Source organism: Vulgatibacter sp. (assembly GCF_041687135.1).
Lineage (GTDB): Bacteria > Myxococcota > Myxococcia > Myxococcales > Vulgatibacteraceae > JAWLCN01.
Genome location: NZ_JAWLCN010000002.1, coordinates 571,853 through 629,523 on the forward strand (window position 1 = coordinate 571,853; position 57,671 = coordinate 629,523).

At 72.5% G+C, this 57,671-nt stretch carries 44 protein-coding genes (2 of these 44 running past the window's edge); 22 read left to right on the forward strand and 22 right to left on the reverse strand.

Features of this window, described 5'->3' with window-relative positions:
- From infB to rimP, 4 genes are all read right to left on the reverse strand, one after another.
- Window positions 1–1,262, reverse strand: partial view of a translation initiation factor IF-2 gene (gene infB, locus ACESMR_RS06325; RefSeq protein ID WP_373046043.1) — the 5' portion only. 1,624 nt of this gene lie to the left of the window's left edge; 1,262 of the gene's 2,886 nt are visible here — the first part of the coding sequence; its start codon is at window positions 1,260–1,262; its stop codon lies beyond the left edge, outside the window.
- Window positions 1,263–1,350: 88 nt separating this feature from the next.
- Window positions 1,351–1,665: a YlxR family protein gene (locus ACESMR_RS06330; RefSeq protein ID WP_373046044.1), complete on the reverse strand. Its 315-nt coding sequence runs from the start codon at window positions 1,663–1,665 to the stop codon at window positions 1,351–1,353.
- Between the two features lie 6 nt (window positions 1,666–1,671).
- Window positions 1,672–3,369: a transcription termination factor NusA gene (gene nusA / locus ACESMR_RS06335; RefSeq protein WP_373046417.1), complete on the reverse strand. Its 1,698-nt coding sequence runs from the start codon at window positions 3,367–3,369 to the stop codon at window positions 1,672–1,674.
- A 146-nt stretch (window positions 3,370–3,515) separates the two neighbouring features.
- Entirely contained in the window at window positions 3,516–4,028 is a 513-nt protein-coding gene (rimP, locus tag ACESMR_RS06340; RefSeq protein WP_373046046.1) for a ribosome maturation factor RimP, read from the reverse strand.
- A gap of 213 nt (window positions 4,029–4,241) precedes the next feature.
- On the opposite strand from rimP, the gene ACESMR_RS06345 reads away from it, so the two are divergent.
- Together ACESMR_RS06345 and ACESMR_RS06350 are read left to right on the forward strand one after the other, a co-directional pair.
- Window positions 4,242–5,045 carry a carbon-nitrogen hydrolase family protein gene (locus ACESMR_RS06345; protein WP_373046047.1) on the forward strand — a complete coding sequence of 268 codons (804 nt, stop codon included), beginning with the start codon at window positions 4,242–4,244 and terminating at the stop codon, window positions 5,043–5,045.
- 76 nt (window positions 5,046–5,121) lie between these two features.
- Entirely contained in the window at window positions 5,122–8,559 is a 3,438-nt protein-coding gene (locus tag ACESMR_RS06350) for a MopE-related protein (RefSeq protein ID WP_373046049.1), read from the forward strand.
- A gap of 143 nt (window positions 8,560–8,702) precedes the next feature.
- Here ACESMR_RS06350 and ACESMR_RS06355 read toward each other — a convergent pair whose 3' ends face one another.
- The gene (locus ACESMR_RS06355) at window positions 8,703–10,316 is read right to left on the reverse strand and encodes a hypothetical protein (RefSeq protein WP_373046050.1); all 1,614 of its coding nucleotides are present in this window, start codon (window positions 10,314–10,316) and stop codon (window positions 8,703–8,705) included.
- A 533-nt stretch (window positions 10,317–10,849) separates the two neighbouring features.
- On the opposite strand from ACESMR_RS06355, the gene ACESMR_RS06360 reads away from it, so the two are divergent.
- A complete protein-coding gene (locus tag ACESMR_RS06360; RefSeq protein WP_373046052.1) occupies window positions 10,850–13,444 on the forward strand; it encodes a hypothetical protein in 2,595 nt (864 codons plus the stop codon).
- 12 nt (window positions 13,445–13,456) lie between these two features.
- Here ACESMR_RS06360 and ACESMR_RS06365 read toward each other — a convergent pair whose 3' ends face one another.
- A complete protein-coding gene (locus ACESMR_RS06365; RefSeq protein WP_373046054.1) occupies window positions 13,457–14,746 on the reverse strand; it encodes a glycosyltransferase family 39 protein in 1,290 nt (429 codons plus the stop codon).
- Window positions 14,747–14,928: 182 nt separating this feature from the next.
- Here ACESMR_RS06365 and ACESMR_RS06370 point away from each other — a divergent pair, with 182 nt between their 5' ends.
- Both ACESMR_RS06370 and ACESMR_RS06375 read left to right on the forward strand, forming a co-directional pair.
- Window positions 14,929–16,878 (forward strand): DCC1-like thiol-disulfide oxidoreductase family protein, encoded by a 1,950-nt coding sequence (locus ACESMR_RS06370; protein WP_373046057.1) that lies wholly within the window; start codon window positions 14,929–14,931, stop codon window positions 16,876–16,878.
- Window positions 16,879–16,978: 100 nt separating this feature from the next.
- Entirely contained in the window at window positions 16,979–17,257 is a 279-nt protein-coding gene (locus ACESMR_RS06375) for a GlsB/YeaQ/YmgE family stress response membrane protein (protein ID WP_373046058.1), read from the forward strand.
- Window positions 17,258–17,275: 18 nt separating this feature from the next.
- Here the strand turns inward: ACESMR_RS06375 and ACESMR_RS06380 are convergent, their stop codons facing one another.
- Window positions 17,276–18,664, reverse strand: a complete 1,389-nt coding sequence (locus tag ACESMR_RS06380; RefSeq protein WP_373046060.1) for a hypothetical protein — start codon at window positions 18,662–18,664, stop codon at window positions 17,276–17,278.
- A 146-nt stretch (window positions 18,665–18,810) separates the two neighbouring features.
- Between ACESMR_RS06380 and ACESMR_RS06385 the strand changes: the two genes are divergently transcribed.
- Window positions 18,811–21,870 carry an aminotransferase class I/II-fold pyridoxal phosphate-dependent enzyme gene (locus ACESMR_RS06385; RefSeq protein WP_373046062.1) on the forward strand — a complete coding sequence of 1,020 codons (3,060 nt, stop codon included), beginning with the start codon at window positions 18,811–18,813 and terminating at the stop codon, window positions 21,868–21,870.
- A gap of 114 nt (window positions 21,871–21,984) precedes the next feature.
- Here the strand turns inward: ACESMR_RS06385 and ACESMR_RS06390 are convergent, their stop codons facing one another.
- From ACESMR_RS06390 to ACESMR_RS06410, 5 genes are all read right to left on the reverse strand, one after another.
- A complete protein-coding gene (locus tag ACESMR_RS06390) occupies window positions 21,985–22,284 on the reverse strand; it encodes a hypothetical protein (RefSeq protein WP_373046064.1) in 300 nt (99 codons plus the stop codon).
- A 65-nt stretch (window positions 22,285–22,349) separates the two neighbouring features.
- Window positions 22,350–26,036 carry a sigma 54-interacting transcriptional regulator gene (locus ACESMR_RS06395; RefSeq protein WP_373046066.1) on the reverse strand — a complete coding sequence of 1,229 codons (3,687 nt, stop codon included), beginning with the start codon at window positions 26,034–26,036 and terminating at the stop codon, window positions 22,350–22,352.
- A gap of 145 nt (window positions 26,037–26,181) precedes the next feature.
- A complete protein-coding gene (locus ACESMR_RS06400) occupies window positions 26,182–26,718 on the reverse strand; it encodes a hypothetical protein (protein ID WP_373046068.1) in 537 nt (178 codons plus the stop codon).
- Window positions 26,719–26,810: 92 nt separating this feature from the next.
- Window positions 26,811–28,751, reverse strand: a complete 1,941-nt coding sequence (locus tag ACESMR_RS06405; RefSeq protein ID WP_373046070.1) for an MXAN_5187 C-terminal domain-containing protein — start codon at window positions 28,749–28,751, stop codon at window positions 26,811–26,813.
- Between the two features lie 174 nt (window positions 28,752–28,925).
- Complete coding sequence (locus ACESMR_RS06410; protein WP_373046072.1) at window positions 28,926–29,489, reverse strand: hypothetical protein; 564 nt, start codon at window positions 29,487–29,489, stop codon at window positions 28,926–28,928.
- A gap of 96 nt (window positions 29,490–29,585) precedes the next feature.
- Here ACESMR_RS06410 and ACESMR_RS06415 point away from each other — a divergent pair, with 96 nt between their 5' ends.
- Window positions 29,586–33,584, forward strand: coding sequence for a PKD domain-containing protein (locus tag ACESMR_RS06415; protein WP_373046074.1), 3,999 nt, complete (start codon window positions 29,586–29,588; stop codon window positions 33,582–33,584).
- 16 nt (window positions 33,585–33,600) lie between these two features.
- Here the strand turns inward: ACESMR_RS06415 and ACESMR_RS06420 are convergent, their stop codons facing one another.
- The gene (locus ACESMR_RS06420) at window positions 33,601–34,515 is read right to left on the reverse strand and encodes a GGDEF domain-containing protein (RefSeq protein WP_373046077.1); all 915 of its coding nucleotides are present in this window, start codon (window positions 34,513–34,515) and stop codon (window positions 33,601–33,603) included.
- 49 nt (window positions 34,516–34,564) lie between these two features.
- On the opposite strand from ACESMR_RS06420, the gene ACESMR_RS06425 reads away from it, so the two are divergent.
- Entirely contained in the window at window positions 34,565–35,428 is an 864-nt protein-coding gene (locus ACESMR_RS06425; RefSeq protein ID WP_373046079.1) for a TPR end-of-group domain-containing protein, read from the forward strand.
- Here ACESMR_RS06425 and ACESMR_RS06430 read toward each other — a convergent pair whose 3' ends face one another.
- Complete coding sequence (locus tag ACESMR_RS06430; RefSeq protein ID WP_373046080.1) at window positions 35,429–36,436, reverse strand: asparaginase; 1,008 nt, start codon at window positions 36,434–36,436, stop codon at window positions 35,429–35,431.
- Between the two features lie 6 nt (window positions 36,437–36,442).
- Window positions 36,443–37,318, reverse strand: coding sequence for a class I SAM-dependent methyltransferase (locus ACESMR_RS06435; protein WP_373046082.1), 876 nt, complete (start codon window positions 37,316–37,318; stop codon window positions 36,443–36,445).
- Between the two features lie 170 nt (window positions 37,319–37,488).
- On the opposite strand from ACESMR_RS06435, the gene ACESMR_RS06440 reads away from it, so the two are divergent.
- From ACESMR_RS06440 to truD, 5 genes are read left to right on the forward strand one after another with little or no spacing between them, the layout of a single operon-like run.
- Window positions 37,489–38,457 (forward strand): DsbA family protein, encoded by a 969-nt coding sequence (locus tag ACESMR_RS06440; protein WP_373046084.1) that lies wholly within the window; start codon window positions 37,489–37,491, stop codon window positions 38,455–38,457.
- A gap of 38 nt (window positions 38,458–38,495) precedes the next feature.
- Window positions 38,496–39,698, forward strand: a complete 1,203-nt coding sequence (locus tag ACESMR_RS06445; protein WP_373046086.1) for a hypothetical protein — start codon at window positions 38,496–38,498, stop codon at window positions 39,696–39,698.
- A 14-nt stretch (window positions 39,699–39,712) separates the two neighbouring features.
- Window positions 39,713–40,630, forward strand: a complete 918-nt coding sequence (locus ACESMR_RS06450) for a c-type cytochrome (RefSeq protein ID WP_373046088.1) — start codon at window positions 39,713–39,715, stop codon at window positions 40,628–40,630.
- 13 nt (window positions 40,631–40,643) lie between these two features.
- Window positions 40,644–41,906, forward strand: a complete 1,263-nt coding sequence (locus tag ACESMR_RS06455) for a DUF4388 domain-containing protein (protein ID WP_373046090.1) — start codon at window positions 40,644–40,646, stop codon at window positions 41,904–41,906.
- Entirely contained in the window at window positions 41,900–42,949 is a 1,050-nt protein-coding gene (truD, locus tag ACESMR_RS06460; RefSeq protein ID WP_373046092.1) for a tRNA pseudouridine(13) synthase TruD, read from the forward strand. The genes ACESMR_RS06455 and truD overlap by 7 nt, the downstream gene beginning before the upstream one ends.
- On the opposite strand, the gene ACESMR_RS06465 is transcribed toward truD, so the two are convergent.
- The 4 genes from ACESMR_RS06465 to ACESMR_RS06480 all read right to left on the reverse strand — a co-directional run bounded on the left by ACESMR_RS06465 (window position 42,886) and on the right by ACESMR_RS06480 (window position 45,178).
- Window positions 42,886–43,362, reverse strand: coding sequence for a hypothetical protein (locus tag ACESMR_RS06465; protein ID WP_373046094.1), 477 nt, complete (start codon window positions 43,360–43,362; stop codon window positions 42,886–42,888). The genes truD and ACESMR_RS06465 overlap by 64 nt on opposite strands.
- Before the next feature lie 108 nt (window positions 43,363–43,470).
- Window positions 43,471–43,965, reverse strand: a complete 495-nt coding sequence (locus ACESMR_RS06470) for a hypothetical protein (RefSeq protein ID WP_373046096.1) — start codon at window positions 43,963–43,965, stop codon at window positions 43,471–43,473.
- Complete coding sequence (locus ACESMR_RS06475) at window positions 43,962–44,267, reverse strand: hypothetical protein (protein WP_373046098.1); 306 nt, start codon at window positions 44,265–44,267, stop codon at window positions 43,962–43,964. Before ACESMR_RS06475 ends, ACESMR_RS06470 begins: the two co-directional genes overlap by 4 nt.
- On the reverse strand, window positions 44,264–45,178 hold the full coding sequence (locus ACESMR_RS06480) for an alpha/beta fold hydrolase (RefSeq protein ID WP_373046100.1): 915 nt from the start codon (window positions 45,176–45,178) through the stop codon (window positions 44,264–44,266). The genes ACESMR_RS06475 and ACESMR_RS06480 overlap by 4 nt, the downstream gene beginning before the upstream one ends.
- 62 nt (window positions 45,179–45,240) lie before the next feature.
- Here ACESMR_RS06480 and larA point away from each other — a divergent pair, with 62 nt between their 5' ends.
- Together larA and ACESMR_RS06490 are read left to right on the forward strand one after the other, a co-directional pair.
- Window positions 45,241–46,500 carry a nickel-dependent lactate racemase gene (gene larA, locus ACESMR_RS06485; RefSeq protein WP_373046102.1) on the forward strand — a complete coding sequence of 420 codons (1,260 nt, stop codon included), beginning with the start codon at window positions 45,241–45,243 and terminating at the stop codon, window positions 46,498–46,500.
- A gap of 95 nt (window positions 46,501–46,595) precedes the next feature.
- Entirely contained in the window at window positions 46,596–47,507 is a 912-nt protein-coding gene (locus ACESMR_RS06490) for an N-acetylmuramoyl-L-alanine amidase-like domain-containing protein (protein WP_373046104.1), read from the forward strand.
- A 20-nt stretch (window positions 47,508–47,527) separates the two neighbouring features.
- Here ACESMR_RS06490 and ACESMR_RS06495 read toward each other — a convergent pair whose 3' ends face one another.
- A complete protein-coding gene (locus tag ACESMR_RS06495; protein ID WP_373046106.1) occupies window positions 47,528–47,944 on the reverse strand; it encodes a hypothetical protein in 417 nt (138 codons plus the stop codon).
- Window positions 47,945–48,112: 168 nt separating this feature from the next.
- On the opposite strand from ACESMR_RS06495, the gene ACESMR_RS06500 reads away from it, so the two are divergent.
- The 5 genes from ACESMR_RS06500 (at window position 48,113) to ACESMR_RS06520 (ending at window position 52,381) form a co-directional block, all read left to right on the forward strand.
- Complete coding sequence (locus tag ACESMR_RS06500) at window positions 48,113–48,640, forward strand: hypothetical protein (protein WP_373046108.1); 528 nt, start codon at window positions 48,113–48,115, stop codon at window positions 48,638–48,640.
- 86 nt (window positions 48,641–48,726) lie between these two features.
- Window positions 48,727–49,542: a metallophosphoesterase gene (locus ACESMR_RS06505; protein WP_373046110.1), complete on the forward strand. Its 816-nt coding sequence runs from the start codon at window positions 48,727–48,729 to the stop codon at window positions 49,540–49,542.
- 84 nt (window positions 49,543–49,626) lie between these two features.
- The gene (locus tag ACESMR_RS06510; protein WP_373046111.1) at window positions 49,627–50,082 is read left to right on the forward strand and encodes a hypothetical protein; all 456 of its coding nucleotides are present in this window, start codon (window positions 49,627–49,629) and stop codon (window positions 50,080–50,082) included.
- The gene (locus tag ACESMR_RS06515) at window positions 50,079–50,570 is read left to right on the forward strand and encodes a GNAT family N-acetyltransferase (RefSeq protein ID WP_373046113.1); all 492 of its coding nucleotides are present in this window, start codon (window positions 50,079–50,081) and stop codon (window positions 50,568–50,570) included. Before ACESMR_RS06510 ends, ACESMR_RS06515 begins: the two co-directional genes overlap by 4 nt.
- 89 nt (window positions 50,571–50,659) lie before the next feature.
- Window positions 50,660–52,381 (forward strand): sensor histidine kinase, encoded by a 1,722-nt coding sequence (locus ACESMR_RS06520; RefSeq protein WP_373046114.1) that lies wholly within the window; start codon window positions 50,660–50,662, stop codon window positions 52,379–52,381.
- Window positions 52,382–52,546: 165 nt separating this feature from the next.
- On the opposite strand, the gene ACESMR_RS06525 is transcribed toward ACESMR_RS06520, so the two are convergent.
- On the reverse strand, window positions 52,547–53,815 hold the full coding sequence (locus ACESMR_RS06525; protein ID WP_373046116.1) for a Glu/Leu/Phe/Val family dehydrogenase: 1,269 nt from the start codon (window positions 53,813–53,815) through the stop codon (window positions 52,547–52,549).
- 205 nt (window positions 53,816–54,020) lie between these two features.
- On the opposite strand from ACESMR_RS06525, the gene ppsA reads away from it, so the two are divergent.
- Window positions 54,021–56,309, forward strand: coding sequence for a phosphoenolpyruvate synthase (ppsA, locus tag ACESMR_RS06530; RefSeq protein WP_373046117.1), 2,289 nt, complete (start codon window positions 54,021–54,023; stop codon window positions 56,307–56,309).
- A 124-nt stretch (window positions 56,310–56,433) separates the two neighbouring features.
- Here ppsA and ACESMR_RS06535 read toward each other — a convergent pair whose 3' ends face one another.
- Entirely contained in the window at window positions 56,434–56,817 is a 384-nt protein-coding gene (locus tag ACESMR_RS06535; RefSeq protein WP_373046119.1) for a response regulator, read from the reverse strand.
- 108 nt (window positions 56,818–56,925) lie between these two features.
- On the opposite strand from ACESMR_RS06535, the gene ACESMR_RS06540 reads away from it, so the two are divergent.
- Window positions 56,926–57,671: the 5' portion of a hypothetical protein gene (locus ACESMR_RS06540; RefSeq protein ID WP_373046120.1), read on the forward strand. The gene runs 592 nt beyond the window's last position; only the first 746 of its 1,338 coding nucleotides appear in the window; the start codon lies at window positions 56,926–56,928; its stop codon lies beyond the right edge, outside the window.

Here is a 57,671-nt window from a genome sequence, read left to right on the forward strand (position 1 = left end):
ATCTGGTTGATGCTCGCCATCACGCCCATCTTCATCAGCTTGCGGATCAGCTCGTTCGCCTTGGCACCGAGGCGCTGCGACAGATCGGAGACCGAGATGGCCTCGTCGATCCGGATCACGCGCTTCGACTCCTTCGGCGTCGTGATCAGGGTCTTGGCGCCCTTCTTGGTCGGCTTCCGCTTGCGTGCGCGGGTCGGGATGTGGGCGCGGCCACGTGCCAGGTCGATCAGGTCCTGCTTCGACGGCATCTTGCCGGGCTCACCGGGGCTACCAGGGGTGCCGGGGCCTGCGCCGAAGCGCGAGCCGCCGCGGCGGCGCTGGCCGGCCTTGTCCTTGGTGACGTCGATGAACTCACGACCGCGGCCCATCGAGTCGGGGACCACGCGGACCTCGCGGCGCTCGCCGATCGCCGTGCGGCCGGGGGCCGCGGGGGCGGGACGGAACGTCGAGGTGGGCGGGGTCACGCGCCGGATCGGGATGAGCGGGCGCGAGATGACCACGGCCTGGGTGGCGGTCGGGCGCAGGGTGCGCGGGTCGACGCCTTCCTGCACCGGAACGTTGGGGCCACGCATACCCGGGAGGTTCGGGGTGCGAACCTCGACGCGGGGCTGCGGGCGCGGCGCGCCGCCGGGGGCGCCGGGACGAACCTGGACCTCGGTGCGCGGCTGCGGCGCCGGGACCGAGGGGGCTTCCACGCGGGGCGAAGGCGCTGCCTCGGCGGCTGCGGCGGCGGGCTCGCGCTCCGCAGCCTCGGGCTGCGCTGCTGCTGCCGGTGCCTCGGGCTGCTCGGGCGCCGCTGCTGCTGCGACGTTCTCCGTCGCTGCCTCCGCTGCGGGAGCCGCTGCTTCGGGCGCCTGCTGCGCGACCGCTGCCGCGGGCTGCCCTGCGGGAGCCGGCGCAGGCGGACGGCGGACCACGACCGCGGGCCGGAACTCCGGCTCTGCGGCGGGACGACGCTCCGGCTGCTGCGGGGCGGGCGCACCCTGCTGCTGCGCGGGGCGCGCTGCTGCAGGAGCGTTTTCGGTGGTGGGCTCGATGTCCGCGCGACGGCGACGGACGACGAATCCCTTGGGCGGCGGGGCCGCGGGGGAGGGGTTGCGCTCTGCCTGAATTTTGTCTGTCACAGCCTGGGCCTGGTCGTCATCCAGCGAGCTGGAGTGCGACTTCACTTCGTCGTACCCGTGCGCCTGGAGCCAGTCGACCAGCTCCTTGTTCTGCATTCCGAGCTCTTTCGCGAGCTCGTACACGCGCTTCTTCGCCATAATCCTCTGTCTTCCCCCGGCATCCCGTCCGTCTGCCATCGAGGGGCAACAACGGGAGCGCCGTTCGTAGTCCAGCGGGAAGCAGAGGTCAACCGGCGCCTCGATCCCGCGTCTGTTCTTCGTCGAGCCGCAAGCCTGCGGCAGCAAATTCTGCAAGCAGCTCCCCGGGCCGTGGCGCCTTCGCTTTGCCGCGGAAGGCACGCCCCAGGGCCCGGGGCGTCTCTGCTTTCGTCAGGCACGTGGTCCTCGGATGGACCCACGCGCCCCGCCCCGGCGCGGTCCCGGTGCTGTCGACCGTGACCTCGCCCGTCGGGCCTCGAACCAGGCGGAGGAGCCGCTCCTTCGGCTCCTTCCCCATGCAGCCCAGGCAGGTTCGCGTGGGCTCGTGGCGCACCGCTGCCACCTCGTCTTATTCCGCGTCGGCAGGCGCTGCCGGCGTCGCGGTCTCGAGCATCCTCGCGGCTGCCTGCCGCTCGCGCTCTGCGTTGAGCTCTTCGCGAAGTCGCTGTTCCTCGGTGAGGTACTGCTCCGCTGCGAACTTGACCTGCTTGGCCTTCTTCACGCCGAGGCCGCTGTTGTCGCCGAGCTTCATCACGTCGGCTTCCGCGATCAGATCCTCGACGGTGTTGTAGCCACCCGCCTCGAGCTGCTCGGCGGTGCGCTCGCTGACGCCCCGGACGCGGATCAGCCGTTCGCGGGGGGTGAGCTCGTCGGGATGCCGGCGGGCCTCGGCGATGCGGGCCGCCTCGCGCTCCTGCTCGATGCGGGAGAGCTCGGCTGCATCGTCGTACATCTGCGACCGGGCCTTCGCCTGCATCTCCGGGATGAGCTCGGGATTGATGCCCGGGATCTGCACGACCACATCGGGCGAGGCGTCGGCGATGTCCTTCGCCTTGCGGAATCCGTGTGCGTAGAGAACCTCCACCAGCGTGTCCGTCATCCCGGGGAGCTGGGAGAGGGAGTGGAAGGCGAAGTCGCGGAGCTCGGCGACGCGGGTCTCCGAGTTGATGTCGAGCTTCCAGCCGGTGAGCTGCGCGGCGAGGCGCACGTTCTGGCCGCGGCGGCCGATGGCCAGCGAGAGCTGGTCGTCGGGGACGATGATCTCCATCGCGTGGTTCGCGTCGTCGATGAGCACGCGCGAGACCTCGGCGGGCGCCAGCGCGGAGCAGACGAAGGCGGCCGGATCGGGATCGAAGGGGACGATGTCGATCTTCTCGCCGCGGAGCTCCTGCACCACGGCCTGGACGCGGGAGCCCTTCATGCCCACGCAGGCGCCGACCGGATCGACGTCCTGATCCCGCGACGAGACGGCGATCTTCGCGCGGCCACCGGGCTCGCGGGCTGCCGCCTCGATCACCACCACGCCCTCGGCGATCTCGGGGACCTCCATCTCGAAGAGCTTGGTGAGGAAATGCGGCGAGCCGCGGGAGAGGACGATCTGCGGGCCCTTCGACTCGCGGAGCACGTCGAGGACGTAGGCCTGCACACGGTCGCCTGCGCGGTAGGTCTCGCGGGGCACCTGCTCGCGGATGGGGAGCACCGCCTCGGCGCGCACCAGATCCACGATGATGTTGCCGCGCTCGAAGCGGCGGACGGTGCCGGTGGCGATGTCGCCCTTGCGGTCCTTGAACTCGTTGTAGACGTTCTCGCGCTCGGCATCGCGGGTGCGCTGCAGGATGACCTGCTTGGCGGTCTGCGCGGCGATGCGGCCGAAGCCACGGCGGAAGGTCTTGAGCTTCAGGATGTCGCCGTAGCGATCGTCCTGCGCCTTGGCCTCCGCAGCGTCCTCGTCGCGGTAGAAGATCTGGAAGACGAGCTCGTCACCGGCCTCCGCCTCGATGCCCTTCTGGCGGGCCTCTTCGAGGGTGAGCTGGTTGATCTCCTGGAGCGGATCGGTGACCTCTTCGACCACGGTCAGCGCCTGGAAGACCTCGACCACGCCCTTGTCCGGGTTGTAGTGCGCCTCGAGCGTGCGCTCGGCGCCGAAGGTCTTCTTCGCTGCGGTGAGGATCGCCTGCTCGAGCAGGTCGACGATCACCTGGCGGTCGATGCCCTTGTCCTTGGCCACCTGATCGATGATCAGGTTGAGGTTCACGCTCTGGCCCATTCCGCCCTGCATACTCTCACTCCTTGTGCGGGGTGGCTTTCGCCTTCCCGCCGCAGCTCCTCTCGGAGCTGCCCAGTTCGCGCGGTGTGCAAGGCCCCGGGTCCCGCGCTATGTCGGCCTCGTCCGGGAAGGCCGCTGTCTCGAAGTCACTTCCGTTCCCGGAGGTCGGCTGCCAGCGCGTCGAAGTCGATCGCGAGGTGTGCCTTGGCGACCTTGTCCAGGGGGACGGCGTACTCCGTGCCGTCGATCTCGATGCGGACGACGTCGTCGGAAGAGATCCCCAACAAACGACCCTTGTAGTTCTTTCGCGGCGGGTCGCCGATGGGGCCGAAGGTCTTCAGCTCGATGTCCCTGCCGGCGAACTGCTCGAAATGCGCCCGGGTCTTCAGGGGACGCTCGAGGCCGGGGCTGGAGACCTCGAGGGCGTAGGCCGGCTCGATGAAGTCCTCGACGTCGAGCAGCTTCTCGACCTGCCGGGAGATCTCCTGGCAATCGTCGAGGGAGACGCCGCCCGGCCGGTCCAGGTAGAGGCGCAGGACCCAGCGGCCCCCTTCGCGCAGGAATTCCACGTCGACGAGCTCCATCCCCCCGTGGGAGGCGAGCGGCTCGGCGAGCTCGCGAACTTTGTCGGTAATGCCCTGGACGAATGCGGTGCTCATGCCCTGAAAAACAAAAAAGCGGGCCGTTGGACGCCCACTTTCCGAAGAGGTCTCCGAAAAAGCTGCGATGCGGATAGCAGATAGGCATTGCACGGTCAAGGCGCGAGGGGCCCGGAAGCGGCTTTCGCCAGGGTTTGCGGCGCCTCCCGGGAGGGCGGGAGCGCTGCCGCTTCGGCGGTCGACCGGCGTCGTCCCGGGCCTTAGGATCGGTCCATGGAAGCGATCCTCGCAGCAGCCGTGCAGGTGAATACCGGCACCGACCGGAAGCGGAACCTCGACGACGCCCTCGCCCTGGTGGACCGGGCCTGTGCCCGCGGGGCGCGCTTCGTCGGCCTTCCCGAGAACGTGGACTTCATGGGGCCGGAGGCGGAGAAGATCGAAGGGGCGGAGGATCTCGACGGGCCCACCTTCTCGGCCTACGCGGAGAAGGCGCGGGAGAAGGGGATCTGGCTCCTCGCCGGCACCATCGCCGAGCGGGCCCCCGCAGGCAGGATCTTCAATACCAGCGTGCTCTACGGTCCCGACGGCGGGCGGGAGGCGGTGTACCGGAAGATCCACCTCTTCGACGTCGACATCCCCGACGGCGCCACCTACCGCGAGAGCCACACGGTGCAGCCGGGCCACGAGCCGGTGGTGGCGGAGCCGGCGTTCGGCAACGTGGGCCTCTCGGTCTGCTACGACCTGCGCTTCCCGGAGCTCTATCGCTTCCTCAGCGATCAGGGGGCGGAGATCCTCACCGTGCCCGCGGCCTTCACCCTCCACACCGGCAAGGACCACTGGGAGGTGCTGCTCCGCGCCCGGGCGATCGAGAACACCTGCTACGTGCTGGCGCCGGCGCAGGTGGGCAGGCATGCGGCGAAGCGGGTGACCTACGGCAACGCGATGATCGTCGATCCGTGGGGGACGGTGATCGCGCGCTGCTCCGACGGCCCCGGCTTCTGCATCGCAGAGCTCTCGCCCGCGGTGCTGGCCAGCGTGCGGGGGCAGATCCCCTGCCTCCAGCACCGGCGGCTCTGACCGAAAATCTCCCATGGACATGGTAACCGGGCGCCCGGCCCCTCGTCTGGGGAGCGTTGGACTATTTGGAGGTCCCATGCTCCCGAAGAGATGGATGGTGCTCGGCGCCGCGCTGCTCGTCGCAGCTGCGGGCTGCAGCGACGAAGAAGAGAAGCGGGCCAGCGTCGGCAAGCCGGGCGACAAGGACGGCGACGGCGCCGGCGACGGCAACGACAACTGCCCCGATCACGCCAACCCCGACCAGCTCGACGGCGACGGGGACGGGATGGGTGACGTCTGCGATCCCTCGCCCGCCGGCTTCGCCATCGACGCCTTCCAGCCCGCTGCAGCCTACCGGCTCCTCGACGTGCCCTTCGAGGCGCAGGGCCGGGGCTTCGAGGCGGACGCGACGCTCGAGCTGATCCACGCCGACGACGAGAGCGTGCGGGTGGCGCCTTCGATCGAGCAGGTCGCCGCGGACGGCACCCGGATCACCGGCACGATCCCCGCCGATGCCGAGCGCCTCCAGGGGCTCTACGACGTGGTGATCACCAACCCCGGCACCGGCGAGCAGGAGGTGCTGCCCGCCGCGTTCCGGGTGGCGATCCAGCCGCCGCCCTCGGTCACCGAGGTCTCGCCTCCCTTCGCCTGGCACGGTGATCCCGGCGACGGGATCCTCTCCGACAAGGCGATCGCCATCGGCGGCACCGGCTTCGCTTCGACGCCCGGCGTCTTCTGGGTCTCGGCAGCCGATCCGACCCTGCGCTTCGCCGCGGTGCAGACCGCCTTCGTCGACGCCTCCACCGTGAACGCGGTGGTGCCGAGCGAGACGCTGGAGATGCCCGCCGGCGACTACCACCTGCTGGTGGAGAACCCGGACCTGCAGTCGACCTATTGGATGGAGGGCGAGGCGCGCGGCGTCTTCCGGATCATGCCGTCGCCTGCGCCGCTGATCTTCAACCTCGATCCCCCGCGGAGCGCCTCGGCGGCGCCGACCCGGGTCCGGATCCTCGGGCGCTACTTCGCCGAGGGGCTCACCGTCGACTTCCTCGACGCAGCGGGGCAGAGCCTCTACGCCGCGCCGGTGGAGCGGATCTCCGACGGTGAGCTCGCCATCGAGATCCCGGCGGGCACCCTGACCAACGGCTTCTACCCCGTGCGCGTCACCGGGCCGGACGGCCAGTTCGACACCTTCTACTCCTGGCAGGCGACGTCGAGCGCGTCGGGCAAGCTGGGCGCCACCACCGTGGTCGACGGCGTGCTCCGCCTCGGCCGCGAGCGCCACGGCGGCACCAACCTCTTCGACGATTTCGGCCACGGCTACATCGCGGTGGTCGGCGGCGTCACCATCGACGAGGCCGCGAACCGCGCCCCCTCGGATACCTTCGAGGTCGCCCCGGTCTCCCTCTTCGGCCCGCCGGGTGATTTCCGCACCGGCCTGCAGTGGGACGGCGCGGCGCACGTCGAGAACCGCCTCGCCACGCCGCGTGTCGGCGCGGCGCTCGCCCGCTTCGGCCCCTGGCTCTACGCCATCGGCGGCACCACCACCGATCCCCGCGCCGGCAGCACCACGGCGCTGGCGACGGTGGAGCGCGCCCGCATCCTCGGCGTCGACACCATGCCGGCGATCTCCAACCCGGTGGCGAGCGGCGGCACCGGCCTGCCCATCGGCGCCTGGTACTACCAGGTCGCGGCGATCTGCCCCGAGGGCGAGACCCTGCCCTCCCGCGAGGCCCTCGCCCGCCGTGCGGGCGGCGTGATCACCGTGCGCTGGAGCGCGGTGAGCTGCCTCGACGGTTCGGTGGCGCAGCACTACAACGTCTACCGCTCGCTGGCCTCCGACGGCCGCGCCGCCTCCACCCGGCTCGTCGCCACCGCGGTGCCGGCCCTCGAGCTGCGCGACGACGGCCGCGAGCTCCTCGCCCCTGCCCCCGGCAACGTGCGCGGCGCGCTCCTGCCCGACGGCTCCCTCGCAGCAGGGACCTACGGCTACCGCGTCGCCGCGGTGCTGCCGAGCCACGAGACCGTCGCCGGTTACCGCGCGGTGATCGAGGTCGCGGGCACCGGCACCGGCACGGTGGAGCTCCGCTGGGATCCGATCCCCGGCGCCACCTACCGCGTCTACCGCACCGGGGCGGGCACGCCGGACGGCGCCCTCGGCCTGCTGGCGGAGGGACTGACCGAGAACCGCTTCGTCGACGACGGCAGCGTCGCGCTCGATCCGGCCACGCAGCCGCAGGAGGGGATCGCCCCGCTCCAGCCCGGCGCCCTCACCCGCTGGCTCCCCGCTGCCTCGCTGCAGGTGGCCCGCGAGGGCGCCGAGGCGGTGGTGGTGGTCGTCCCCGATCCGGCGGACGCGACCCAGGGGATCCCCTTCCTCTTCGTGGTCGGCGGCGGCGACGGCGCGCAGGCCTTCACCTCCACCGAGCGCGCGCAGATCCTCCCCGACGGATCCCTCTCGGCGTTCGAGCCGGAGGAGGCGCAGCTCACCACCGCGCGCAGCTATCCCTCGGTGGTGACCAACCAGGGCCGCAGGGAGATCCCCCTGCCCCCGCCGCCTGCGGAGCCGGCCTGCCCCGACCTCGACGGCGACGGCCACACCAACGCAGGCTGCGGCGGTGACGACTGCAACGATCTCGATCCCACCGTGCACCCCGGCGCGGTGGACATCTGCGGCGACGGCGTGGACCAGGATTGCTCCGGCGACGACCTCGCCTGCGATTGCTCGATCCAGCCCGACGCCGACGGCGACGGACACGAGCGGGTCGACTGCGGCGGCGACGACTGCAACGACGGCGACGCCTCCGTCCACCCGGGCGCCGCGGAGATCTGCGGCGACCTGATCGACCAGGACTGCAGCGGAGACGACCTCGTCTGCGCCTGCGAGATCCCGGACGAGGACGGCGACGGCCACGCTGCGATCCGCTGCGGTGGCGACGATTGCGACGACACCAATCCCAACGTGCACCCGGGAGCGGAGGACCTGCCCAACAACGGCATAGACGAGGATTGCGACGGCAGCGACACGCTCATCCTCCAGTCGGTGGCCGGGGCCCTGACGCCGGCGCCGGCGGACGAGCCGCTCTACCTGGTGGCGACCTTCGGCTCCGACGGGAGCGGCGTGCTCGGCAGCTTCGAGGTGGCGCAGATCGACCGGGCCACCGGCCACATCGTCGGCTGGACCCGCCAGGCGGCGACCGCCTCGAACAACACCGTGATGGGCGGCGAGGCGCTGCTCTACACCGCGGGCACCGACGAGGACTTCGTGTGGATGTTCGGCGGCGCGCGCACCGTGCCGCAGCCGGGCAGCGCGCCGCAGACCTCCAAGGCCTCGCGCCGCTACTTCTGGTACGGGAACGCCGAGCCGGTCCCTGCCGAGGACGCGCTGGTGGCGGACTTCAGCGATCCGGGTGCGGATCTGCAGCTGGAGCGCGCGTTCTTCAGCACCGTGCGGCTGAACGCCTTCCTCTACCACGTGGGCGGCACCGCCTCCGGCGGCGCCCCGCGCCGCTCGGTGGAGTTCCAGACGCAGTAACGGCCGGCGGAGGGCCCACGGCCCTCGAACGCAAAAGCGTATGCGCCCGCAGGGCGCCCGTTGTCCGCTTGCTCCGCACCAGCGGGGCGAGTGGGCAACGGACAAGGGCCCGGTGCGCAGCTCGCGTGCCGGGCCCTATCCTTTCAGCGCGCCTCGTCGGCGTCGGTGATCCGCTCGAAGACGATCCGCTCGATCCGCGCCGGCTCCTTGCCCGCCCGGACGAGCACGTCCACCTTCTGCGCCGGGCCGCTCCAGATCAGGCCACCCTCCCCGTCCGCATGGCGCGCCGGGCTGGCGGCGGCAGCGGCCCTGTCGGCGGGGCGCAGCACAAGCCGCAGCCTCCCCGTACCGACGGCGCGGACCCGCCAGGAGCCCGCGCCGAGTTCGACGTGGACACGCGCGGCGGCGCCGCGCTCGAGCTCGCCTCGCAGCACCCGCTCCGAGTCGAGGCGGGCCACGCCCCTCTTCCCGGTCGCGAAGAGGAGGCCCGGGATCTCCACCAGCCCCTCCTCCCGGCGGATGCCGATCCGCCCCTCCTTGCGAACCCAGGCGAGCGTCCGGACGCGGTGGGGCTCGCGCCCCTTGAGGTTCACCAGCTGGTAGGCCTGCCGGAAGGCGGGGTCCGCCACCAGCTCCTTGCCGCTCCGGAAGCAGCCACGGGCGCTGCCGGTAGGCAGGCACATGACCACGATGTCCGGCGCACGGGAGAGCACGTAGGCGCCGTTGCCCAGCTCGTGGCCGAGGAAACCCTTGCCGAAATCCGGCGGCGGGTTGCTGGCGAGGAAGCGATCGTTGAGCCCCAGCATGTCGAGGGCCGGGAGCCGCGAAAAATAGGGGATGGTCCCGGCGGCATCCACCGCCACTAGCGGGCGCTGCGCGGCGAAGGCTTCCTGCAGGAGGTTCCCGAGGACGAGGCCGTCCCACTCCCAGCGCTCGTGGATCGCCCGGTCGTTCTCGGGATCCCTGGATTGCGCGAATCCGAGAGCGATGAGGGCGGTGAGGCCCGCCACACCGCCAGCCAACGCAGCACGCGGGCCCCTGGCGCAGAGCCAGCGGAGGCCCTCCGCAGCGAGCAGCGCGAGGAGCACCACCGCGGGGACGAGGTGGCGACGGGCCGGGAAGATGTCGCCGCCCACGGCCGCCACGTAGCAGAGCCAGGCGAGGAGTGGCACGAGGAGGAGGAAGGTCCGGTACCGATGGCGCCGATCGATCGCTGCGACGACGCCGAGGAGCGCCAGGGCGGTGAGGCCTCCGAGCCAGAGCAGGCCGTCACCGACGTAGCTGGCGCCGTCGGCGAAGCGGCCGAAGGAGAAGGCGACCTTCGCCCGGGCGGTGTTGACCACCCAGTCGCCGTAGTAGAGCAGCCGGAAGGCGAGCTGGCCGCCAACGGCTCCTGCCGACGGCAGCGCGAGGCGGAGCCCGTCGGCGAAGGCCGTACGGCGGAAGCCACCAGCGAGAACGAGCGCCGCCGCGAAGGTGGCGGTGAAGAGCGGACCGTCGGGGCGGGTCAGGCAGAGGAGCGCGAGCAGGCCGCCCGCCGTCCACAGCCGGCTGCGCCGCGGCGCCTCGAGCTCGGGCAGGAGGAGCACCGCGGCCCACGACAGCAGCGCCGCCAGCAGCGGCTGTTCCAGGCCGCCGATGGCCCAGACCGCGATTGGTCCGGCGAGCGCGAGAGCGAGCACGGGCAGGCCGAGGGGGAGCTCGACGAGGCGCCGGGGGCCGTAGGCGAAGAGGAGCGCCCCCATGACCGCGGCCATCGAGAGGGAGCCGAGGACCCGGGCGGCGACGACGAGATCGAGCCCCAGGGCGCCGAGCGCCGCGGTGCCGAGGACCCAGAGCAGGTTGGAGTACCCCTCGACGCGCTCCCCGTCCGTCCAGGTCAGGCCCTCGCCCTGCAGGAGGCGGTCGGCGTAGCGGAGCGAAATGAGCGAGTCGTCGGCGATGAAGGGAGGTAGCGCGCTGCATGCAGCGCGAGCAGCACCAGCCCGAGCAGGCCGACGAGGAATGGAAGGTACGACTCTTTCTGCCGCGACACCTGCAGCCTCCGGGCGGGCGAAGTCTCCACCGGGGACCTCCCGACGGGAACGCTTCAGTAGCGCCTGCTTGCCAGTTGCGGCAAGAATCGGGGCGACGGTAGGGGGCGTTCCTGATGGCTGTAGAGATTCTGCGGGTTTGCGGCGAGCTTCTCTTGCGGGGCTGGCCCCTCCTGTGCGGGCTGCTGGCACTGTGCGCGCTCTTGCTGGGAGTGGAGGCGCGGTTTTCCAATCGCCTCGGGCAGGGCACCCGCCGCGTGCTGCACGGTTCTCTCCTCGCCGCTGCCGGGGCCCTGGGACTCTTCCTCGCCTGGCAGGTGCTCTGGCTCTGCGACGATGCCTTCATCAGCTTCCGCTACGCGCGCAACTTCGCCGAGGGGCACGGCCTCGTCTACAACGTGGGCGAGTGGGTCGAGGGCTACACCAACTTCCTCTGGACCCTTCTGCTCGGGCTCGTCGGCAAGGCCGGCGGCGACATTCCCCTCGCCGCGTTGCTGGGCAACCTCGCCTGCTTCGTCCTCGCGCTCCTCGCGGTGGGCGCCACGGTGCGACGCACCGCGCCCGGCCCGGTGCTCGTTCCCTTCGCGGTCCTCGCCCTCGCCGCCACCCGCCCCTTCCACACCTTCGCCAGCTCGGGCCTCGAGACCATGCCGGCGGCGCTCCTCGTGGCTGCGGGGCTGTGGGCGAGCACGCTGCGGAACGGCGCGCTGCTTTCTGGCTTCGCCCTCACCGGCGCGGTGCTGATGCGGCCGGATCAGGTGCTCCTCTACGCCTGCATGGGCCTCGCGATCGTGGGCGAGGATCTCCTCTTCCGCGTCGACCGGCCCCTGCTCCGCCGCCTCGACTGGAAACGAATCGCGCAATACGCTGCACCCTTCCTGCTGCTTTACGTGCCCTACTTCTTCTGGCGGTGGAGCGCGTACGGCGATCTCTTCCCGAACACCTACTACGCGAAGTCGGGCGGGCTGGCCTATTACGAGCAGGGCTGGGTCTATCTCACCCATTTCGCGGCGACCACGGGCGCCTGGTTGTGGGCGCCGCTCTTCTTCGCAGTGCTGTGGGGCCCGCGCCGGAACCGGGACGAGACGCGGCTCCGCATCTTTGCCCTGCTGGCCGTGCCGCTCCTCACCCACTACGTGGCGAAGGTCGGCGGCGACTTCATGGAGCACCGCTTCTTCGTCCCGCTCCTTACCATCGTGGCGGCGGTCTTCGAGTCCTCCCTGCGCTGGCGTCTGACAGAAGGCGCGCGTGCCTGGCGCTGGGCGCCGGCGACCGCCGTCTCGCTGGCGGTGGCGGCGACGCCCGTCGTGCCCATCGGCCCCGGGGAGATCCGCTGGCACCTCGCCAACGAACCCACCTTCTACCGGGTGCAGTCGATCCTGCCGATCGTGGTGGAGTCGGAGCGCGGCAGGGTCCTCCACGAGGTGCTCGGCACCCGGGGGCTCACGCCGCTGGTCTCCGAAGGGCGGATCGGCCTGGTCGGCTGGATCACCGGCCTGCCCCTGATGGATCCCCTCGGCCTGACCAACCGCCGCGTCGCCCACAAGCCCCTCCTCCACCGCGCGCGGCCCGGGCACGAGAAGGTCGCCACCCTCGACGACATGCTGGCAGAGGGCGTGGTCCTCTCCTTCGACGACGCCTGGGGCGAGCGCTACCGGCCCTTCACCCAGATGCGCCTCGGCCGCGCCTCCGCCTACCTCGTCCGCTGGGATCAGGCCCTCGCCGACGGCCTCGCCGGTGCGAAGGACGCGGCGCTGCCGCAGGTCGAGCGCAGCCTGCGGAAGCTCCTCGGCAGCGCGCCACGGAGCGAGATCCTGGGCACCCTCCCCTTCCTGCGGCGCTTCCTGGTCGACCATCCGCGCAGAGTGGAACTGCTCGCGCAGGTGGCCGCGCACCTGCGCGCGGTGGAGGATTTCGAGACGGATCGTCCATCCGCGGGCGTCTTCACAATCGCGACCGGTTCGCTGCCGCCGGGCGCTTCGGGCAGCGGGTGGCTCGCGTCGGATGATGCTGCCACGGGCAGCTACGAGCTGCCGCTCGGCGCCCTGCAGCCGGGTGAGCTGCGCTTCGCGCTCGGCGGCTGCGCAGCAGGTTGCCGTGCCGAGCTGATCGTCGAGGGCGCCGTGGTGCACCGGGCGGAGCCGCGCGACGCCTCGCGCCTGTCGCCGGTCTCGTGGCCCGTCGGCGCGTGGTCGGGCCGGCAGGCGGCGCTGCGCTTCGTGGACGAGGACCCTTCCGGCGCGCTCCTCGCCGACGGGGTGCATTGGAGCGCGCCGCTTCGCGACATCCGCGAGCGTCTCCGCAATGCCCGCCGGGTGGAGAGCGCGCTGGTCGCCGCGGCGGAAGAGGTGCTGCCGCCGGACGATCCGGACCTCGTCGCCTATGCCGCCCGCTTCGCGGCACGGTGGGATCTCGATTCCCTCCCCGAAGGCGCCGTGTCGGTGGGTGAGGCCTTCGGGCGGCGGCCGGTTCGCAAGGCGCTGCGCGGGCAGCAGCCCGTGATCGGCGTGCAGGGGCGCGGCTTCCTCAACTCCTTCCACGGTGGCGACGCAGCGACCGGCAGGGTGGAGCTGCCGCCCTTCGAGCTGACCGGGGCGCCGATCCACCTGCTGGTCGGCGGCGGCGCCGCCTGCGACGAGACCTACGTCGGGCTCGAGGTGGACGGCAGGATCGTCCGCCGCGTCTGCGGGCGCGGCGACGAGGTGCTCCGCCCCGCGGTGCTGCGGACCCGCGGGTTCAGGGGCAAGCGGGGCCGCCTGGTGCTGGTCGACGAGGCGACGGGCCCCTGGGGCCACCTGCTGGTGGACGACGTGATCGTCACGGGCACAGGCGGCGCGTCGCCGGTGCCCTGATCGCCCCGGTTGTCAGCCCCCGCCAGCGAGCTCTTCCTGCCCGAGGAGCTTGCGGATCCGCGCGTCGAGCCAACCGCTCGCCCGCACGAACGCGTCGGCGGTGAGAATCGCGAAGAAGAGATCGAAGGGCACCCGCATCCGCGGATCGCCGAGGAAGAGCCAGAGCGTCAGGATCGCGCTGCAGATGAGGAACGCGAGGAGCAGCCGGCCTGCCTCCTCCCGCGCGAAGATCCGCCGGCAGGAGACGACGAGCGAGAGGAGCGCCGGCAGCAGAAGCAGCGGAAAACAGAGCCTGCCGTAACGATCGAGGAGCCGTTCATGGCCCGGCATCCCCGGCCAGAATTGCAGCTTCGTCTGGTTGAAGCCGATGCGCACGTTCTCGAGGGAGCGCAGCAGCAGCGCGGGGTCCTTCGCGATGAGCGCGAAGGCCTTGCCGTAGAAGTGGCGCTCCTCATAGAGCGGAACCCGCGTCCGCTGGTGCCCCTGGTACCGGAGCATGTTGGGCAGCGGGTAGATCTTGTGGTCGTAGCCGCGCTCGCGGAAATGGATGCCGGCGACCTCCGCGTGGGCCAGGTAGAAGTTGAGCCCGCCGTTGGTGGCGAGCCCCGTGGGCCTGCCCATCAGCTGCGAGTTGTGGACGCAGGCCGCTGCGAGAACGGGCAGCGTGCCGGCGAGCACCAGGGCGGCGAGCCGGAGCGCCCGCCGTGCGCCGGGGACCGCGAAGAAGAGCCAGAGCGGGAGCGCCGGCAGGAAGAGCAGGAGATTCGGCCGCACCACCGTCGCGGCGCCGAGCGCCAGCCCCGCGCCGAGCGCTCTGGCGGCAGAAGGCCGCTCCGCCATCCGGAGCAGCAGCAACGTGCCGGCTGCGAGCAGGAAGGTGAAGAGCGTCTCGGAGAGGAGCAGGCCGCCGTAGAGGACGAGCGGCAGGTGCAGCGCGGTGACGGCGCCGGCGAGGAGGGCGACCCTGCCGTCGCGCGTGATCCGGAGCGCCAGCGCCCAGGCGATCGCCGCGGTGCCGGCGCCGAGCAGCGCCTGGACCACCGCTACGAACGTGAAGCTCTTGCCGCTCACCGCGTAGAGCGCTGCGAGGAACGCGGGGTAACCCACCGGCGTGAAGGTGTCCCAGGGGCCGAGCTCGCCGCTCCGCAGATGCTCCGCCCGCAGGTCGTAGACCCACATGTCGGAATCGATGAAATCCCCCGGGCGGTGGACGACGAGCCCGAAGACGAGCCGGATCGCCAGCGCGACGAGGAAGATGCCGAGGGCGGGGGCGGCGGGGTGCCGGAGGAGACGGGATTCCATCGGCGGCGGAGCATAGCCGAACGACGCGGGTGGCGACGATGCGGATCCGGGCTGGCGGGAGGCCCGTGCAGGCAACCGATCGGATGCAATCTCGGCAGCCGACTGCCAGCCGGCGCCGTGCTAGCTTGGGGGCCGAAGGCCCACGGGGGGATCCGGGGCTGCAGCCGTACGGGGAGAAGTCGATGAAGAATTGGCGCGAACAGCTGCGCGTTGCGTGGCTCGAGCTCGATCCGCGGAGCCTGGGGATCTTCCGGATCGGTCTGGCGATCCTCCTCCTCGGGGACCTGCTTCGCCGCGTGCCCGATCTGGCCATCTGGTACTCGAACCAGGGGCTGGTGCCGAACCACACCCAGCTGTGGCGGCCCGCCTCCGAGTACATGTTCTCGCTCTTCTTCCTCGCCTCGAACCCCGGTGAGGCGGCGTTCGGCTTCGTCCTCTGCGGGCTCGTCTACCTGGCGCTGCTCCTGGGGTGGAAGACCCGCCTCTTCCAGGTGCTCTCGCTGGTGGCGGCGGTGAGCCTCCACAGCCGCGCGGTGGTCCTCGAGAACGGCGGCGACGTGGTGATGAACATCCTCGTCGCCTGGACCTGCTTCCTGCCGCTGGGCAAGCGCTTCTCCCTCGACGCGCTCTTCGCCTCGCTGCGCGGGCGCAAGGAGGTGGCGGCCTCGGAGCTCACCTTCGAGAGCCGCCCTGCCCCGTCGACGAAGCCGGTGGTGTCGGTCGCGGTCTTCGCGGTGCTGCTCCAGTTCGCGGTGATCTACTTCTTCAACACCATCCACAAGAACGGCGACATCTGGCGCGAGGGGACGGTGATCCACTTCGCCCTCCACCAGGACCGCATCGTCACCTTCCTCGGCTACGCCCTGCGCGACTCCTTCCCGATCTGGCTGTCGCAGGCGCTCTCCTGGGGGACGCTGGTGATCGAGGGGATCGCGCCGCTGCTCCTCCTCTCGCCCTTCGCGGTGGTGCCGATGCGCCGGGCGGCGCTGGTGCTCCTGCCCGCGCTCCACCTCGGCTTCGCCCTCTTCCTCAACGTCGGCTTCTTCTCGCCGACGATGATGACCTTCTACCTGCTGCTTCCCACCGCGGCGGATTGGGAGCTCGCCGGCAGGTGGTTCCAGCGGGCCAGCCGGCCGATGCGCGCGGTGTGGTTCGACGCGGGCTGCGGGATCTGCTTCCAGGTGGTGCGGCTCCTCGCCCGCCTCGACGGCGGCAAGCGCCTCGTCTTCCACGACAACGGCGGCAAGCTGCCGAAGGGCGTCACGGCGGAGCTGGTGGAGCGCACCATCGTCGTGATCGATCCAGCCACCGGCAGGCAGACGATCAAGGCAGCGGCCTTCGCCGAGATCTTCGCGATGCTCCCCTTCGGCAAGCCGGTGGCGTGGCTGCTCCGTGTGCCCGGCCTCTCGGCGATCGCCGACCGCGTCTACGATCTCGTGGCCACCAACCGCCGGGAGATCTCGATGGAGCTGGGCCTGGCGGCGTGCGGCATGCCCGCGCCGCGCCCCGCTGGCGGCGTGCAGCTGCCCGAGCCCGAGGCGCCGTTCCGCGCTCGCCTGCGCAGGGCGCTGTGGCAGAGCCGCGAGGCGCTGGTGGTCCTCGTGCTGGTGGCCCTCGGCAGCCAGGTGATCAACGAGAACTGGGCGGTTCCCAAGTGGATGAAGGTGCCGCAGCCCCACGTGCTCAAGGCGATCGTGCACTACCCGCGGCTCTTCCAGGGCTGGTCGATGTTCGCGCCCAACCCGCCGTCCCGTGACGCGGTGGTGGTGGTCGACGCCCTCACCGTCGACGGGAGGCGGATCGATCCCCTGAACTACGCGGCGACCGGCTGGACCGGTGAGCCGTGGCAGGAGATCCCGCCCCGGCTCGATCAGGACCAGTTCTGGTGCGACTACCAGGTGCGGATCAAGGGCAACGGCGCGCTCCACGGCCCGCTCAAGGATTGGCTCCTCGCCCACCACAAGCGCACCGGCAACCCGAAGGATCGCGTGGTCGCCTTCGAGGCGTGGTTCCTCGAGGACGAGAGCCCGCTGCCCGGCGAGCTCGCGCCGAAGAACCTGCAGCGCCACAAATTCCTCTCGCACGGGAACATGAACCGGGCGGCACGGCCCGGGGTCGCCAAGAGCGAGTAGCCCTGCAGCTGCCCTGCCCTTCGGCGCGCGCTTCCCTCATGCGGAGGCGCGCGCCTTTTCGTTTCGCCGCGGCTATCCTGCTTCCCTCACGGAGGGAACGATGGACGAATACCGGGGCCTGTGCGGCTGGATCTGCTTCGGCTTCTTCTCGGGGCTCTTCGCCCGGGCGATCCTGCCGGGCGATCAGAACATGGGGATCATCGCCACCACGATCCTCGGCGTCGCCGGCGCGTTCGTGGGCGGATCGATCGCCTCGCTCCTCGGCGGCGGCGCGGCCTTCGAGCTGCGGCCGGCGGGCTTCGTGGGCGCCATCCTCGGCGCGGTGCTGATCCTCTTCGCCGGCGAGCTGCTCTTCCGGCGCAGCAAGCGCCGCCGCTGAAAACGCCGGCGCCCGCCCCTACCGGCGGAGGAGGAAGGACCGCTCGTCCTGGGCGAAGAGCTCGAAGCCGTTCGCGCGCAGCTCGCCCCGCCACGATCCGCCGACCCAGAGGTCGCCGGCAGCGCCCGCTTCGATCCAGCGGGGCTCGACCCCGGTGCCGAAGGAGGAGAGCTCCCAGGAGGCGCCCTCCTCGTCGACGACGAGGAGCTGGCCACCGTGGACGGCGGAGCTGCCGCTCGTGGCCAGGTAGAGGAGCCCGTCTGCGCTGCCCGTCACCACCGCCCCGAGCTGCAGGCCGGGCAGCGGGAAGTGGCGGGTCCGGCGGTGGCCGGTCTGCCAGCCGACCACGAAGAGATCGCGCCCCTCCTCGGCGGCGAACTGCTCGCCCTCGAGCGCCAGCGTTTCGGTGAAGGTGCTCGAGACGAGCACCTCGCCGGCGGGCGTGTAGGCGAGCTCCACCTTCCCCGGGTAGGGCCCGCTGGACCACGTCGCTGCAGCGTAGGGGCTCATCTCCGCGTCGAGCAAGACGACGAGCCCGTCGCCCTCTCCTTCCGGCGCGAGGTGGAAGGGCGCGAAGAGCACGGGGGCGGAGAGGTGGCCGGCGATCGCCACCCTGCCGTCGGGGTCGGTGGCGAGTTCGAATGCGTCGCTCCTGGGCGGCGGTCGCTGGTCGAGCTTCCAGGCCCGGGCCGCCCCGAGCTCACCGTCTCCGTCGAAGGTGGCGAGGACGACGCACGACGCGTCGGTGCAGGCCGGATCCTCGACGAGCCCGAAGGCGGTGACGCCCCAGAGGAGGAGGTGGAGGCGACCCAGGGAATCGCCGGCGAGGCGCAGCCCGGAGACAGCGCCGGAGCCGGCGGGGAACGCCCGGCTCCACCGCGGCGCACCGCTGCCCGCATCGAAGCAGGCGACGAAGGCGCCGCGGTTCTCCAGCTCGAGCAAGCCGCTGCCGAAGTCGGCGTGGCCCTGCAGCTCGCCGGCGAGGCAGGCGAGGTCGCCTGCCTGGGCCACGCCCCGGACCTCGACCGTATCGCGTGGCGTCGAGCCGAGGCGCATGCTCCACCGCAGCTCGCCTTCGCCGTCGAGCGACGCGAGGAAGACGCTGCGCTCCCCCGCCACGGGGTTCGGAACGCCGAGCTCCAGCTCGGCGGCGGAGTGGCCGGCGACGACGGCGAATTCGCCGGAGAGGTCGACGCCGCGGAGCTCGGTCGCAGGCTCGAAGGCACGGACCCAGCCGCTCTCCGAGCTGCAATGGTCCGACGTGCAGGCGACCGGCTCGAGCTTCTCGATCTCGATCGGCCCGACCCCGCAGCCGCTGGGCTCCTCGGCTCCGCCGCCGCCCCCACCGCCGCACGCGACGGCGCCGAGGGCGATCAGGAGCTGGAGCGGATGGCGCATCGCGTTCATCGCTTGTCCCCCTCACCAGATGTCTACGAGCGTAGCGCAAGCGGTGCAGGGGGTCGACGGAGGGCTTGCAGGCGCGGCGCCACCCGGACGAGCAAGGCGGCCTTTGCGTTGACACCGCACGCAGCCACCTCGACGATGCCGCCGCGATGACGACCTACCCGGCCTCTGCCCGCGCAGCCTACGAAAAGCTCCACCGCCTCGAGCTCGCCCTCGGCGATCCCGCCAGCCGCCCCGCCGCCCTCGAGGAGCTCCGGGCCCTGGCCGACCTCGCCCGCGACCAGCCCGAGGGGGCTCCCTTGCGCCTCGCGGTGGTGGAGGCCGCGGTGGGCACCGCGCAGGAGCGGCTCGAGCTCTTCCTGCTCCCCACCATCTTCGCGCCGGAGGATTGGGCCTATACCTTCCTCGAGGGCCTGCTCAAGGTCCCGATCGACGAATACGACGGCAAATCGCTGGTGGAGGTGGGCACCGGCTCGGGCTGGATCCCGATCGCCCTCTCCAAGTTCACGCGGCTCTCGAGGATCGTCGGCGTCGACCTGAACCCACAGGCGCCGGCGGTGGCGACCTGCAACGCCTGGCTCAACTGCGATGCCGATCAGATCGCGCGGCTCTCCTTCGGCGTGAGCGATCTCCTCAAAGGTCTGCCCGCAGACGCGCGCTGGGATTTCGTGGTGGGCTGCATCCCGCAGGTGCTCCGCACCGAGGGGATCGACGAGCCGAAAGGCGAGGAGGAGGCGCTCTACGACCTCTCCAACTACTGCGCGATCCAGAACGTCTACGAGGATCATTTCGGCCTCGGGCTCATCGCCCGCCTCCTCGACGAATGCCCGGAGATCCTCGCCCCCGGCGGCAGGCTGCTCCTCAACCTCGCCGGCAGGCCGGGCCGCGGGATCATCGAGCGGATGTTCTCGCGCCGCGGCTTCCGCACGGAGGTGCTGGTCGCCCGCCGGGTGAAGCAGGCAGCCGACACCGACATCCGGCCGCTGGTGGCGCTGGAGCAACGCACCCAGCGGGAGTTCGAGTTCTTCGTCCACCAGCACTCGGCGGAGCCGCTCCGGGCGGAGACCGCGCTGGGCTGGCTGCAGGCGGGCCACCCGATCTGGCACGAGGTGGCGGTGTGGAGCGCGCAGCCGATGCTGCCGCGGGAGACGCTCCTCCTCCGCAGGGCGCTGCAGGATCTCGGCGCGGGCTACCTCCTCGACGAGCTCGATCTCGGCGCCGGCTCGCAGGAGCAGCTCGACTTCGTCGCGCACCTCGCCGAGCGGCTCGCCAGCAACCCCGTGATCCCCTACGCCCACGAGGCGGGGGATCCTTCGTTCCGATCCCTCATCGCCCGCTACCTGGCGCGCTTCTTCGATCTGCGCCTCGACGAGCGCGAGATCTTCGTGGCGCCGGAGCGCGAGCAGGCGGTCCATTCGCTCCTGCTCTCCACCTGCGATCCCGGCGACGGCGTCCTGATCAGCCGCAACGTGCACGGCACCTACGCGAAGGCGCTCGAGAAGGCGGGCGTCCGGGCCACGGTGACCAACAACACGCTGCGCGAGATCCGCCGGCTCCTCTCCGCCTTCGACGTGAAGGTGGCGATCCTGAGCGTCGAGCCCTCGGAGCGCTCCAACCTCTCGGCGCTCCGCGAGATCGTGGACGAGGCAGCGGCCCGCGGCATCCTCGTCATCCTCGACGAGAGCCCCTTCTTCCACATCACCTCGGGCGTCGAGCCCCACACGCTCTTCGAGTTCCTCGCCCGAGAGCCCCACCGCCCCAACCTCGTGGTGCTCTACGGGCTGATCAAGAACGCGGTCTTCCCCGACTTCGAGCTCACCCTGCTCCTGCCGGTTCCTGCGCAGCTCCACGCCGATCTCGAGGTGGCGGCGGAGGTGACCTACTCGCGGATCGCCACGCCGGTGCAGTGGTTCTACGAGCGGCTCTTCGCCGAGCTCCTCGCCTTCCGGATCTCCTTCGCGGCTGCAGAGAACCCAGGACCGCGAAGGGAGCCGGTGCGCGAGCTGCCGCGCTCCGTCCGCATCGCGCGGATCGCCTCCTTCCCCGCCTTCGCCCCGAAGGTCTTCCAGGAGGACGATCCGGAGCTGGTCCGCCTCGACTACGGCGAGAACGAGGCGCCGGTGCCGCAGCCCCTGGCGGAAGGGCTGGTGGCCGCCGCGGCGGTGCCGCCGAGCGCGGCGCCGGTCCACGGCCTCGAGGAGGCGATCGCCGCGTTCCTGCTCGAGACCCGCGGCGTTCGCTACGACCGCGAAGAAATCGTCGTCGGCCAGGGGGTGTGGCCGCTGATCCACGACTTCGCCTGGGCGCTGGGCAAGCAGCTCGGGCGGGCGCCGCGCCTCTACGTGGCCACCCCCTGCTACGGCGTGCTCGCGCCGACGCTCGAGGCCGCAGGCGCGGTGGTGGAGCAGGGCCCCCTCGCCGCGCTCTACGAGCGGCGCGGCGGCAGCGCCCCCGACGCGGTGGTGATCTCGCAGCCCTCGAACCCGCAGGGCTGCTACCTCTCCCGCGAGGAGCTGGTGGCGCTGGCGGCCTGGGCGGCGGAGCACCGCTGCCGGATCGTCTCCGACGAGATCTTCGGCCTCGTGAACCTCACCCACACCGCTGCGGAGACGGTGCGCAGCCCGGTGACCCTGGAGCAGGCGGTGCCGGGCACCAGCGGCCTCACCGTGGTGCTCGGCGGACTCTCCAAGGAGTTCGCCGCAGGGGGCATGCGCGTGGGCTGGCTCGCCACCCACGACGCGGATCTGGCTTCGCTGGTGCGGGAGGCGGCGCTGGGCACGCTGCAGCTCGTGGCGGCGCGCACCGGCTCGCATCTCTACGCGGCGTTCGGAAGGACCGCCGCGGGCCGGCTCGTCCACCCGCGGCGCCACCGCGCCCTGCGCGAGCACCTCGGGTCGATGCGGCGCGATCTGGCGAAGAAGCGCGCCCGGATCGCCGGGGCCCTCGGGCTGGAGGGCGGCTCCGACGAGGCCGGCGGGCTCTTCCTCGCGCCGGTGGTGCGGGCGTGGATGGGCCGCTCCATCGACGGCGAGGCGCTCACCCCGGAGAACCTGCCCCGCAAGCTCTACGAGCACACCCACGTCGTGGTGAACGGCGGGCCGTGGTGCGGCGATCCGGAGCGGATCCGGCTGGTCTTCTCGATCCCCGAGGAGAAGCTCGAGCGCGCAGCGGAGCGGCTCGCCGCCTTCGCGAAGTCGCTGGAAGGCTGAAGCGCGCTGCACGAACGGCGGCGCCTACGCACGAAGCTGCAGACGGAGCGGCGTCTCCCGGATGGGAGCGCCGCTCGCCTCACGTTCGAGCCGGCGCGCCAGGCGCGCTGCAGCTCAGCGGTACTGTTCGTCGTTGTTGCGCTGGCGGCCGGGCATCGGGTCTGGCGAGCTCTCCCCGCTCGTATCCCGGGCAACGGAGCCCGGCATCGGATCGGGCGAGGACTCACCGGCCAGGATCATCAGCAGCAGCTGCTGCGCCGGCGAAGCGTCCTCGAAATTCTCGTCCAGGTAGGCGCCGATCGACGGGTCGCGAACGCCGTCCCCCCCAGCAGCCTCTTCCCAGGTGTCGTCCGCCGGGCCACCGCAAGCGGCGAGTCCCAGCGCAACCACGAGCAACGATACGAACCTGGTCATCTACTTCCCTCCAACAGCAACCGGGCGATCATGACACGATCCCTTTGCGGCTGTCTTCCCCCGGGTCATGCCATGCCCCGAGCGAGGGTCACGAGCTCCGGTTCGGCATTGACGATCTGCGAGAGGCGGGAGCGCTTCATCTGCAGCAGGCGCGCCGCCTCCGAGATGTTCCCCTTCGCCTCGAGCAGCGCGCGGCTGATCATCTGCAGCTCGAGCTCGTGGCGCAGCTCGCGGACGCCGATGCCGCGGGCCTGCGCCAGGGCGTAGAAGTCAATCGGTCCATTGTCGGCGACGGGCGCGCCGCGGAGCTCCGCCTGCCCCTCCCGCACGCTGCGCAGGAAGCTGCCGTGGGCCTCGAAGGCGGGCAGCCCCACCACCTCGCCCTCGGCGAAGATCGAGACCGAGGCCACCACGTTCTCGAGCTCGCGGACGTTGCCCGGCCAGCTCCAGGAGGCGAGGAGCGCGAGGGCCTCCGGGGAGAAGCGCAGCGGCCCCCCCTTCCGCTCGCCGCGGACCCTGGCGAGGAAATGCTCCGCCAGCGCCGGGATGTCCTCGCGGCGCTCGCGCAGCGACGGCAGCTCGAGGCTCACGCCCTTGAGGCGGTAGTAGAGATCCTCGCGGAAGGTGCCTGCGTCGCGCATCTCCTCGAGGTTGCGGCTGGTGCCGCAGATCACCCGCACGTCCACGGCGACCGGCGTGCCGGAGCCGACCCGCTCGATCTGCTTCTCCTCGATGGCGCGGAGCAACGCCACCTGCGCGTGGGGCGAGAGATCGCCGACCTCGTCGAGGAAGAGCGTGCCGCCGCTGGCCTGCTCGAAGCGGCCGCGCCGCTCCCTGCCACCGGGGAAGGCGCCGCCGTCCTGGCCGAAGAGCTCGGCGAGGAGCTGCTCCTCCTGTGCGGCGCCGCAGCTCACCTTGAGCAGCGGCATCGCTGCCCGCGGGCTCGCCGCATGGAGCGCCTCGGCGATGAGCTTCTTGCCGGTCCCGCTCTCGCCGCGCAGGAGCACCGGCACCTGCGAGCGGCCCACCGGGCCGACCCGGGCGAAGAGCTGCCGCAGCGACGCGGCGTTGCCGACGATCACCGGCCCGTCGTCGGGCAGGCCCTCGAGCTGTCGCACCGCGTTCGCCCGGGCGGCGGTGATCTCGTTGTCGGGGAGGCCGAGGAGCCGGGCCCGCTGCGGCGTCTCGACGAAGCGGCCGCGCCACGCTGGCGGCACCCTGCCCCGCAGCTCCTCGAGCAGCGCCCGGGCGCGGACGCGGTGGGCGCTCGCCGCCTCGCGCTGCCGCAGCGCCTCGTGGCAGCGGCCGAGCAGATCGTAGAGCCGCCACGGCGCCTCGAGATCGGTATCGCCACCGACGCCCGTGGGCCTGGCGAGCAGATCCTCGCGCGCCGCCTCGAGGCGGGGCAGCGCCTGCGCCGCGGTTCCCTGCGCGAGGGCCACCTCGGCAGCGAGGAGCGAGAGCTCCACGCCGAGGTCGGCGCTGGGAAGCGCCGCCGCCTTCTCCTCCAACGGCGCCAGCTTTGCTGCGGCCTCCGCCACCTCGCCTGCTGCGAGGCGGGCGCGGACGAGGGCGACCTCCGCCTCGATCACGTAGCGGGGGCTGCCCAGCTGCGCGAAGGTGTCGCGGGCCCGGCGCAGATCCTGCCGCGCGGCGAGCACGTCGCCGCGGACGAGATCGATCTCGCCGCGGACCAGCTCGGCCTGGGCGACGAGGTAGGGATTGCCGAGGCGCTCCGCTTCGGTCCGGGCGTGGTCGACGCCTTCGCGGGCCTGCTCGGTGTCGCCGAGGAAGAGGAGCAGGCGGGCCCGGTTGATCCCCTGGTGGGCGACGCCTTCGCCGCGGCGCACCAGCGTGAAGGCGGCCAGCGCGCTGCCGTAGTGCTCGAGGGCCTGCTCGAACTCGCCGACCTCGTGGTAGAGCACCGCGAGGTTGCCCAGCGCCAGCGCCACCAGGGAGCGATCGTCGCCGAGGGCGAGCCCCTCCCGGTAGAGCCGGATCGCCTTCTCGCGGTCGCCGCGCCGGTGGTTGGCGACGCCCTCGTTGATCCGGGCGAGCATCCCCTCGCGCAGGAGACCTGCCGCGTCCGCCTCCTCGACGTTGCGGTGGAAGGCCGCTGCCGCCTCGGCGTGCTTGCCGCGGGTGAGCATCGCCTTGGCCAGCGTGTTGCGCAGGCCGAGGCGCAGGTGGGGCAGCTCCCCCGCCAGCGGAATCCCCGCCTCCGCTGCCTCGATGGCGCCCTCGTAGTCCGAGCGCAGGAAGCGGATCTCCGCGTAGTCCACCCAGGCGCGGGCGGCGACGGGATCGGCAGGGTCGAAGCCGCTGCGGCCGTCGAGCACCAGCCTGCAGAGCCGCTCCGCCTGCGGGAGCTTGCCGATGCGGATGCAGAGGCGGGCCGCCTCGGCGCGGGCGGCCCGGCGCTCGACCGGCGTCGCGTCCCTGCGGGAGAGGCCGAGGTGGCGCAGCGCCGCGAGCATGTCGCCGTTGGCCTCGTGGGCAGCGGCGAGGCCGAGGTGGAGGCGCCGGCGCTCGGCCTGCGTGCCGGCCAGCGCCGCCTGGAAGAACTCGATCGCCGCATCGAAGGCGCAGCGTCCGGCGAGGGTCTCCGCCGCCCGCGCCGCCCAGGTGGCGCCGCGGCCCTGCGGATCGCCGGCGAGGTAGTGGCGGGCGATCTCCTCGACGCCGGCGCCGGCCTCCGCCAGCGCGTCGCCTGCTGCGGCGTGGCAGTGGGCGAGCCGCTCGGGTGTCGCCGCGGCGAGGACGTTCTCGCGGTCGGTGTCGCGGCTGAAGCCGTAGACGGGGCCGGTGGGCTCCACCTGCACCCGGAGGAAGCCCTCGGCGACGAGGCGCTCGAGGAAGCGGGGCGCGTCGGGGACGTCCGCGACCCGGCGCAGGAGCGCCGAGGAGGCGCCGTGGCCGATCACCGCAGCGGCGAGGAGGAGGCGCTGCGCCTCGGGCTCGAGGCGGGCGAGGCGGCGGGCGCCGAGATCGGCGGGGGCCCTGGTGAGCACCGCCTCGAGGCGCGAGGGATCGCCGGAAGTCACCTCGAAGAGGCGCTCGACGACGTCCTGCCGGGAGAGGAAGGTGCGCACGCCCTCGACGTCGAGGGGCGCCAGGGGCACCTGGAGCCCGGGCACCCGGTCCACCAGCCCGCGCAGCGCAGGCGACGGCGCGCCGTCGCGCCAGGCGAGGACCACGAGGCACCCCTGCCTGCTGCCGGGCTGCAGGAGCAGCGCGCCGAGGTATTGGAGGAGCTCGAGGGAGCCGCGATCGGCAGCGTCGAGGTCGTCGAGGATCAGCACCGGCGCCGCGGCCACGCAGATGCGGAGGAGATCGGCGAGGGCGTCGGCGACGTCGAGGCGCAGGTCCTCGGGGCGCCTTCCCTCGGCGAGCTGCGCGCCGGGTCCCTCGAGCAGCGGCGCGAGGCGCGAGGTGATCGAGGAGAGCTCGAGGGCGGTGGCGCCGCGATCGGCCGCGAGGGCGATCAGGCCGCGCGCGAGTTCGCGCACGATGCCGAGGGCTTCGCCCCGGGCCCTGTCGCTGCGGGCCTCGATCACGGGCACGCCTTCGCTGCCGAGCCTGCGCGACAGCGCCCGGAGCAGGTGGCTCTTGCCGATGCCCGGAGGACCGTGGACCCGGGCGAAGACCGGCGTACCGGTCGCCCGCGCGCCCTCGTGGGCCTCCACCAGCGTGTCGAGCTCGCGTTCCCGACCTGCGGCTGCGACGAAACGCGCCTGCGCGCGACCTTCCATACGACAGCCTCCTACCGCCCGGTTTTGGACGGACCGGTCCCATCCTGCCGGATGAAAAGGCCAGTTGGAAGGGGGGGATAGGGGTTGGGGTCCGTTCGGAAAGGCGAACCCTACCCCACCCGGGTTGGAGCGCAGTGCCAGCTCGCTAACGCTCCCAAGGGGCCTGCTCCTCGTCGCGGGCCTGCCCGGGTTGGATCTGGAGCGCCCAGGGGGTCGCCTCGACCTGCGCCCAGGAGAGGCGCACCGACTGGCCGGGCTGGATCGCCTGCAGCTCCTCGGGGTGGGCGCGGAAATGCTGTCCCCGGACGGTGATCGAGCCGTTGCTCCGATCCACCTCGCTCACGGTGCCGCTCAGGCGCCCCTCCGGCGCTGGCGCCGCCGCTTGCTCGCCGCGATCCCGGAGCCAGAGCTGGCCGGCGTGGTTCTCGTACTGGAGCTCGACCACCTCGCCCTGCGCGAATTGCTGGATCGCCGTGGGGGTGCCGCGGAATCGGAAGGTCCTGCCGCCGGCGCGCAGGGTCACCGTTCCGCCGCCGGCGTCGACCGATTGCACGATCCCCTTGATCGAGCCGGCGGCGACCTCCCGCTGGTAGTCGGGCTGCTCGCCGAGCTGCGCGTGCGCCGCAGCGGGAAGCAGCGCCGTCGCCAGGGCCGCCGCGAGGAGCGGCGTGTGGATCCCCATGAAAAATCCCCCGTCGGGCAGGCGAATCGCACCTGCCTACGGGGGATGATGGGCACCACCCTGCCTCGCGCAAACGCGGGAGAGGCCGCCGCTCAGTCGCGGACCGGCGTGGCCTTGAGCGCCGCCTTGCCGTCCTTCACGTAGACCGTGAAGCGGACGGTGCGGCAGCCGTACTTCGCCACGAGCTGCTCGCGGTTCTTCTGCAGCTTGGCGAGGAACTTCTCCCAGGTCAGGCCGCCGATGGTCTCGCCGCAGCGCTCGCGGGTGGCGAGGAACTCGCGGTAGACGAGCTGGAAGTGGGCCTCGTCGGGATCCACCGGCGCCGCCGCGGGACGCGCTGGCGCCGCCGCCTTGCTGGTCGCACGGAGCAGTGCCTCGGGGACCGCCGCCACGATGGTCGCGTCGGGGTTGAAGGGCGCCTCGGCGGACTGGCCCGCCTGGTGGAGCGCCTGGGCGAAGGCGTCGGCGTCGCCCTGCGGGCCGGCGCTCTGCCGCGGCGCCTCGTTCAGGCCGCTGAAGTCGCTCTCGCGAGCGGCAGGAGCGGCGGGGCCTGCGGTCACCGGGTTGCCGAGGACGTCGGTGCCGGGCTGCACCGTGTTGGGCCGATCCCAGGCGAGCGTCTGGCGCTGGGGCGCCGGTGCCTCGAAGAAGTCGGGGTCCGCGTTCGGACCGGCGGTGATCGCGCCGACGGGGCCGGCGCTCGGCGCGGAGGCGAGGGCGGCGGGGCCCGGGGTGGGCTCGTGCGCCGGCGCCGCAGGCTCCGTGGCGTCGGCCTGCGCCGGCTCCTCGGCGGCCTCCTCGGTCCGGGCCGCTTCCGCGCCGCCGAAGGGGAACTGGTCGGCCAGGGCCGCCGCAGCAGCAGGCGCCGCCTCGGCCTCCACGGCGGGAGCAGGCGCAGCGGCAGCTGCCGCCACCGCAGGCGTGCGGGTCCGGGCGGCCAGCTTGTTGATCGCGCGGGCGAGCCTGCCGAGGTCGCCGGGGAGGAACTCCGCGGCGCGGGCGGTGGCGTCGCCACCAGCGGCACGCTCGGTCACGTCGGCGAGCCCCTCGACGTCCTCCGCCTCGTAGCCGCCGCCGCGGTTGCGGGCGAGGCCGGTGAAGAGCAGGCCGAGGACGAGGACCACGCCGGTGAGGAGCACGGTGGTCTTCTGGCCGTCCGCCACGGGGGCGAGCGATGCGGTGGTGGGGGTGGAGAGGACGACGTCGGCCCCCTCGAGGCCCGGCACCTTGAGCAGCCGGGCCCGCGCCGCGGTGGAGTCGGAGGCGAAGAGCGGCAGGTCGACGAGGCCGAAGAGCGAGTAGGTCTCCTCGGGGAGCTCGCCGAAGCCGTAGCCCGCGCCGGGCGAGACGCCGGCGGAAGCGGCGGGCAGCAGGCCACGCTCCTCGGCGCCGAGGCTGGTGGCCACCACCTTGCCGCCGTACATCACGGTGACGTCGGCGCCGAGGGTGTCGCGCAGGCCATTGGCGAAGGAGTCGTCCAGCGGAAAGCCGACTGCCACCGCGCCCACCGGCGCGCCGCCTGCACCGACGGGTGCTGCAGCGAGGCGGTAGACCGCGTCGCCGAGGGAGGTGACCACGCTGCCGCGGCTGCCGCCGAGGGCCTCCTTGACCAGCGGGACCCCAGCCTCCGCGGCGAATTCGTTGCCCGTGCCCTGCCGGAAGACGGCGGCGCCGGTCCCCGTGGCGACGGCGACGAGGTGGCGGACCTCGTGCTCGCCGCGCTTCTCGGCGGTAGCGTCCGCAGCACCGATGACCCGGTCGAGCAGGGTCTGATCCGGCTTGCCGTTCTGGCGGGCCGCGGTGGCGAGGGCCTCGGCCACCGCCTCGTCCGCAGCCACGTCGGCGGCGAGGGCCAGCCCCCGCTCCGAGGTCGCCTGCAGCGCGCCGGGAACGGCCTTCGCCGCACGTGCGAGCTGGCCGTCGAGCTGGTTGTGGACCGCCCGCACCGCATCGGGAGCGGTGAGCGAGAGGTTCACGCCGCCGATGGCGACTGCCACCAGGGTCAGCGCGAGGATGAGCAGACGGGAGGACATTGCGGCACCTCTCGGCCCCGCGAAACCCGGCAGGAAGGCACGGTCGTGGGGCGATGGAAGGGCACGGTTATAGCCGTGCACCCGGGGTGCGTCAAACAACCGTCCAACGAAAAAGCGCCAGAGAGAACGGTGGGTTCGCCGCCCTCCGGACGGGTGGACGCCCGCCCCCTCGCTCTAGCGGACGAGGCGGGCCGCCGCCGTCTCGAGGCGCTCGAGTTCGCCCGCCCCGATCACCTCGGCGACCCGCCCCTGCTGGTCCGCGAGGATCACCTGGGAGCGCGGCTCGAGGTCGAGGGATTCGCGGAGCGCCTCACCCTGCGGGTCGCGGAAGGTGCGCAGGGGCAGCCGGTCGAGGTCGAGGGTGGCGTCGGTGGTGAGCCCCACCACCGCGATCCGATCGGCCAGGCGGGCGGCGGTCTTCTCGCAGGCGCGGAGGACCTGGTCGGCCTCGGGGACGAGGGTGCCAGCGCCGGGTGGCTCCGCGGCCTCCGCGCCGCCGCCCCCGCCGGCCCCGGTCGCCGGCGCGCCGCCACCGCTCCCCAGCACGCAGACCGCGGTAACCCTGCCGGTGACGCCCTGCAGCCGGATCGGCGTACCCCGCCCCTCCACCTCGAGATCGAGGGGCCTGCCGATGGCGGAAACCTCCCCCACGAGCCGGGGCGGATCCGGGGGCTCGACGATCTCGGGCTGCGCGCAGGCGGCGGCGACGAGGAGGGCTGCGAGGGAGAGGCGGCGCATCGAGGCTCCGATCGGGACGGAAGAGGAGGAGACTAACCACCTGGCCGCCCGCTTCCCACCCCCGGATGGCCCCTTGCGGTAGGATGCGCGGCACCGATGTCCACCGCCCGCCTCCTCCTCCCCCTGCTCCTCCTCGTCGCAGCTGCTGCAGCCTGCGGCGGGGACGGCGCACGCGCCGGCGCCGGCGGCGGCGGTGGTGGCGGCGGGACCGGGGAGCCCGGGTGGCCGCTGCGCTTCGGCGGCCCCCTCGCCAACGCCGGGGCCGATCGCCGGACCCTCGCCGGCATGCCGGTGCGCCTCGACGGCCGCGCCAGCCAGGCCGGCGAGGAGGGGCTGCCGATCACCTTCCGCTGGACCCAGGAGGCCGGGCCCCGGGTGGTCCTCGACGATCCCACCGCTGCGGAGCCCTGGTTCGTGGCCCCGCCGATCCGGCCCCGGCAGGGAACGCGGCTCGTCTTTCTCCTCACCGTGGACGACGGGAGCCGGACCGCCAGGGACCGGGTGGTGGTCGAGCTGGTGGACCGGCCCGAGCAGCTCCTTCCGGCGCCGGTTGCAGTGGCTGGCGCCGATCTCGTGGTCCGGCCCGGTGGCCGCGTCGACCTCGGCGCGCCGCGGACCTTCGATCCCGCCTGCCTCGACGAGGGCGGCGTCGACGGCTGCGAGCAGCAGGCGCTTCCCTTCGCCTTCACCCAGGTCGAGGGCCCGCCCGTGGCCCTCGAGGGCACCGCCTTCGAGGCCCCCGGCTACGAGGCTCTGCTCACCTTCCGCCTGGACGCGCACCGGCGCGGTCCCGAACCGGATCCGGCCGCCTGCGCGGCCTTCGGCCCGTTGGAGAGCGAGGCCTTCTGCACCGCGCCGGATTTCGTCCGGGTCCTCGTCCATCCGGAAGGCAGGCGCCTCGACTCCGCCCCGCGGGCGGGGCTGACCGAGCCGGCCTTCCCGGCGCAGCAGGGCGGCCTCTTCCGCGTGACCGACGGCGGCAGGGTGCTCGTCCGCGGCGAGACCTCCGATCAGGAGAACGACCGCATCGACGCCAGGGGCTTCCGCCCGCTCCTCGACGGCGCACCTGCGGGACGGCTCGACCGGGACACCCAGGTGATCGCCCTCGCAGCGGGCATGCGGGAGCAGACGGCGGGGCTGGTGGAGGGTGGCTGGCCCCGGACGGTGGCGGTCGCCTTCGAAACCCGGGCGGCGCGGCTCTGGTCGGCGCCTGCGGTGGCGCTGCTGCGGTGGGAGCCGCCGGCATCGTCGGCGCTGCCGGTGGCCCATGCTGGCGACCCCTGCCCCTCGGGCCAGGTCTGCCTGCCCTTCGTCGGCGGCGACACGGTGGTGCTCGACGGCAGCGCCTCGAGCGACGCGGACACGGCGGGAGGCGATCTCGTCTTCTGCTGGTACCAGACCTTCGGCCCGCAGGTGACGTTCGTCGAAGGGTCCAGCTGCCAGCAGGGCGTGCCGACGCGGCGCTTCGTCGCGCCCGAGGCGCCCGCCGGCGGCGCGCCCCTCGAACTCGCCTTCCTCCTCACCGTGGACGACGGCGGGCCCCTGCTCGGCCTGCCCGACACCACCGTGATCCAGGTGCGGCCCAACGACAACCAGCCGCCGGAGGTGGTGTTGATCGCGCCCGAGGCGGTGGACGAGCAGAGCATCGTCCGCCTCGACGCCTCGGGCTCCTTCGATCCGGAGGGCCGCGCCCTCACCTTCGACTGGCGGCAGCTCCCTGCGGCAGGGACGCTGCCCGTGGAGCTGCGGGAGCCGGAGCGCTGCGCGGAGGGGCCCGCAGGCGGCGAGGCCTGCGTCGAATTCGACGCGCCGTCGGTGACCCGCGACACGCCGCTGCGCTTCCAGCTCACGGTGGCGGACGACGCAGCCGTCGCCGCCACGCGGATCGTCACGGTGCTGGTCCGCAACAGCAACAACGATCCCCCTGCGGTGGACGCCGGCCGCGATCGCGCCGTGCGCCCCGGCACCGAGGTCGCGATCACCGGCGAAGCCGACGATCCCAACCCCGGCGAGAACGCGGGACTCCGCTGGCGCTGGACCGTGCTCGAGGGGGACGTGGAGCTCGCCGGCGCCGACGGGCCGGAGGTGCGCTTCACCACCCCCGAAACAGAAAGCGATCTCGACCTCGTCCTCGAGCTCACCGTCGAGGACGAGGGGGGCGCTGCAGCGAGCGATCGGATCACCGTCTCGGTCCTCGCCGCAGGCCCCTGGCTCTCCCCCGCCGGCGACGACGAGGCCCACGGCTCCACCGCGGCGCCAGTCGCCACCCTCGACCGGGCCCTCGCCATCGCGGCGGAGGCGGGCTTCGGCGCGATCCACCTCGACGCCGGGACGTGGGTCGTGGCGGACGCGGAGCTCTCCCTCGCCGGCGTCCGTCTCCGCGGCGGTTACGACGCTGCCGCGGGCTGGTCGCGGACCGGCACCGCGGAGTCGCGCCTCGTCGTCCCGGGTGGCCTGCACCTCGGCGAGAACGCCGGCCTCGAGCAGCTCGCCGTCGCTGCGCCGCAGCAGGGCACCGCGGCGCAGGTGCTGCGGGTGGACGGCGCCGTCGAGCTCGTCGCGGTCGAGGTCGACGGCAGCGCGCTCGGCGCTGCAGGGGCAGCGGCGATCCGGCTGCAGGGCGGCGTCCTCCTCGCCACCGGCGGAACGATCCGCGGTCCCGCCTCCGCCACCGAAGGCAGCGGCCTCCACTGCGAAGCCGCCGCGCGGATCGAGCTGCGCTCCGCCTCGGTGGACGGCGGCGGCAGCGGGCGCAGCACCGGCGTCCTCCTCGGGGCGGGCTGCGGCGGCCTCGTGCAGGAGAGCTGGATCGTCGGCGGCCAGGGTGGCGAGGAGGCGGTGGGCCTCGATTTCCGTGGCGGCGCCGAGCTGCTGCTCGAGCGATCCACCCTCGAGGGCGGCGCCGCAGCAAGCGTCACCGGCGCTCGGCTCCGCACCGGCACGCTCGAGGACACCATCCTCCTCGGCGGCGAGGGCGTGGAGCGGATCGGCCTCGAGGTCCCCGCGTCGCTCGGCTGCTCCGGCCAACCCTGCGTCGTCGCCAGCGGCGGGCGGATCACCGGCGGCACCGGCAGCGCGAGCGGCAGCGCCGTCGGCGTGCGGGCCCTCGCAGCGCTGGAGCTGGACGGCGTCGAGCGGATCACCGGCAGCGAAGGCGACGTGCAGACCGCCACCGGCGTGCAGCTGCTCGCAGGCGGGACCTTGCGTTCCATCGGTGTGCTGCGGGCCGTCGTCGGCGGGAGCGCCGCCAGCGCCACCGGCCTCCTCGCAGCCGGGACGACCTTCGTCGAGGACGCAGGCGATTGGGCAGCAGGCAGCAGCAGCGGCGACGCGATCTGCGTCGACGTCCGCGGCACCACCACGGTCGCCGGGGCCACCGCCCTCGTCGGCAGCGCTTCGGGTGCAGGAGACGCCCTGGCGATCCGGGTGGGGCCCGGCGCTTCGCTCTCCATCGACGGGGCGCTGCGGATCGAGGGCGGCGGCGCCACGGGGAGCAGCACCGGCATCGACGTCCAGGCGGACGTGAGCGGCACCGGCACGCTGCAGCTCGCGAACGCCGTGGTCCTCGCCAGCAGCGCCCCCACCAGCACCGCGTTGCGGAGCGAGGGCGACGTGGTGCTCCACTCCGCGCTGCTGCGCGTTCGCCCTGGCGTCGCCGCCAGCGCGAGCGCCCTGCACCTCGAAGGCGGCACCGCCTCGCTGCGCAACCTGATCCTCGACGCGGGCGGCGGCGGAGCGGACCGGGCCCACCTCCGGGTCACGGCAGGGAACCTGCCCTCGATCCTGGAGCGGGTGCTCTTCGCCAGCGACGTGGGCTGTGGCGGCGGCGCTGCCTACGTGCGCACCGCCGGTGGTTCCGCTGCCTGCACGCTCGCGGCGATCGCCTCTCTCGATGCGAGCTGGGAGCCGCTCGTCGGCGACCCGCTCTTCGAGGACGCCGCTGCAGACGACTACCGGCTGCGCAGCGCCAGCCCCGGCGTCGATGCGGGCACCAGCACCGCCGCACCCCAGGCCGACGTGCGCGGCCATCTGCGGGGCGGCGACGGCAACGGCGACGGCGTCGGCGGCTGGGATCTCGGCCCGTTCGAACGCTGATCGACCGGGGCGCGCCTCAGATGCGGGCGCCGACCCGGTTCCTGCCGCGCTGCTTGGCGTCGTAGAGCTGGCGATCGGCCTCCGCCACCAGCGCGGCGGGGCTGGAGAAATTGCCCGCCTCCAGCGTCGCCACGCCGACGGAGATGGTCACCGGGAGGCTGCCGCCCTCGTGGCTGAACGGCGCGCCGGCCACCAGCCGGCGCACGCGCTCGGCGGCGAGCGCCGCCTTCTCCGCTGGCGATTCGCGCATGATGATCGCGAATTCCTCACCGCCGTACCGGCAGAAGATGTCCTCGGTCCGCAGCGTGTCGCCGATCCGGTGCGCGAGCTCCTGCAGCACCGCGTCGCCCACCGGGTGGCCCAGCGTGTCGTTGATCTGCTTGAAATGATCGAGATCGAAGATCAGCAGCGAGAGCGGCAGGCGGTGGCGCAGCGAATAGCTGAACTCCTGCTGCAGCCGGTCGAGGAAGAAGCGCTTGTTGTAGATCCGGGTGAGCCCGTCGCGGGTGGCGGAGTCGTAGAGCTGCTGCTGGAACTGCTCCTCGAGGGCGTCCTGGTAGCTGAACTTGAGGATGGTCGTGGAGCCGATCTGGAATTTGTCGCCATCCCGGAGGTCGCGGTTCTCGATCCGCCCGCCGTTGAACCAGGTGCCGTTGGTGGAGTGCATGTCCACCAGGCGCAGGCCCCCTTCGTCGGTCCGCTCGATCCGCGCGTGGCGCCGCGAGACGCCGTCGTCGTCGAGGAAGACCTGCGCGTCGGGGCTGCGACCGATGACCATCTCCTCGCCGGCGAGCTTGTACATCTTCCCGATCGCCTTACCGGCGATCACGATGAGATAAGCGTTCTCCGTCCGCTGGCGGGTGCGGATGTCGTCGAGCCGGAAGACGAGGGTCTTGTCCTGTTCCATGGGTCCCGCGATTGTATCGAGCATGTGCCTGATGCTTTCAAGCCTATGGACGTGGGATGGGAGCGCGCCGCACATGGGCGCCATCGCCCTGGCGGCTCTCCTCGTTTCCCTGCCGTTGGGCTGCGCCCACGGCCCCTCGGCGGATCCCGGCGACGAGCCGGTGATCCACCAGCGGATCGCGTTGCAGGACGACGGCCTCGTGGAGATCGAGCTCCTCGACGCGGAAGGCGCGCCGCCGCGGCTCGGCGTGCGGCGCCTCGGGCGCTGCGGCCCGGCGGAGGCGGAAGGCGTCGATCCCGCTACGGCCCGCGAGGTCGCAGCGGCAGTGCGGAAGGGCACGCCCCTCGAGGCGGCGCTGCCCGGGGCGCTCGCTGGCGAGGCGCCGCCGTGGAGACCCACCCTCCTCGTCGGCGCCTACCGACTCGAGACGCGCACCGCCGCGGATCGCTACGGCAGCCACCTGCAGGTGGTGCTGGTGGGCAAAGGCGACGATGCGGTCGAGGTGGCGCGGACCGGCGAGGGCGTCGAGGTGATGCTGGCCCCTGCGGGCGAAGGGGCGGCGCTGCTTGGGATAGAGGGCCCCGGCACGCGCCGCGACGTGCGCGTGATCGACGTGGAGGCAGCGGCACGCAGGCTCCACGTCGAGCGCGGGGAGAGGCTCCTCGCCGCGGGAAGGCACGAGGCGGCGCGAGCGGAGATCGCGGCGGCGTCGCAGCTCGCGCCCTGCGGGCCGGATGGCGCGCTCCCCTGGCTCGAGAGCCGTGTGCTCGCGGCGCAGGGCGCTCCCGCTGCTGCGATCCTCGATGCCCTCGAGGAGGCGATCGCAGCGGATCCGACCCTCTACCGGATGTACGCCCGCACCGCGCCGGAGCTCGCCCCGCTGCGCGACGAGCCGCGCTTCGTCGAGCTCACCAGGCCGCGGCCCCTGTCGCGCTGATCATGTGCCGGGGGTGCGCTCGCCGGCGACGTTGCTCTCGAGGATGCGGCGGACGCCTGCGGCACTGCGTCCATAGGCGAGGGCGTGCATCATCTTGACCACCGCGGTCTCGGGGGTCATGTCACCTGCGCCCACGGCGCCGAGGGCGAGGGCCGCGGCGCCCGATTCGTACATGGGCAGGGCGACGGCGTTGCGCGGGACCTGCGATCCGACCAGCACCGGGATGCCGCGCTCGTGGGCGCGCTCGAAGAGCGGCAGGAGCGAGTGGGGACCGACCTGCGCGAAGTTGCCGGCGCCGAAGGCGAAGAGCACGAGGCCCCGGACCTCGCCGCTCTCGAGCCAGGCGAGGTGCGGCGCGGGATCCATGCCGGGGAAGGCGAAGATGGTGTGGACCCGGCTCTCGAGCCGGTCCATCAGCTTGAGGGGCCCTGCGCGCCTGCGGTGCGGCGCGATGGTCACCTCCACCCCGAGCCCACCGAGCGGCGGCAGGTTGGGCGAGTCGAAGGCGTCGTACTCGGCGATGCTCACCTTGCGGGCGCGGTTTCCGCGGAAGAGGCGCGAGTCGAAGCAGATCACCACCTCGGGGAGCTCCGCCCCCCGGGCCGCCGCCGTCACCGCGTCGATGAGGTTGAGCCGCGCGTCGGTGCGGATCTCGCCGAGCGGCCGCTGCGATCCGGTGAGCACCACCGGCTTGTCCAGGCCTCGCAGCATCAGCGAGAGCGCCGAGGCGGTGTAGGCCATGGTGTCGGTGCCGTGGGTGACGACGATGCCCTCGTATTTCGGGAGCCGCTCGTGGATCCGCCGCGCGAGCCCCTGCCACAGATCGGGGCTCATGTCGGAGGAGTCGACGTTCGCGAAGATCTCGAGATCGAGCCGCGCGATCCGCCAGAGCTCGGGGACCCGTTCGCGGATCTGCTCGGCGAAATCGGAGGGGCGCAGGGGACCGGGGCGGCCCACCATGCCGAGGGTGCCGCCGGTGTGGAGGAGGAGAACCTTGGGAAGGGCCACGAGAGCCTACGGCTTTTCTGCGAGGACCACCATGCGCGAGGCGCGGGCGTTGAACGGCGTGCGCTCCAGGGAGCCGTACACCGCCAGCACCCGCAGCCCGGACCGCTTCAGCAGCGCGCGGATCTCCGGCTCCGAATAGGCGCGGTGGTCGAACGGATACCGCCGCTCGCGCCCTTCGGTGAGGAGGATCCGGTTGCCGAGGAAGCGCCGGGCGTCCGCGTCGTAGGCGAACTCGTCGAGAAGGTAGCCGCCGGGGCGCTCGGTCCAGGTGCGGGTTCCGTGCGCCTTCTCCAGCAGCTCCCGGTTGTTGAGGTCGAGGAGCAGGCGGCCGCCGGGAAGCAGCGACGCCGCCATCCCCTTGGCCACCGCCTCGTTCTCCCCGTCGGAGAAATAGCCGAACGAGGTGAAGAGGGAGAGCACCGCGTCGTAGCGCTGCGCGCCGGGAAGCGGCAGGGTCCGCATGTCGCCGAGGCGGAGCTCGAGCGCCACGCCGGCCTCGTCGCGGGCGGCAGCGGCTGCGCCGAGGAGCGCGGCGGAGCGATCGAGGGCGGTCACGGCGCAGCCGCGCCTGGCGAGGGCGATCGCGTGGCGGCCGGTGCCGCAGCCCACGTCGAGGACCCTCGCGCCCGGACGCATCGCCAGCGCGGCGACGATCGCCTTCGCCTCGGCGTCGCCGGAGGCTGCATCCTTGTCGGGATAGAGGAGGCCGTAGTCCGCGCCGAAGTAGGACTCGAACCAGGGCGTGCCGTCGGCGCCGCAGAGCGGATAGGCGACCCGGGAGCGCTCGGCCTCCGCCACCCGCACCGCCGTGTTCTCCTGCGAGGGAGCCTGGGAAGGAGCCGAGACCACCGCCGTCACCGCCTTGCGCTCTGCTTCGGGCATCGCTTCCACCTCGTGAAGAACGCGGGATTCAGGCCGGAATTAGCAGGCGGATGCAACCTTTACAATCTTGACAAGCGTCCGCTAGGATGCCCGCCGACCATCCCGCCAGGGGCGAGACAGCACGTACGAGGCCGCTCCGCTGGCGGCCCCGAAGGGATACAAACGATCTCATGCGCCTGAAGTCCTTCTCGATCGCCCTCCTCGCCGCGCTCTGCGTCTCCGCCTGCATGCGGGAAGACGGCAACGCGGCCCCCCGCGCCGACGAAGCCGAGCAGCCCGCAGCAGCTCCCCCTGCCGGTGCCCCTGCAGCAGGCGGCACCATGAGCCTCGAGCAGGCACAGCAGGCACTCCCGGGCTTTCCGGTGGAGAACCTGCCGCCCTACCTGCGGCAGACCCTGGTCCAGGTGGCGCAGGACGAGTTCGTCTACGACGGATCGCCCTACACGCTCGCGGGCTGCCTCAAGGAGGACAAGCCCTGCAAGCGCCACGCGATGCGCGGGCTCACCGTGCTCGCGAACGCCCTCGCCGGTGGCGCCAGCGCCACCGAGGCCCTCACCGCCTACGGGCGCTACTACAACTCCTTCGACCAGAAGAACCGCAAGTCGATCGAGCTCGTGGACGCGCCCTGCCTCGGCCCTGCCGACGCGAAGGTGACCCTGGTCGAGTACGCCGACTACGAGTGCCCGCACTGCGCCGCGGCGGCTCCCCTGCTGCACCAGGTCGCGGAGCAGCATCCCGACGTGCGCCTCTGCTTCCAGCACTTCCCCCTGCCCACCCACGACAACGCCTTCAGCGCGTCGCAGGCAGCGGTCTACGCCCAACGCCAGGGCAAGTTCTGGGAGCTGCACGAGCTGATCTTCAAGAACCAGCAGCGCCTCTCGCCCCAGGTGATCAAGGACCTGGTCCAGCAGGTGGGCCTCGATCCGCAGGGTCTCGTCCAGGCCGTGCAGAAGGACGAGCTCGCCCCGGTGGTCGAGAAGCAGCGCGACCAGGGCAGGAAGCTGGGCGTGATGGGCACCCCCACCGTCTTCGTGAACGGCAGGCAGTACGCGCTCCCCTTGAGTCCGGAGCTGCTTCGCTTCACCATCGAGGACGAGCTCGAATGGCAGTCCCACGGCGGCAAGTGGGCCAACGAATGATTCAGCCGGGCCCGAGCGGCCCGAAGCGAGGTCGACACGTGCGTTCTCTCCTTCCGCGCGGGACCCTTCTCGTCGGTGCGGTGCTGCTCGGCACGCTGCTCGTCGCGGGTACCGCACAGGCGCGCCGCCCGGTGGTGGCGCCGGGCCAGCAGACTCCGACCAAGCCCCCGCCGCCGCCTCCGGTGGCCCCCGCCCCCGCGGACGGCACCGAGGCCCCCGCCGCAGCGCCCGAAGGCACGGCGGCGAAGCCCGTGACCGGCGAGCCGGAGAAGCCGAAGGAGCCTCCGAAGCCCATCGATTTCAAGGACGCGGGCCAGCTCGCCGCCCCTGCTGCAGCGCCCGTCGAGGAGAAGCCGATCGGGCCGCACAAGGAGCTGCGCCACACCAAGCGCGTGGGCGACTACGTCTACGTGCTCTCGGTCCGCCCCGGCGAGCCGAAGGCCGGCGATCCGGTGGAGCTCTTCTTCCGCATCAACGAGATGCTCCCGATCCCCGACCCCGCGTACGGCGATCGCAAGCCCCTCGAGGGCGGCAAGCTCAAGGTCCGCGTGGCCGGCGGCGGCCTCGACCGCACCTACCAGATCCACGAGCTCGGGGACGCGGGCACGTACGGCGCCCACTTCACCGCCGGCACCAGCGGCCTCTACGAGCTCGAGGTGGAACGCACCGACGGCCGCCGCGCCCAGAAGGTCGAGTTCGCCCTCGGCGTCGGCGTCGCCACCCCGGGCCTCGCCGAGACCACCGAGCAGGAGAAGCGCCGCCGCACCCGCAACGGGATCACCGAGGGCACGGAGATGGTCGGCGTCGCCGGTCCCGACGAGAGCGACATCGCCGGCGTGATGAACGAGCTCGGCCGCAAGTGGATGGAGCTCGAGCGCCACGCGGGCACCCCCGCTGCTGCGGCCGCAGCAGCAGAGGTGAAGGAGCAGGCCGCGAAGATCGCCGGCAAGATGCCGAAGATCGGCGGTGGCTTCGGCGAGGAGTTCGACCGCCTCGCCGCCTCGCTGGTGGACCGCGCCGCTGGCCTCGAGACCCAGGCCGCCGACCGCACCGCCGTGCTCGCATCGATGCTGCAGGTGCAGGATCAGGTCTGCATGCGCTGCCACGCGAAGTACCGCCTGCAGTTCGCCGACGAGGTGTCGACCTGGCCCGACTTCGGCGTGAAGCAGAACCTGCAGCCGCCCGCGGCGCCGACCAGCAGCACCGGCGCCCGTACCCGCACCCCCTTCCGCGCCAAGTGATCCGGAGAACGACCATGCGCAAGATGCTCGCAAGCTTCGCACCGATGGCCGCTCTCCTGCTCGCGCCCGCCGCCGCGTCCGCCGACGCGCCGGTTCGCGGCGACACCGAGCGGGGGGGCCGGCTCTTCCGGATGGAATGCGCCTCCTGCCACGGCGCCGATGGCGGCGGCTCGACCTATTGGCAGCAGGCCAGCCAGGGCAAGAACCTCGGCAACCTGCCCGACCTCCGGGACAGCGCCTTCCTCGCCCAGCGCTCCGACGGCGACCTCCGCAAGGCGATCCGCAAGGGCATGGGCCGCAACGGCTGGATCCCGGGGCACAGCTTCGCCTCGGCCCTCTCGACCCTCGAGACCTGGGACATCGTCCAGTGGCTCCGGGACGGCAGCCTCACCGTGACCCAGTTCTTCCCCGACGCGGCGAAGTTCACCGCGAAGGATTTCCAGATCGACCAGTGGGGCGCCGAGCGTCTCGCCGAGAACCTCAACCTCAAGCTCAGCCAGAAGGAGCTCGAGGTGGTGGTCCTCACCGTCTACAAGGGCCAGCGCGACGACGACGACGTGCGGCTGGTTCCCTGGAAGCCGGTGGAGCTCGACCTGCTCAAGGCCGCCGATCGGCTCGGCTACCTCTCCTTCCAGATGATGGACGTCCCCGGCGGCGAGCGGATCCGCGTGGGCCTCGGCATCGGCACCGACGGCAAGCTCCAGCGCGTGGTGGTCACCCACCCCGACGCGAAGAAGAAGGCCGAGTACGAGAAGGCGCTCTCCGCCTTCGTGGGCCAGGGGCAGAAGGGCGCCAGCGTCTACAAGGCCCCCCGCGGCCTCAAGAACGGCGACGCGTGGGCGAAGGCGCTCACCCGCGCTGCGGCGATCTCTGCAGAAGGCATCACGATGTACGAGAAGTCGGAGCGCTCGCGCACCGCCTTCGATCGCTAGAAGGACGACGGGCGTGAGCGGCTCGCTCCTCGTGGAGAACGACGGCGGGATCTCCGTCGACGAAGGGGCGAGCCTCCAGCTCGCCGACCACCCGGGGCGATTCGCCCTCGCCCGCACAGCGCCCGATCTGCTCCTCGCGATCCGACAGCCAGACGTCGGATCGCAGCAGCCGATCGGGCGCGTCGCTTTCTCCGGCGACCTCGACGGCGTCCCCTTCTCCGACGTGGTGATGCTCCTGGCCCAGGGGCGCCGCAGCGGGCTCTTCCACGTGATCACCGGCGCGGTGGAGCGGACACTGGTCTTCGCCGCGGGCGATCTCGTCGCCGCCTCCTCCACCCAGGCCGGCGAGCGGCTCGGCGAGGTGGCGCTGCGGCTGGGGCTGCTCGAGCGGGCCGATCTGGCCCGGCTCCTCTCCAGCCCCGCTGCCGGCAGGCGGGTCGGGCAGCGGCTGGTGGAGCGGGGCCTGCTCGATCGCGAGCGCCTCGAGCAGGCGGTGCAGGCGCAGATCGCGCTGGTCTTCGAGGCGATCCTCCTCCGGCCGGTGGGCAGCTTCTTCTTCCGCGACCACCCGGTGCCCCCGCAGAACGGCGAGACCGCCGTGGCGGCGCAGGGGCTCCTGCTCGACGGGCTGCGGCGCCTCGACGAACTGGCCCACTACCGGACCCGCATCCCCTCCCCGCAGGCCCCGGTGCGGCGCACCGGTGCGGCAGTGGATCCTCCCGACGAGGCGGCGCTGCAGATCGTCGCCGGGCTCGAGACCGGCGAGGCGACGGCAGCCGAGCTCGCGGAGCGGCTCCGCCTTCCCGAGGTGGAGGTGATGCGCACGCTCTTCCACCTCGCCGAGGCGGGAGCGGTGGAGGTCCGCGAGGATCGGGCGGCCCGGCCCCTGGCGGACCTCGGGGCCGATCCCGTGCCGCTGCGCGATCTGCTCCGCTCCTTCAACCGGATCTTCTGCGAGGTCTTCACCGAGGTGGCGCTCGCAGGCGTCCTGTCCTCCTTCGTGGTGGAGGCGCAGACCGTGCTCGCCTCGGGAAGCGATCCGCTCTTCGCCGGCCTCGCTTTCGATCTGGACGGATCGCTTCCGTTGGGCGAGATCCTGCAGCGTCTGCCGGAGGCGGCGCAGGCCAGCGGCAAGGGGCCGCGCACGGTGCTGCTCGAGTCGCTGCAGCCGGTGCTGTCGCAGCTGATCCGCCAGGCGGAGAAGCACCTCGACCCCCACGGCAGCGCGGACCTGCACGCGCGGCTGCGGCTGCTTTTCGGAACGAGCGAGTGGTGAATCATCCCTACGTGACCCCGGATCTCCCCGGCACCGCCGGCATCGCCAAGGTGATCCCGGAGGATTTCCGGGTCGACGAAATTCCCGCCTACCTCCCCAGCGGCGAGGGTGAGCACACCTTCCTCCACGTCGAGAAGCGCGGGCGCAACACCCGCGAGGTGGTGCAGGAGCTGGCGCGGATGCTCTCCGTGCGCGACCGGGACGCAGGGGTCGCCGGGCAGAAGGATCGCCACGCCCTCACCACCCAGTGGGTGAGCTTCGCCGGGATCACGCCGGAGCGGGCGCAGGGGCTGGAGGGCGAGGGCTTCCGGGTCCTCGAGGCCAGGCGCCACGGCAACAAACTCCGGACCGGGCACCTCAAGGGCAACCGCTTCGAGCTGCGCCTGCGCGGCGCCGTGGAGGACGGGCTGGAGCGCGCGCGCGCGATCGCCGCCGCCCTCGCCGAACGCGGCATGCCCAATTTCTACGGGCCCCAGCGCTTCGGCCGCTTCGGCGACAACGGCGAGGTGGGCCGGCTCCTCCTCCTCGGCCAGGACGATCCGCGGGTGCGGCGGGTGCGGGATCGGACCCAGCGCCGCTTCCTGATCAGCGCCTTCCAGAGCGAGGTCTTCAACCGGGTGCTCGCCGAGCGGATCCGCGACGGCAGCTGGCGCCACCCGCAGGTCGGCGACGTGCTGCAGAAGCTGCCGTCCGGCGGCATGTTCGTCTGCGCGGATCCCGCGGTAGACGAGCAGCGGGTCGCCTCGTTCGAGATCTCGGTGACGGGGCCGATGCCCGGGCGCAAGGTGCGGCCGGCGCCGACCGGCGCCCCTGCTGCGCTGGAGGAGCGGATCCTCGCCGAGACCGGCGTGACGCCTGCGCACCTCGCCCGGTGCAGCGACGCGGAAGGAACGCGGCGGGCGCTGCGCCTGCCGGTGGCGGTGGACGTCCGCGCCGAAGCAGACGCCCTCCTCCTCTCCTTCGAGCTGCCGCCCGGCGCCTACGCCACGGTCGTGCTCCGCGAGATCGTGAAGGGCGAGCTGCCGCCGGCGCTGGAGGCCTGAAGGCCCCGCGCCGGCGGCACACCCCCCCCACAGCGTGCGCCGCTCTGCGGCTCGGCGGGTGTCTTCGGCTCGGCCTCGCCCTCTTCCATCTCCATGCCGGCCCGCTCCGAGGCACCGGGTTCCGGCGCTTCGCGGCCGGGGCTCCCCGGCTCCTGGGTGGCAGGGGTCTGCCGGAGCACCTCTTCCCGGGACCGGTAGCCCTCCGGCGGACCGAGCGTGCCGCTCCGGCCCTCCGGCGCGTCCTCGGTGCCGGCGCCGAGCCCGCGGGGATCCCGCACGCCCTCCTCGCCGGCGCTGCCCGGCTTGTTGGTTCCCATCTCGTCGACGGGCTCGTCGCCGCTGCCCCCGAAGCAACCGGTCGCCAGCAGGAGCGCTGCCGGCAGGGCGAGCGCCAACCTCGATCCACCTCGCATCGACCACCTCCGTGGACGAGCATCCGCCCGCCCGTTCGCCCGCCGGGTGCATCACACGCGGGCCCTGCCGGGAACGTTGGGTCTGCAAGGGGCCGCGCCGCAACGGCGCTATTCGAGGACCGCCAGGCCCGCTTCCGCCCGGGCGAGGGCCGCGCGCTTCTCCGCCAGCTCGCGGTCGAGGGCGTCGAGCTTCGCTTTTGCAGCAACGGCTCGGTCCGCGGCCCCGATCCGTCCGCCGACCTTGTAGCGGCGGTGCTCGTTGTCGAGGCCGATCCGCTCCCGCTCGAGCGCCGCCACCTCGACTTGCAGGGCCTCGATCGAGCGAAGGAGCGCCTGCCGCCGCTGCAGCTCGATCTGCGCCTGCAGGATCGCCCGGGGATCGGTCTCCGTGTCGTCGACGGAGATGCCCGAGTACCAGCCGCCCTCGTCCTCGTCGGCCTGCTCTTCTTCGCCGAGGCGGCGCAGGCTGTGGCGGTGCGCCTCCGGCACGGTGGTCGGGTCGTCGGTCCAATGCTCGGCGCCGACCTCGTCGCGCCAGACCCAGGCCTGCGCCAATGCCGGCGAGGAGACGGCGAGGAGCATCAGGACGAACCACGCCCTCACTTCTTCTTCTCGAGCTCGTCGATCTCCGCCTCGACGGCGTCGATCTCCTTCTGCTTCGCCTCGGCCTCGAGCTTGTGCTGGGGCAGCTGGTAGATGTTCGCCTGCACCAGCGCTGCGTCGCGGGCCGCCCGCAGCTTCTCCAGCTCCGCCCGCTTCTTCTCGAGCCGTTCGGCGACGGGCACGGCGGAGCCTTCCGCGGTGGCGGCGACAGGAGCGAGCAGGAAGGTGATCAACAGCAACGACAGCGGGCGCATCGAGGGACCTCCGGCGGAGAGGATCCCGCCGTCGCCCGCTCCGATCAAGCGTGCTCCGCCTGCTTCCGCGCCAGGACCCGCTCTTCGAGGAAGCGCTCGAGCCGCAGATCGAAGAGATCCGGCTGCTCGATCGTGGCGGCGTGGGAGCCGCCGGGGATCACCAGCAGCTCCGCCCCGGGGATGAGATCGGCCATCTCCTTCGCGACCCGCGGCGGGCAGAAGAAATCCCGCTCCCCTGCCACCACCAGGGTGGGAACGCCGATCCGTGGGAGCAGATCGGAGGCGTCGTGGTCCTTGATCGCCACCGCCAGTGCGAAGAAGACCCGCGGATCGAGCTTGGCCATGTGCTCGAGGTAGGGCGGCAGCCAGCCCTTCGGCGAGAGCGTGGGGTGGACGATCTCGAGCTTGCGGACGACGAGATCGGAGAGCGCCGGCTGCCAGGCCGCGAGACCGGTGAGCTTCTTCACGAATTGCGGGAAGCTGTTGGCGACGTAGGAGGCCGAGGCGAAGACCTTCGGCGCGATCCGCGGCATGTCGTAGAAGGAGGAGACCGCGTTCCGGTAGGTGCCGAGGGTGGGTACCAACCCGGTCACCCGCTCCGGATGCTTCCGGTAGAACTCCCACCCGAGCTGCGCCCCCATCGAATGGCCGAGGAGGCAGGCCTTCTCGATCCCGGCGTGGTCGAGGACCTTCGCCAGATCCTCCACGCAGATGTCGAGGGTCAGCTCATTCGGCTCCCGCGGCTCGTCGGAGCGCCCGTGGCCGCGGTAGTCCCAGATCACCGTGGTGTAGCCGTGCCGCGCGAAGCGCTCGGCGAACTCCTCCCAGAAGGTGATGGTGACGCCCACGCCGTTCTGGCAGACGATCGCGGGTCCGCTGCCGGCGGCGCGGTACCAGAGCCGCACGCCGGGCGCCACCTCCACCCGCTCTTCCCTTACCTCTTCTGCTTCCCTGCCCATGCGGTCCAAGGTACCCCTTGCGCCGCCCGGGGGAAGCAACGCTTTGGAGGCGAAGACCTTCGATGAACGTCCTGCGCTACGGAGAAGGCACGATCGAGCTGCCCGCCTGCCTGCGCGGCGCCGAGGTGGTGGCGGGTGAGGAGCCGCCGCCGCTGCCGGATCCTGCCGCTGCAGCGCTGGGCGCCCTCGCCAGGCCCCGCGGGAGCCAGGGGCTCTCCACCTTCGTCGAGCCAGGGGACCGGGTGGTGGTGGTGGTACCGGACGCGACCCGCTACGCCGCGCCCGAGGTCGTGGTGCCGGCGGCGGTGGAGGCGATCGCCCGGGGCGGCGCCGCATCGATCGAGATCCGCATCGCCAACGGCACCCACCGCCGCTCCACGGCGGCGGAGCTGCGCCGGCTCTCCGGCGGCGTGGACCTGCCGGTGGGGGATCGGGATTGCGACGACCCTGGAGCCCACCGCGCGCTGGGGAAGGCGCCGGGCCTGGGCACGGTGCGCGTCGACCGCGTCGCCGCGCAGGCGGACAAGCTGGTCCTCGTCGGGCCGATCTCCTTCCACTACCTCGCCGGCTTCGGCGGCGGCGGCAAGCTCCTCGCCCCGGGGCTCGCCGACCGGGCCACCGCGCTGGCGATCCACCGCCAGTGCCTCGCCGACCCCGGCCCGGGGCGTCATCCGCAGGCGCGGCCCGGCGTCCTCGAGGGAAATCCGCTGCAGGCCGCGATCGCCGCGGTGGTCGCCCTCGCCCCGCCGATCTTCCTCCTCCAGCTCGCGCTGCAACGCGGACGGAGGCCCGCTGGCTTCTTCGCCGGGGCGCTCCGCGAGGCGCACCTCGCTGCAGCCGCCTTCCACCGGCGCTGGCAGGAGCGGTCCATCGGGCAGCCGGCCGATTGCGTCGTCGCCTCCTGTGGCGGGTTGCCCTTCGACCTGAACCTCTACCAGGCCCACAAGGCCCTCGAGGCAGCCTGCAGGACGGTGCGTCCCGGCGGCACGGTGATCCTCCTCGCCGCCTGCCCCGAGGGCGCCGGCAGCCCCGCCTTCGCGGCGGCCCTCGCCCACCCGACGCCGGAGGCCCACGAAGCGGCGCTGCGCCGCTCCTTCTCCATCGCCTCCCACACCGCCCTGGCGCTCCGGCGCAAGACCGCTGCGGCGCGCTGCATCCTGGTGAGCGAGGGGATCGATCCGGCGCTGGCCAGGGGCCTCGGCTTCGAGCCTGCGGCCAGCCTCGAGGAGGCGGTGGCGCGCGCGGGGCCGATGGGCCGCACCCTGCTCCTCCCGGAGGGCGCCCGGACCCTGCCCCACACCGACGGCCCCACCGCCGCCTGAACCACGCGACGCAAGCTCCCGCTTCCGGCCCACGAGGGCCCGAGCAGGCTCCTGCTCCTTCACCGTGGGCCCGACAGGCTCTACCATCGCTCTCGATGCGCCCCCTGCTCGTTCTCCTCCTCGCCCTCCTCCCGCTCGCCGCCACGGCAGAAGGCGCCGCCTTCCGCTTCCGCAGCGCCGATGCGGGCGGTCGCGGCGAGGCGGTGCGCGCCCTCGCCGCCACCGGCGCTGGCTGGGCCCGCACCCGCGCCGCCTCCGAGGCCTTCCTCGGCACGCCCTACGTCGTTTCGCCCCTGGGCGAGGGGACGGGGCCCGACCCCGATCCGCTGCTGCGCTGGGACGGCGTCGATTGCCTCACCTTCGTGGAGACCGCGCTCGCGGTGGGCAACGCCGACGACATCGCCGCAGCGGCGGCAGCCCTCGACGACATCCGCTACCGCGCCGGCAGGGCCCCCGCCTTCGAGCACCGGCTCCACCTGATGATCGCGCAGTGGATCCCCGACCAGATCGCCAAGGGCTACCTCGAGGACGTGACCGCAGCGCTGCCCGGCGCCACCGAGGTGGCCATCGCGTACGACGAGGGGATCTGGCGGGGCCGCGGCAGGGCCCTGCGCGCCCTGCCCTGGCAAGAGGAGCTGCGCGGCACCTTCCGCCTGCCCATGATCCCGCTCGCGCAGGCACAGGCGATCGCACAGCGCCTTCCGGAAGGGCTGGTGCTCAACGTGGTGCGCAAGGCGCGGCCCGATCGGATCAACCGCGTCACCCACACCGGCTTCGTGATCGTGAAGGAGGGCAAGCGCTTCGTCCGGCACGCCAGCTACGGGCGCCGCGAGGTGGTCGACGAGCCGATCGAGCGCTTCCTCGGCCGCCACGCGCGGATGCGCAAATGGGAGGTGGAGGGGATCAACCTCCTCGCCGTGCGGGACAACGCCGCGCACGTCCGCGCCCTCGTCGAGCGCAGGACCGCAGCCCTGGACGTCGTCCCGGCTGCGGCCTCCACCAGATGACCTCGGCGACCGGGCCCGGGTCAGCTCCCGAGCGGCGGGAAGGGCATCTCCCCCGGCGCTTCGGTGCTGCGCTCCTCTTCGCTTGCGGCACGCTCGAGATCCCCGGCGCTCGCCCGCAGCTCCGCGTGGCGGCGCTCGACGATCTCCCGGGCGATCGGCTCGTGCTCGGCGGGAACCATGATCGCCCAGAAGGGCGCGTTCGGGTTCACCAGCGGATCGAGGAGATGATCCTTCTGCGCCCGGGCCACCACCGGGATGTTCGCCTCGTCGAGGGCGCTGGCGATGAGATCCGCGTCGAACGGATCCTCCGCCGTTCCCACCCGGACGAAGGTGGCGTCGTCGGACGCCCTCGGGCCCTTGACGATGTCGTGGTCGCCGCCGGTGCCGAGCTCGTGCTCGACCTCGGGCGAACGGGGTGCCTGCGGACGATCGGCCATCGCGTCCTCCCTTCCCCAGCAACGTAGGTCCCACCGACCGATCCGGGGAGCCGTCGCCGCTCGTGGGCAGCTGCGACCCCGCGGGTCGCTTTCGGGTGCCCCTCGTCGGGTTGGAAGCCGCCGCCGGGGCCTGCCGGTTGCTGCACCCTTACTGGCGAGGAGGTGCACATGCGCATTGCAGCAATGGCAGTCGGGGCGGCGGCGGTGGGATCCCTCGGTGTCCTGCTCTCCCTGGCCCCGGCGGCGCCTGCTGCCACCGCCGGCGCAGCGGCGGCGCCGGCAACGAGCGTCCAGGCGTTGGATTCGACCTGCCCACCGTGCACGAAAGGACCGATGGGGCCGATCGGCTGGATGCAGGCGGTCGCCACCCCGGACGGCTCCGAGCCCCTCGTCCGCGCCGCGGCGCTCTCCCTCTCGATGGGCGAGCCGCTGGTGGTGGAGCAGGCCCTGCAGGCGGAGGATCCCGCGCTGCGCGAGCTCGCCGCCCTGCTCCTCAACGTGGCGAGCGGCCGCGTCGCCGGCTGCACGCCGGTGGTCGAAGGGGGCCACGTGGCGGCGGTCCTCGATCACCTCGATCGCCTGCTGGCGCAGGTGCGGGCCGGCGAGTCGGTGGCAGCCGGCGAGGTGGCCACCGCAGCAGCGGCGGCAGCGGTCCTCAACCGAGGCGAGGGCCTTCCCGCCGCGTGCGGCGGATGAAGCGGGATCGCAATCCCACCGATCGGATCGCCCGGGCATGGAGCGGGCAGGCCGCTGGTTCGCACCCTCGCCACAAGGAGGCGAGGTTGCCGATCTTCAAGCGCAGGGCAGAGGCCGAGGCCACCGTCACCACCGTTCCGCAGCGCCGCCGTCGCGTGCGCCTGCCGCCGCGGGTCTCGCGCCACGAGGTGCCGATCGAGGGGCTGCCCGGGCACCTGGACGGCTTGACCATCGGCCACCTCTCCGACGTGCACGTGCAGCGCATGGTCCGCCCGCGCCACCTCGATCGCGCGGTGGAGCTGCTCAACGAGCTCGCGCCGGATCTCACCTTCCTCACCGGCGACTACGTCTGCTTCCACCCCGGCGCGATCCCGCGGCTGGCGCTCTCGCTCGCGCGCCTGGAGGTGCCCCACCCCGCGGTGGCGGTCCTCGGCAACCACGACCATTGGTGCGACGGCCCGGGGATCCGCCGGGTCCTCGAGGACATCGGCATCACCGTGCTCCAGAACGAGCACACCCACGTCACGGCCCGGGGGGAGCAGCTCCTCGTCGTCGGGGTCGACGACGCCCGCACCCACCGCGCCGACGCGGCGAAGGCCTTCGGCAGCGCCCCTGCCTCGCGGCACCCGGTGATCGCCCTCACCCACGATCCCCGCGCTGCGGTGGACGTGGCCGCCTTCGATCCCGCGCTCATCCTCGCGGGCCACACCCACGGCGGCCAGATCAACCTCGGCAGGCTCACCCACCGCATGGCGGCGCGCATGGGCCACCACCACCTCGAGGGCTTCTTCGAGGTGGGCGCGCGCTCCCGGCTCTTCGTGAACCGGGGCCTCGGCGCCTCGCTGCCACTGCGCGTGAACGCGCCGCCCGAGGTGGCGCTGCTGGTGCTGCGCCGGGCGTAGCCGGCGCATCGGCGCCCCGCCTTTCGTTGACCGCCTCCGATCCGCCCGCTAGCTTCGGCGCCTTCTCCACAAGAGGGCGCACCCATGCTCATTCTCTGGCGGCTCGTTCATACCTTCGGCTTCATCCTCTGGTTCATCGGCCTCTTCGGCACCACCGCGGCGCAGGTGGCTGCACGGAAGGCAGCGGATCCGGCGGCGCGCCGTGGCGCGTGGACGGTGGTGCGCAGGCTGCAGCCCTTCGAGATCGTCGGGATGATCCTCACGCCGCTGGGCGGGATCTTCCTCACCACCTCGATCTACGGCCACCTCTTCGCGGGGACGCCGGCCTTCGTCCACATCAAGCTGCTCCTCGTGATCATCGCCTTCGTGCTCAACCTGGTGGTGATCGTGAAGCGCCGGCAGGTCGAGGAGCGGATCACCGCCGGCGACGACGCGGGCTTCACCAAGGGCGTCAAGCGCCTCGCCATGCTCGAGGGGATCGCCACCCTGATGCTTCCTGCCGCCGTGGTGGTGGTCGTGGTGATCAAGTACACGGTGTGAGGCTCGTCGCTGCCACCGACGCGGACCGCGCCTTCGTCGCCCGGGTCTGGCGCGCGGTGGCGCCGCGGTACGAGCCGCTCCTGCCCGGCGCCTTCGAAGCGGAGGCCCGGGCGGTCGAGCGGCAAGGCCTCTCCAGCCGCTACGAGACGCTGCTCCTCGACGGCGCCGACGGTCCCGTCGGCTTCGCCGGGCTCGCCACCCTCACCCCCCGGCACGCCTACCTCGCGCAGCTCTACCTGCTCCCGGAGCGGCAGCGCGTCGGGCACGGCAGCGAAGCGCTCCGGCTCCTCGAGGGCCGGGTGCCGGTCACCACCGAAGCCCTCGTGCTCCACGTGCACCGGGACGCAGGCTGGGCCCGCCGCTTCTACGAGAAGAACGGCTACGGCCTCGTCGCCGCCGACGAGGACGGGAGCCGCGCCTGGGCAGGAGGGCTGCTGGCTGGCTGGACCCCGGCGAGCACGCTTCTACTCGGCCGCGCCTTGCGCTGAAGGGGCGGCGCTGCCCCTGCGGCAGGGCTGCGTCCGCTTTCCATCCGACGTACCTTCGGGACGTCCGTCGACCGTGTGATCGAGAGGCCATGCACCGTCTGGGGCTGCGAGCAAAGATCCTTGCGGGGGCCATCGCGCTGCTCCTCCCGCTCTTCGCGCTCGAGCTCTACGCGATCCAGGAGCGCTTCGAGACCCGGCGGGAATCGGCGCGGGCCGAGCTGGCGCGCACGGCAGGGGCCGGCGCGGTGCTGGTCGCCCAGATTTTCGGCGATCTCGTCGCCCTCGCAGCGGAGGTGGCGGCGGAGCCGCAGATCGACGAGCTCAGCGAGAAGGAGCTGCTCATGTGGCTCTCCCGATCGGCCGCCTACCGCGAGACGGTGGACAACCTCGGCGTGATCGACGCCGACGGCACCTTCCGCGCCGCCCTCGTCCGGCCGCCCGGCAGCGACGTCCCCGGCCCCGGCAGCGTCCCCTTCTTCACCGACGTGCGGCGCGCCGGCACGCCGCTCCTCTCCGACGTCTTCGTCTCCGAGGTGCTCGGCGGCCCCGTCGTCGTCGCTGCCGCCCCGCTCGTCGCGGCGGAGGGCCTCGCCTTCGCTGCGCTGCGGGTCGCCGAGTTGGCGCGCCTCGTCCGCAGCCTCCACCCCGGCAGCGGGCAGGAGATCTTCCTCATCGACCCCACCGGCCGGATCGCCCTGCATACCGCCCAGCGGCAGCTCGCATGGCAGCAGCGGGACGTCGGCTCGCTGCAGGCGGTCCGCGATGCGCAGGCAGGGGCCACGGTCTACGTGGAGGAGCTCGCCCCCCTCTTTCCTGCAGGCGGCATCGCCGTGCTCGCGCCGGTTGCCGAGCAGCGAGGCTGGGTGCTGGGGATCAGCTGGAGCCGCGACGCCATCCTGGGCGAGCTCGAGGCGAGGCGAAGCAGGCGCCTCGGCGTGTTCGGGCTCATTTCCCTCGCCGGCCTCGTCGGCGCCTTCCTCCTCGCCGCCTGGCTGAGCAGGCCGGTGCGCCAGCTCGCCCTGCAGGCCCACGCGATCGGCAGCGGCGATCTCGGCGCCCGGGTGCACGTGCGGTCCCGTGACGAGCTGCGGGATCTCGCCGACTCCTTCAACGCGATGGCGGAAGCCCTGGCGCAGGAGCGCAGCCGGCGCGAGACCTTCGTCGCCGCCGTGGCCCACGACCTCAAGAACGCCCTCGCCCCGATCCTCACCGCAGCGCAGCTCCTCGGCAGGAAGCTCGAGGGGGAGCCGGAGAAGAAGCGGATCGGCACCATCGTCGAGCAGACCCGCCGCCTGCAGCGGATGATCACCGACCTCTCCGACCTGGCGCGGATCGAAGGCGGCCAGTTCTCGCTGGAGTGCGGGCCGGTCGATCTCGCTGCCCTCGCCCGCGGCACCGCGGAGATGGAGCAGACCCGCACCTCGCTGCACCGGATCACCGTCGACGCCAGGGGCGACACGACGATCGAGGGTGATGCCGACAGGCTGGCGCAGGTGCTGGTCAACCTGATCAACAACGCCGTGAAATACAGCCCCGCCGGTGGCGACGTCCTCGTCGAGGTGGTGGGCAGCGCCGCGGAGGTGGAGGTGCTGGTCCGCGACGAGGGGCTCGGCCTCTCGCGGGAGGACGCGGCGGCGCTCTTCGCCCCCTACGTTCGCCGCCACCGCGAGGCTGCGCCCGGGCTCGGGCTGGGCCTCTTCATCTCGAGGGCGATCGTCGAGGCGCACGGCGGCACCATCCACGCCGAGAGCGCCGGTCCCGGCCAGGGGACGACGATGCGCTTCGCCCTGCCCCGCAGCCGTCTCGGCTGATCTCGTGGAGCGCAGCCGTGGGCATCGCGCCGGTGGTCCAGCTCGTCCGCCGAGGGGGGCCGCCGTCTCGGCGTCGAATCGTGCCCGGCAGCCCGGGTTCCGAGGTCCACCAGGGCGACCACTGCGGCGCGGAGGGAGGGTCCCCGCGCCGCGCCCGGCCGGTGATCAGGGGAAGAGGCCGCGGAGCTTCATCGCCTCTTCCATGCGCCCGATGCCGTGCATCATCGCGGCGGTGCGCATGTCGACCTTCCGCCTGGCGGCCACGTCGATCACCTCGTGGAAGGACTTCGACATGATCTGGTAGAGGCGCTGGTTGATCTCCTTCGCGCTCCAGAAGAACGACTGCAGCCCCTGCACCCACTCGAAATAGGAGACGGTGACGCCGCCTGCGTTGGCGAGCACGTCGGGGATCACGAAGACGTCGCGGGTCTCGCGCAGCACCTCGTTCGCCGCTGCGGTCACCGGACCGTTGGCGCCCTCGGCGAGGATCCGGCAGCGGAGCTTCTGCACGTTCTTCTCGTTGATCACGCCGCCGATCGCCGCGGGGATGAGCACGTCCACCGGCAGCTCGACGAGATGGGCGGGATCGAGCGGCTCGGACTCGGGGAAGCCCGCCACCTTGCCGTGCTTGTTCACCCAGCGTTTCAGCGCGCGGATGTCGAGGCCAGCCGGGTTCTGGATCGCGCCGTAGACGTCGCTCACCGCCACGACCTTGACGCCCATCTTGTGGAGCTTGCGGGCGGCGTGCATGCCGACGTTGCCGAAGCCCTGCACCGCCGCCGTGGTCTTCTCGCCCAGATCCATCCCCAGGTGCCGGGCGGCATCCATCACCATGTAGACCACGCCGCGGCCGGTGGCCTGCCCGCGGCCGAGGGAGCCGCCCACCGACACCGGCTTGCCGGTCACCACCGCAGGGACCGCGTGGCCCTTCATCTGCGAGTAGGTGTCCATGATCCAGGCCATGGTCTGCTCGTTGGTGCCCATGTCCGGCGCGGGGATGTCCGATTCGGGGCCGATGTCGTTGATGATCTCGGTGGTGTAGCGGCGGGTGAGCCGCTGCAGCTCGGCGCGGGAGAGCTTGGAGGGATCGACGCGGACGCCGCCCTTCGCGCCGCCCAGCGGCAGCCCCATCACCGCGCACTTCACGCTCATGAGCATCGCGAGTGCGGTGACCTCGCCGAGGTTCACGTCGAGGGAGTAGCGGAGGCCGCCCTTGAACGGGCCGCGGGTGTTGTTGTGCTGGACGCGGTAGCCGTGGAAGCTCTCCACCCTGCCGTCGTCCATGCGCACCGGGAAGGTGGTGATGATCGCCCGGTCCGGATAACGCAGGCGCCGCCGGATGTTCGGATCGAGGTCCATCGACTCGGCGGTCCGCTCGAAGAGCGCCACCGTGGACCGGTACATCGGATCATCCCACTCCATCTCCATCGACATCGCGACTCCTTCTCCCGGTTGCGTGCAACGGGTTTCCCTTCGAGCCGTACCACCAGCGGGCGGCACCTTCCACTTGTCGGCCGGCTTCGGATGTCACCCACAAGAAGGTCGCCCCTGTCGGAGGAGGTCGGATCCGGGTGATCCCCCGATCCCCCCGCCGTGCCTACTCCCTTGCGGACGAGGCACGCGGAAGGGGACGGCGACGATGGAGCTGACGGCGTTTTTCGAGGAGATCGGCAAGGGGGACGTCGCGCGGGCCGGCGGCAAGGGCGCGAACCTGGGCGAGATGGCCCGGGCAGGCCTGCCGGTGCCGCCGGGTTTCGTGGTCACCGTGGAAGCCTACCGTCGCTTCCTCGAGGAGAGCGGCCTCGCCGCCGAGATCGACCGCAGGCTGGCGGCGCTGGACGTGGACGACGCCGCGGCGCTGGAGCAGGCCTCCGCCGATCTGCAGGCGCTGGTGCGCGGCGCGGCGATCCCCGACTCGGTGCGCGCGCCGGTGACCGACGCGTACCGCACCCTGGCCAGCCGCGACGGCGGCGCGGACCCGCTCGTTGCGGTGCGCTCCTCGGCGACGGTGGAGGACGCCGCCAAGGCGTCCTACGCCGGGATGTTCCGCACCTTCCTCAACGTGCGCGGCGAGGAGGCGCTGCTGGACGCGGTGCGCAGCTGCTGGTCGTCCCTCTTCGGCGCCCGGGTGCTCTTCTACCGGGTGAAGCAGCAGATGGCCGCGTCCGAGTGGCTGGTCGCCGTGGTGGTCATGCGCATGGTCGACGCGGAGAAGTCCGGGGTGATGTTCACCGTCGATCCCGCCACGGGCGCCAGGGATCGGATCGTGATCGAGTCGGCCTGGGGCCTCGGCGAGACGGTGGTCGGCGGGCAGGTGGAGATCGACCACTTCGAGGTCGACAAGGAGAGCCTCGAGATCCGCGACAAGCGGATCGGGCGCAAGGCGTTCGCCCTGGTGCGCGAAGGCGAGAGCGGCGGCAACCGGCGGGTGGATCTCGACGACGAGCGCGCCAACGCGCCGTCCTTGAGCGACGACGAGGTGCGGCGGATCGCCGAGCTGGGGCGGCGCGACGAGCAGCACTACGGCGCGCCGCAGGACGCGGAGTTCGCCGTTGCCGACGGCACGATCTACATGGTGCAGACCCGCCCGATCACCACGCTCGGCGCGGCAGCGCCGCAGCAGGCGCAGGCGCCGGACCAGAAGCGCGAGGTGCTGGTCCGAGGCCTCGGCGCCAGCCCCGGCCAGGCGGCGGGCGTGGTGCGGGTGCTCCAGTCGCCGAAGGAGGGCGGCAAATTGCAGCAGGGCGAGGTGCTGGTCGCCCCGATGACCGCGCCGGACTGGGTGCCGGTGATGCAGCGAGCGTCGGCCATCGTCACCGCCTCCGGCGGCATGACCAGCCACGCGGCGATCGTCTCGCGCGAGATGGGGCTGCCCTGCGTGGTCGGCGCCCGCGACGCCCTCGACAAGCTCCGCGACGGCGACGAGGTGACGGTCGACGGATCGAGCGGCGCGATCTACCGCGGGCGCCTGGAGGCGAAGCGGGAGGAGAAGCGACGGGCGACGGCGGTGGCGGCGAGCGCGCCGGTGACGGCGACGAAGCTCTATGTGAACCTCGCCGGCACCGCCCGCGCCGAGGAGGTGGCGGCGATGCCGGTGGACGGCATCGGCCTCCTGCGCGCCGAGTTCATGATCCTCGAGGCGCTGGAGGGGCAGCACCCGCGGCTCCTCCTCGAGCGCGGCGAGGGGAAGAGATTCGTCGAGCGTCTCGCGGAGAAGGTGGAGGTGCTCGCGCGCGCCTTCCATCCGCGGCCGGTGACCTACCGGAGCATGGATTTCCGCTCCAACGAGTTCCGTGGCCTCGAGGGCGGGGAGCGCTTCGAGCCCGACGAAGCCAACCCGATGATCGGCTACCGCGGCTGCTACCGCTACGTGCAGGAGCCCGATCTCTTCCGCCTCGAGCTGGAGATGCTCGAGGCCGTGCGCGCCCGGGCGCCCCACGTCCACCTGATGATCCCCTTCGTGCGCACGCGCTGGGAGTTCGAGGCGTGCAAGCGCCTCGTGGACGAGAGCGGGCTCACCAGGGAGAAGGGCTTCAAGCTCTGGGTGATGGCGGAGGTGCCGTCGGTGGTCTATTGGATCCCCGCCTACGCGAAGGCCGGCGTCGACGGCGTCTCGATCGGCTCGAACGATCTCACCCAGCTCGTGCTCGGCGTCGATCGCGACAGCGACGTGTTGGCGCCCCTCTTCGACGAGCGCGACGAGGCGGTGGTCGACGCGATCCGGCGGATCATCCACACCAGCCACGCGCACGGCCTCACCGCGTCGATCTGCGGCCAGGCGCCGAGCGTCCACCCCGAGTACGCGGAGATGCTGGTGCGGGCGGGGATCGACTCGATCTCGGTCAACCCGGACTCGGTGGAGGTGGCGCGGCGCCACGTGGCGGCGGCGGAGCAGCGGCTGCTGCTCGAGGCGGTGCGGCGCCCTTGAGCCGCCGCTGCCGCCGGTGGGCAGGGCAAGGCGCCGCCGAGGCTGCCGGCCTCGTCGCGCAGGGTGCCGCCGAGGCGCTCCGCGTACTGCAGGGAGAGGGCGAGGCCGATGGCGAGGGGCGCGTTCAGCCCAGCGTGGCCTTGCGCGCATCGATCAGCGCGAAGAGCGCGGCGGCGCGGAAGGGCTTCTCGAGGTAGCCGTCGGCGCCGGCCTTCGTCGCAGCGGCCCGGTCGGCGTCGCGGACCCGGGCGCTGAGCATGTAGACCGGCACCTGCTTCGTCGCGGGTTCGGCCTTGAGCAGCCTGCAGACGCTGATCCCGTCGAGGACCGGCAGGACGATGTCGAGGAGCACGAGATCCGGCCTGCGTTCCCGCGCCGCGCGGAGCGCCGCCCGCCCGTCGGCGACGGCGGTGACCTCGACGCCCCGCTCCGCGCAGAGCGTGGTCACGAGCTCGCGGATGAAGGCCTCGTCCTCGACGACGAGCAGGTGGAAGGGACGCGGCGGCATGGAGCGCATCGTAGCGCCTTCGCCTCCGGCGGGACCGGATTTCCGAACGGTCCGCGCTCCCGACCTGCGTCTACGCTCCCGACTTGCAAGGAGCAGGAGGTAGCGAAGATGTCCCGATGGCGCATGGTTCTCACCCTGGCGCTCGCCTCGTGTGGCGAGGCCGCACACGACGAGACGGAAGGCAGCCGGCGCTGCGACGCGGCAGCGACGCTCGAAGCCCCGCTGCGGGTCGGCGTCGGCGATCGCGTCGATCTTGCCCTCGCCACGGACGGCGTCGAGGCCTGGTCGGTGGACACCCTGCCCGCGGGCTGGACGACCCTCGCAACAGGCGGCGATCGCCTCGTGCTCCGGGCGCCGTGGCAGCCCTCCGCCGGAACGCTCTCGCTTGCGCTCCATTGCGCCGGCGGGAGCGAGGAGCTCGCGATCGAAGTGGAGAGCGTGGCCCTGCGGTGGACGAGCCTGCCCACCTGGACGGAGGGCGAGGACGGGCCGCCCGGCCGCGAGTATTTCAACTGGTGGATCGACCGCGCCGCGCCCGACCGGGCGCTGCTCTTCGGCGGCTTCCACTACAGGCCCCGCCCGTTCACCGTCGGCAGCGATCTCTGGGCGCTCGATCTGCCGAGCGGCACCTGGTCCGCGCTGCCCGCCCCCGCCGATCCGCCGGGCCTCGCCGGCGGCCAGGTGGCGCCGCTTCCCGAAGGCGCAGGCGTGCTCTGGTACGGGGGCCTGGCCCTGGAGAACGGCGTGCCGACACTGCCCTTCGAGCTCTCGACCCTCGACCTTTCGTCCGCGACGCCGGCGTTCGTCGACGTGCCGGTGGAGGGCGCGCCGCGCTTCGGCGACTACCAGCCGAT

Coding starts and splice junctions, on each gene's coding strand:
- nusA (WP_373046417.1), bottom strand. CDS start 3,369: ATGGGCCAGAGCGTGAACCTCAACCTGATCATCGATCAGGTGGCCAAG.
- rimP (WP_373046046.1), bottom strand. CDS start 4,028: ATGAGCACCGCATTCGTCCAGGGCATTACCGACAAAGTTCGCGAGCTC.
- ACESMR_RS06345 (WP_373046047.1), top strand. CDS start 4,242: ATGGAAGCGATCCTCGCAGCAGCCGTGCAGGTGAATACCGGCACCGAC.
- ACESMR_RS06350 (WP_373046049.1), top strand. CDS start 5,122: ATGCTCCCGAAGAGATGGATGGTGCTCGGCGCCGCGCTGCTCGTCGCA.
- ACESMR_RS06355 (WP_373046050.1), bottom strand. CDS start 10,316: ATGGCCGCGGTCATGGGGGCGCTCCTCTTCGCCTACGGCCCCCGGCGC.
- ACESMR_RS06365 (WP_373046054.1), bottom strand. CDS start 14,746: ATGGAATCCCGTCTCCTCCGGCACCCCGCCGCCCCCGCCCTCGGCATC.
- ACESMR_RS06370 (WP_373046057.1), top strand. CDS start 14,929: ATGAAGAATTGGCGCGAACAGCTGCGCGTTGCGTGGCTCGAGCTCGAT.
- ACESMR_RS06375 (WP_373046058.1), top strand. CDS start 16,979: ATGGACGAATACCGGGGCCTGTGCGGCTGGATCTGCTTCGGCTTCTTC.
- ACESMR_RS06380 (WP_373046060.1), bottom strand. CDS start 18,664: ATGAACGCGATGCGCCATCCGCTCCAGCTCCTGATCGCCCTCGGCGCC.
- ACESMR_RS06385 (WP_373046062.1), top strand. CDS start 18,811: ATGACGACCTACCCGGCCTCTGCCCGCGCAGCCTACGAAAAGCTCCAC.
- ACESMR_RS06390 (WP_373046064.1), bottom strand. CDS start 22,284: ATGACCAGGTTCGTATCGTTGCTCGTGGTTGCGCTGGGACTCGCCGCT.
- ACESMR_RS06395 (WP_373046066.1), bottom strand. CDS start 26,036: ATGGAAGGTCGCGCGCAGGCGCGTTTCGTCGCAGCCGCAGGTCGGGAA.
- ACESMR_RS06400 (WP_373046068.1), bottom strand. CDS start 26,718: ATGGGGATCCACACGCCGCTCCTCGCGGCGGCCCTGGCGACGGCGCTG.
- ACESMR_RS06405 (WP_373046070.1), bottom strand. CDS start 28,751: ATGTCCTCCCGTCTGCTCATCCTCGCGCTGACCCTGGTGGCAGTCGCC.
- ACESMR_RS06410 (WP_373046072.1), bottom strand. CDS start 29,489: ATGCGCCGCCTCTCCCTCGCAGCCCTCCTCGTCGCCGCCGCCTGCGCG.
- ACESMR_RS06415 (WP_373046074.1), top strand. CDS start 29,586: ATGTCCACCGCCCGCCTCCTCCTCCCCCTGCTCCTCCTCGTCGCAGCT.
- ACESMR_RS06420 (WP_373046077.1), bottom strand. CDS start 34,515: ATGCTCGATACAATCGCGGGACCCATGGAACAGGACAAGACCCTCGTC.
- ACESMR_RS06425 (WP_373046079.1), top strand. CDS start 34,565: ATGGGCGCCATCGCCCTGGCGGCTCTCCTCGTTTCCCTGCCGTTGGGC.
- ACESMR_RS06435 (WP_373046082.1), bottom strand. CDS start 37,318: ATGCCCGAAGCAGAGCGCAAGGCGGTGACGGCGGTGGTCTCGGCTCCT.
- ACESMR_RS06440 (WP_373046084.1), top strand. CDS start 37,489: ATGCGCCTGAAGTCCTTCTCGATCGCCCTCCTCGCCGCGCTCTGCGTC.
- ACESMR_RS06450 (WP_373046088.1), top strand. CDS start 39,713: ATGCGCAAGATGCTCGCAAGCTTCGCACCGATGGCCGCTCTCCTGCTC.
- ACESMR_RS06465 (WP_373046094.1), bottom strand. CDS start 43,362: ATGCGAGGTGGATCGAGGTTGGCGCTCGCCCTGCCGGCAGCGCTCCTG.
- ACESMR_RS06480 (WP_373046100.1), bottom strand. CDS start 45,178: ATGGGCAGGGAAGCAGAAGAGGTAAGGGAAGAGCGGGTGGAGGTGGCG.
- larA (WP_373046102.1), top strand. CDS start 45,241: ATGAACGTCCTGCGCTACGGAGAAGGCACGATCGAGCTGCCCGCCTGC.
- ACESMR_RS06490 (WP_373046104.1), top strand. CDS start 46,596: ATGCGCCCCCTGCTCGTTCTCCTCCTCGCCCTCCTCCCGCTCGCCGCC.
- ACESMR_RS06495 (WP_373046106.1), bottom strand. CDS start 47,944: ATGGCCGATCGTCCGCAGGCACCCCGTTCGCCCGAGGTCGAGCACGAG.
- ACESMR_RS06500 (WP_373046108.1), top strand. CDS start 48,113: ATGCGCATTGCAGCAATGGCAGTCGGGGCGGCGGCGGTGGGATCCCTC.
- ACESMR_RS06510 (WP_373046111.1), top strand. CDS start 49,627: ATGCTCATTCTCTGGCGGCTCGTTCATACCTTCGGCTTCATCCTCTGG.
- ACESMR_RS06520 (WP_373046114.1), top strand. CDS start 50,660: ATGCACCGTCTGGGGCTGCGAGCAAAGATCCTTGCGGGGGCCATCGCG.
- ACESMR_RS06525 (WP_373046116.1), bottom strand. CDS start 53,815: ATGTCGATGGAGATGGAGTGGGATGATCCGATGTACCGGTCCACGGTG.
- ppsA (WP_373046117.1), top strand. CDS start 54,021: ATGGAGCTGACGGCGTTTTTCGAGGAGATCGGCAAGGGGGACGTCGCG.
- ACESMR_RS06535 (WP_373046119.1), bottom strand. CDS start 56,817: ATGCCGCCGCGTCCCTTCCACCTGCTCGTCGTCGAGGACGAGGCCTTC.